Origin of the sequence: Streptomyces sp. NPDC101490 (genome assembly GCF_044767145.1) — a bacterium.
Taxonomy (GTDB): domain Bacteria; phylum Actinomycetota; class Actinomycetes; order Streptomycetales; family Streptomycetaceae; genus Streptomyces.
Map to the genome: position 1 here is coordinate 919439 of NZ_JBIWNI010000001.1, position 47629 is coordinate 967067.

Sequence of the window (47629 nt, forward strand, 5' to 3'; positions counted from 1 at the left end):
GATGCTGCGACCCGTCCCGCCGGGCTGCCCCGGCGAGCTGTACATCGCGGGCACCGGACTCGCCCGCGGCTACCACGACCGGGCCGCGCTCACCGCCGAACGGTTCGTCGCGGACCCCTTCGGCGCACCGGGCGAGCGCATGTACCGCACCGGCGACCTCGTACGGCAGCGGCCCGACGGCCTCCTCGACTTCCTCGGCCGCACCGACGACCAGGTGAAGATCCGCGGCTACCGCGTCGAACTCGGCGAGATCTCCACGGCCCTGTCCGCGCACCCCGAGGTCGCCCACGCGGCCGTCGTCGTCCACGAGACCGCGGGCACCAAGCGCCTCGTCGGCTACGTCGTACGGGAGGACGACCGGCACCGGCCCGAGGACACGTCCGGCGCGTCCGGCGCGTCCGGTGAGTCCGGTGAGTCCGGTGCGTCCGGCCCGTCCGGCGAAGGACGGCCCGACGACGGCCTGGCCCAGCGGCTCCGCGAGCACCTCAAGGCCCTCCTGCCCGACTACATGGTCCCCGCCGCGCTCGTCACCGTCGCCGCCCTGCCGCTGACCGTCAACGGCAAGCTCGACGTCAAGGCGCTGCCCGCCCCCGACCTCACCGGCCCCCGCACCGGCCGCGCCCCCCGCACCCCCGAGGAGGAGACCCTCTGCGGGCTCTTCGCCGAAGTCCTCGGCCTGACCGGGGGCAGCGTCGACATCGACGCCGACTTCTTCGACCTCGGCGGCCACTCGCTGCTCGCCACCCGGCTCGTCAGCCGCGCCCGGACCGCCCTCCACACCGAACTCGCCATCCGCGACCTGTTCGAGGCGCCCACCGTCGCCGAACTGGCCGAGCGCGCCACCGCCCCGCGCGGCCCCGCCCGCCCCGCCCTGGTCGCCGCCGACCGCCCCGCCGAACTGCCGCTCTCCCACGCCCAGCAGCGCCTGTGGATCGTCCAGCAGATCGAATGCGCCTCGGCCGCGTACAACTTCCCGCTGGTCCTGCGGCTGCGCGGCACCTTCGACCTCGCCGCCTGGCGCACGGCCCTCGCCGACGTCACCGACCGGCACGAATCGCTGCGCACCCTCGTCGCCGAACACGACGGCCGGGCGCTCCAGCGCATCCTGCCCACCGGAACGGCCGCACCCACCGTCGAGCACCTGCGCGCCACCGAGGACGAGATACCCGGCATCGTCGACGCCGCCGTCCGGCGCCCCTTCGACCTCGCCGCCGAACTCCCCGTCCGCGCCACCGTCGTGGAGCTCGCCCCCGACGACCACGTCGTCGTCCTCCTGCTCCACCACATCACCACCGACGAGTGGTCCGACCGCCCCTTCCTGCGTGACCTGACCACCGCCTACACCGCCCGCCTCACGGGCGCCGCCCCCGACTGGGCGCCGCTGCCCGTCCAGTACGCCGACCACGCCCTCTGGCAGCAGCGGCTCCTCGGCGACCCCGCCGACCAGGAGAGCGTCGCCGCCCGGCAGCTCGCCCACTGGCGCACCGCCCTGGCCGGCGCCCCCGAGGAACTGGAACTCCCCACCGACCGGCCCCGCCCCGCCCGCCCCACCTTCACCGGCGACGTCGTCGACGTCACCTTCGACCGGACCGCCCACGAGGGCCTGCGGCGGCTCGCCCGCGAGACCGGCGCCAGCATGTTCATGGCGGTCCACGCGACCGTCGCCGCCCTGCTCCACCGGCTCGGCGCGGGCACCGACATCCCCCTCGGCGCGCCCATCGCGGGCCGGGGCGACGAAGCCCTGGACGAGCTCGTGGGCTTCTTCGTCAACACCCTGGTCCTGCGTACCGACCTCACCGGCGACCCCACCTTCACCGAGCTCCTCGCCCGGGTCAGGGCGACCGACCTGGCCGCCTTCTCCCACGCCGACGTGCCGTTCGAGTCGGTCGTGGAGGCCCTCAACCCGACCCGTTCCCTCTCCCGCAACCCGCTGTTCCAGGTGATGGTCGGCCACCACGTCCGTACGGACACGGCCCCCAGCCTGCCCGGACTCGACGCCTCCTACCTGCCGCACCGGACCGGCACCGCCAAGTTCGACCTCGTCTTCAGCTTCACGGAGCACTCCACGCCCGACGGCGCGGACGACTCCCTCGCCTGCCGTCTGGAGTACGCCACCGAACTCTTCGACCGGGAGACCGCCGAAGCCGTCGCCGACCGGCTGGCCCGGCTCCTCACAGCCCTCGTCACGGCCCCCGGACGCCCGCTGTCCGAGGCCGTCGTCCTCACCGGGGAGGAGCACCGGCTCGTCCTCCACGACTTCAACGGGGCGCCCCGCGAGGTCGAGGAGGAGACCCTGCCCGCGCTCTTCGCCCGCCGGGTCGCCGAACACCCCGGAGCCGTCGCCGTCGTCGACCGCTCCCGCGCGGTGACGTACGCCGAACTCGACGCCCGCGCCGACGTCCTCGCCCGGCTCCTCGCCCGCCACGGCGTCGGCACCGAGAGCGTCGTCGGCGTGGCCGTGCCCCGCTCCGCCGACATGGTCGCCACGGTCCTCGCCGCCCTGCGCCTCGGCGCCGCGTTCCTGCCGCTGGACCTCGCCCACCCCGGCGACCGCCTCCAGTACATGATCGAGGACTCCGGCGCCGCCGTCGTCGTCGGCACGGAACCCGTCGCCGGGAAGATCCCCGGTGTCCCCGGCGTCCCCGTGCTGCTCCTCGACGCCCCCGGCACCACCGACATCACGGACGGCACCGACGTCCCGCCGCCCACCGGCCCCGCCGGGCTCGACCAGGCCGCGTACGTCATCTACACCTCCGGCTCCACCGGCCGCCCCAAGGGCGTCGTCGTCCCGCACGAGGGCATCGCCAGCCTCGTCGCGACCGCCGTCGACCGGATGGGACTCGGGCGCGACAGCCACGTCCTCCAGTTCGCCTCCATCGGCTTCGACGTCTTCGTCTTCGAACTCGCCATGGCCCTCTGCCACGGCGGCCGACTGGTCCTCGTCACGGACGAGGCCCGGGTCGCGGGCCCCGCCCTGACCGACTTCCTCGCCGCCCAGCGGATCACCCACATGATCCTGCCGCCGTCCCTGATGTCCGCCCTGCCGTCCGAATGCCGCCTCCCCGACGGCGTGACCGTCCTCGTCGGCACCGAGACCGTCCCCCCGGACCTCTTCGAGCGCTTCGGCGCCACCGCCGACCTGATCTGCGCCTACGGGCTCACCGAGGCGACCGTCAACTCCACCCTCTGGCCCGCCCGCGAGAACGGCGGCCGCGCCCCCGGCCGGGTGCCCATCGGGCGCCCCGACCCCAACACCCGCTGCTACGTCCTCGACGAGCACCTGCGGCCCGTGCCGCCCGGCGTCGCCGGAGAGCTGTACGTCGCCGGGCGCGGCCTCGCGCGCGGCTACCTCGGACAGCCCGGACTCAGCTCGCACCGCTTCGTCGCCGACCCCTACGGGACCCCCGGCAGCCGTATGTACCGCACCGGCGACCGGGCCCGCTGGCGCGCCGACGGCAACCTCGACTTCCTCGGCCGGGTCGACACCCAGGTGAAGATCCGCGGCTTCCGCATCGAACTCGGCGAGATCGAGGCGGCCCTCGCGGGCCACCCCTCCGTGGCCCAGGCCGCCGTCCGGCCCGACCACGCGGGGGACATCGTCCGCCTCGTCGGCTACGCCGTCCCCGAACCGGGCACCGGACGGGACCTCGACCCCGGCGAACTGCGCTCCCACCTCGCCGCCCGGCTGCCCGAGTACATGGTCCCCGCCCTCGTCGTCCCGCTCGACGGACCCCTGCCGCTCACCCCGAACGGCAAGCTCGACCACAAGGCGCTGCCCGCGCCCGACTGGTCGGCGATGACCGGCGACGCCCGCCCCGCCACCGCCACCGAGGAGAGGATCGCGCTGCTCTTCCGCGAGATCCTCCGCCTCGACGACATCGGCGCCCACGACAGTTTCTTCGCGCTCGGCGGCCACTCCATGGCCGCGATGCGCCTCCTCGGCCGCGTCCGCGCCGAGTTCGGCGCCGAACTGAGCATCCGGGACGTCTTCGACTCCCCGACCGTCGCGGGGATCGCGGGCAAGCTCGACGGAGCGCGCGCCGCCCGGCCCGAACTGCGGCCCGCCGACGCGCCCGGGACCGAGGGCGCCGACCTGCCCACGGCCCCCGTCCAGCGGTGGCACTGGGACGCCCTCCGGCGCGGCCCGGCCCACGACCACGCGCTCGTCCTGCGCTCGCCCGGCGGCCTCGACCCCGAGGCCCTCGCGGCGGCCCTCGCCGACGTCACCGCCCGCCACGAACCCCTCCGCACCGCCTTCGCCGAACACGACGGCACCCTGGTCCGCAGGCCCGTCCCGGCCCCGGTCCTCGCCGTCGAGGACTGCCCCGACCTGGACGCCCGGATCGCAGAACTGGCCGCCTCCGACGCCGAGGCCGAGCAGGCACCCCCGGTGCGGGCCCGGCTGCTCACCGCGCCCGACGGCAGCCAGGCGGTCGTGTTCACCCTGCACTACCTCGCCGTCGACGAATGGTCGGTGGTCCCGCTCTTCCGCGACCTCACCACCGCCTACGGGGCCCGCGCCGAGGGCCGCGCCCCCGAGCTGTCCCCGCTCCCGGTGAGCTACACCGACTACGCCCGCTGGGCCCGCGAGGTCCTCGGCGACCCCGCCGACCCGGACAGCAGGGGCAACCAGCAGCTGGACCACTGGCGCCGGACCCTCCAGGGCGCTCCCCTGGAACTGGCCCTGCCCTCGGACGGCCCGGCCGACGCGCCCGCGGCGGCCGGACGACCGGCGGCCGGACAGGTCGAGTTCGTCCTCGACGAGCGGCTGCACGCCGACGTCGACCAGCTCGCCAGGACCACCGGCACCAGCATGTTCATGGTGCTGCACGCCGCTCTCGCCGCCCTGCTCACCGATCACGGCGCGGGCACCGACCTGCCCATCGGCACGATGGTCGCCGGACGCGACGACGACCGCCTCGCCGACCTCGTCGGCTGCTTCTTCAACACGGTCCTGCTGCGCACCGACACGGCGGGCGACCCCACCTTCACCGAACTCCTGGCCCGCGTCCGGGAGACCACCCTGAGCGCCCTCGACCACCAGGAGGTGCCGTACGACGAGGTCGTGCGGGCCGCCGGGCTGCGCCCCGAGGGCCCCCAGGTGCGGGTGATGCACCACGAGCAGGCGGATCTCGCGGACCTGGAGGGCGGAGTCGGCGACCTCGTCGCCGTCCCGACGGGCGCCGTCCGCGCCGAGCTGACCCTCAGCTTCCACGAACCGCGGGGCGAGGGCCCCGTGCACTGTGCCCTGATCCACGCGACGCGACGGATCGGCACGGCGAAGGCCCAGCGCCTCGCCGAGGAGTTCCAGACCCTGCTGCGCAAGGCCACCCGGAACGCCGGGCAGCCGCTGTCCCAGCTGTCAGGTGTGCACCACAAGAGGAGTGAGAACGCATGAGCACCAACCCGTTCGAGGACCCGCAGGGCCGTTTCCTGGTCCTGGTGAACGACGAGAACCAGCACTCGCTGTGGCCGTCCTTCGCCGAGGTCCCCGCCGGATGGCGGACCGTCTTCGGCGAGGACACCCGGGAGGCATGCCTGGCGCACGTCGAGACCCACTGGACCGACCTCCGCCCGGCGAGCCTGGCCGCCCGCCAGGGCTGACACACCACGTACGCACGACGGCCGCCCGCAGGGGGATTCCCCGCGGGCGGCCGTCGTGCGTAGGGGGAGGGGAACTCGTAGGGGAAGAAGAAGCAGCCCCCGTACGGGCAGCCGGTCCGCCCTGTTCGTAGGGGACGAGGCCCGTCCCGTACGGGGTGTGCTTCGTCCCCTACGGGTCCGGACCGGTTCCGTAAGGGACCGGCACCAGGCCCGTACGGGATCGAGGCCGGTATCCCGTACGGGAAGGGCTCGGCCCGCGCGTGAGACCGGTCCCGCGATCGGAGGCCCGGCGCGTACGCGCGAGGGCCCGCACCCACGCGAAGGAGCCGCGTCCGAACGGCCCTGGGCGAGGCGGGCCGTTCCCGTACGGGAGGGCTGTGCGCGCAAGAGCCGCACGAGGGCGGGCCCGTGCGGGACGGCCCGTGAGCGCGGACCCGTACGGAAAGGGGCCGGTACGACGTCACCGTCGTACCGGCCCCCTCCGCGAGGTCCGCGATCCGGCCGGGCCCTCCGGGGGCCCGGACCGTCACACCGCGCTCGGCGTCTTCTCCCCGGGCTCCCGGCGGCTCGCGGACCAGGCCTCCCAGAGGCCCGCGTACCGGCCGCCGGCCGCCACCAGTTCCTCGTGGGTGCCGGTCTCCACGATCCGCCCCGCGTCCAGGACGACCACCCGGTCGGCGGCGGCGGCCTGCGGCAGCCGGTGGGCGACGAGCAGCCCGGTGCGCCCTTCGAGCGCGCGGGCCGCCGCCTCCTCCAGGACGCGCGCACCGGCGCTGCCCGCGTCGGCGGTGGCCTCGTCGAGGATCGCGATCGGCGGGTCGGCCAGGACGAGCCGGGCCAGCGCCAGGTGCTGGGCCTGGGTGACCGTCAGCCGGTGGCCGCCCTCGCCGACGACCGTGTCCAGCCCCTCGGGGAGGGCCTTCGCCCACTCCAGGGCGCCGACCCGGTCGAGCGCCGCCCGCACCTGCTCCTCGTCGGCGTCGGGCCGGGCCAGACGCAGGTCGTCGGCGAGGGTCCCGGCGAAGACGTGCACCTCCTGGCTGATGAGCGCCACCGTACGGCGGACCCCGGCGGGCCCGAGTTCGCGGACGTCGACCCCGCCGAGCGCGATCGAGCCCTTGAGGGGGTCGTGCACGCCCGCGACGAGCTTCGCCAGGGTCGTCTTCCCCGCGCCACTGGCGCCGACGAGCGCCACGCGTTCCCCGGTGCGCACCCGCAGGTCCACCTCGTGGAGCACGGGCTGCCCGGCACCGTAGGCGTGGCTGAGCCCGGACACCGTGACCGAGCCGTCCGCCGCGACGGGGCTGTCGCTCGGGTCGCGCTCCGCCGGGAGGTCCGACACGCCGACCAGACGGGCGAAGCTGGCCCCCGCCGACTGGGCGTCGTCCAGGAGGAAGAGCGTCGCGTTGATCGGGTTGAAGAGGCTGTGGAAGTACAGGGCGGCGGCGGTGGCCGTACCGATGCTGACCGCGTCCCGGTCGACCAGGAGGAATCCGGTGCCGAGCATCGCGGACAGACCGATGAACTCGGCCAGGTTGAGCCGCGAGAAGAACCCGGTGACGATGTGCACGCCCCGCAGGCCCAGATCGCGGGCCGCCTCGGAGCGGCGCTCCAGGAGGTCCGCGTGGGTCCGGCCCAGCCGGAAGGCGCGGACGGTCCGGACCCCGCCGACGCTGTCGAGCAGCTGGTGCTGCAAGGCGCCGGTGGCGATCCGGTGTTCGGCGTACACGGGAGCCGAGCGGCGCAGGTACCAGCGCACGGAGACCACCTGGATCGGCGCGGCGAGGAGCGCGGCGATCAGGAAGCGCCAGTCGAGCAGGGCGAGGCCACCGAAGGTCAGCACGATGGTGAGGGCCGAGCGGCTGAACTCGGGCAGCGCCTGGCGCACCGACTTCCCGATCACGGACACGTCGCTGGTGACGCGGGAGACCAGGTCGCCGGAGCCGGCCGCCTCCACGCGGTCCAGGGGCAGCCGCAGCGCCCGCTCGACGAACTGTTCGCGCAGGGCGGCCAGCACGGTCTCGCCGAGCCGGGCGACGAGGGCGCCGCCGACGGCGGCGGCCCCGCCCCGGGCGAGCGCGACGACCACCAGGAGGACGAGCGGCAGGGTGAGGGCGGCGGCCCCCTTCTGCTCCACCACCAGGTCCACGACGTGGCCGAGGAGGCGTGCGGTGAGCAGGCCGACGGCGGTCCCGGCGACCAGGACGCCGAACGCCGTGGCGGCCAGGGTCCGGTGCCCGCGCAGCAGTTCGCGCAGGGCGGCGCGGGACTCGGCGGCGGTGGCGGTCGGCAGGAGGGCGCGGTCCGGTCCGGTTCCGCTCATGGTCGCTTCCGTCTTCTCGGTGGGCTCCGGCGGTGTGCCGGGGCCGGGGCGGTCGTCGGTCCTGCGGCCGGTCCGGTCGTGACTGTCCGGCCGGGAGCCGTCGTCCGGGCCGTCGTCCGGCGTCCCGCCGGTCCCGGTGGCCGTACGGCCCGCGGGTCCGGCACCGGGTCCGGGATCGGTTCCCGGTCCGGCTCCGGGGCCGGCCTCGGTCGTGCGGTCCTCGGTGTCCGGTCCGGCCGTGCCGTCCGGGCGCTGTTCCCCGACGGCCGTCATGCCAGCACCGCCGCCCGGTAGGAGGGGTCGGTGGTGAGGAGTTCGGCGTGGGGGCCGCAGGCCCGTACGACACCGTCCTCCAGGACCACCACCCGGTCCGTCACGGCGAGCAGCGCGGGGCTGGTGGTGACGAGGACCGTGGTGCGGTCCCTGCGGACCTCCCGGAGCCGGGCGGCGATCCTGGACTCGGTGACGGTGTCCACGGCCGTCGTCGGGTCGTGGAGCACCAGCACCGGCCGGTCGGCGGCGAGCGCGCGGGCGAGTGCCACGCGCTGGCGCTGCCCGCCGGAGAGGGACCGGCCGCGTTCGGCGAGCAGGGTGGCCGTGCCTTCGGGCAGGAGGCGGGCGACCTCGTCGGCGGCGGAGGCGCCGAGGGCGCGTTCGACGGCGGCCGGGTCGGCCTCCTGGGCCCCGGCGCGGACGTTGTCGAGGAGGGTGCTCTCGAAGAGGTCGGCGTCATGACGGGCGACGAGCACGGCCCGCCGCAGCCCGTCGGGGTCGAGCGAGGTCAGGGGCGTGCCGTCGAGCACGACGGATCCCGCCTCCGGGTCGGCCTCGCGGGCCAGACAGACGAGGAGGTCGTCGGCGAGGGCCGGGTCGCGGGTGACGACCCCGGTGAGGCTGCCGGGCGGCAGGTCGAGGTCCACGCCCCGCAGGGTGCCGAGCGAGACCCCGCGCAGGGCCAGGTGTCCGGGGGTGTCGTCGGCGGGCACGTCGTGGCCCTCGGCGACGGCTGCGGGGGAGTCGAGGACCTCGGCGATCCGCCGGGCGGAGGCGCGGCCCTGGGCGAGTTCGGCGTTGACGTAGGTCAGCAGCTGGAACGGGCCGAGGAGGAACTGGGCGAGACCCACGGCGGCCACCAGGTCGCCGACGCTGATGCTGCCGTCGACGGCGAGGTAGGCCCCGACGATCGCGATGAGGGCGATGAAGACGCCGGTCAGCGCGAGGACGGCGCCCTCGTGTCCGGCCCGGCTGCGAGCGGCCCGCAGCCCGGCGGAGAGGGAGTCCCGGCTGGTGGCCCGGTAGCGGTCGACGGCCGCGGACTCGGCGCCCATGCCCTTGAGGACGCGCAGTCCCGAGACGAGGTCGGCGGCGACGCCCGAGGCGTGCGCGGCCCGCTCCTGCTCGGTCTCGCTGCGCCGTTCGAGGGGGCGGCTGATGCGGTGGCCGAGCCAGAGCAGCGGCGGGATGCCGAGGAGGACGAGCAGGCCGAGCGGCACCGAGATGCGGAGCAGGGCGACGGCGCTGATGACGAGGGCGGCGAGCGCGGCGACGCCGTACGGGATCACGGTGACCACCGAGCCCACGCGCCGCGCGTCGTTCGTGGCGATGCTGGTGAGGGCGCCGGGGAGCCGGTCGGCGTCGGCCCCGCCCCGGGGGTCGAGCACGCGCGCGCCCAGCCGCAGCCTGAGCCGGTGCGCGGCGATCTCGCCGGTGCCCTCGGTGATCCGGGCACTGGTCCGGTAGCAGGTCGACAGGACGAGGAAGAGAACGGCGAGGACCATCAGGAGGCGCAGCAGCGCCGAGGAGGAGCCGGTCGCCACGGCGCTGTCGATGATGGCGCCGATGACCACGGGGACGAGGGCCTCGCAGCCCTGGTGGGTCATGCCGAGCAGGGAGGCCGCGGTCACCCGGCGGCGCTGTTCCCTGATCGTCTGGCGGAGGACAAGTCCCCCCGCAGGTCCGCCGGTTGGCATGGGACTCCTTCACGGAGGCGGAATGACAAGTTAGGTAAGCCTACTCTGAGTCTGGGCCGGGTAAGGATGGTCCCGGCGTCGAAGGGGGACGGTCCCGGCGTCGGCGACGGGTGGCCCCGGCCGATGCGTTGACCCTCCGTGACAGTTCGGTTAGCCTCACCTAAGTCTGGTCCCGCCGACGTCCTCCGCCCGGAGTGCGCCGACGGGTGCCACCGCACATCTGAACCGCCGCCAAGGGGAGTTGTCGTTGTCCGTCGAATCCCGGGCGGTGCCGGTACAGCGGGGGAAGCACCCCGACGGCCCGCCCGTCGGCCCCGCCGCCTTACCCCGAGCGACCCGAGCGGGCGCCGCCGGACGGGGAGCCGGGCTGCTCCTGATCCTGCTGCTCCTCGTCCTGGTCGGTCTCCTCAGCGTCTGGGTCGGCACCAGGGGCATCCCCTTCACCGCCACCTGGAACGCCCTGTGGAATCCCGACGGTTCCGAGACCTCAGTGATCATCCACGACTACCGCATCCCCCGGACCCTCCTCGGTGCCGTCATCGGCGCCGCCCTCGGTCTCTCCGGCGCCCTGATGCAGGCCCTCACCCGCAACCCGCTGGCCGACCCCGGACTCCTCGGCATCGGCCTCGGCTCGTCCGCCGGAGTGGTCGCAGCCATCTCCTTCCTCGGCATCGGCTCCCTGCTCGGCCAGCTGTGGTTCGCGTTCGCCGGAGCGGCCGTCGCCTCCGTCGTCGTGTACCTGCTCGGCACCTCCGGCCGGAAGGTCGCCACGCCCGACCGGCTGGTCGTCGCCGGAGCGGCCATCACCGCCGTCCTCTACGCCTTCAACTCCGCCGTCCTGCTGCTGGACCCGAGGGCCTTCGACGAGTTCCGCTTCTGGACCGTGGGCTCCCTCGCCGGGCGCTACTACGACGTCCTGCAGATCGTCCTGCCCTTCGTCGCCGTCGGCCTCGTCGTCGCCCTCGCCCTCACGCCCTCCCTCAACGCCCTGGCGCTCGGGGACCGCACGGGCCGCGCCCTGGGCGTCAACGTCGGCCGCACCCGCGCGCTCGGCGCCGCCGCGGTCGTCCTGCTCTGCGGGGCCGCCACCGCCGCCGCGGGCCCGATCGGCTTCGTCGGACTCGCCGTCCCGCACGTCGCCCGCTTCCTCGTCGGACCCGACCAGCGATGGGTCCTCGCCTACTCGACGCTCATCGCCCCGGTCCTGCTCGTCGGCTCCGACGTCCTCGGCCGGGTGATCGGCGCCCCGGGCGAGATCCAGGTCGGGATCGTCACCGCGTTCCTCGGCGCCCCGCTGTTCCTCGCGCTCTGCCGCCGCCGGAAGCTGGTCATGCTGTGAGCCCCGTACGGAAGTCACCCACCGCCCCGGGCCGCGACGCCGGCCCGCACGAAGCCCCCGAGCCCCCGGCGAGCGTCGTCACCGGCATCGTCCTGCGCACCCGGCGCGGCCACTCGGTCCGGCTGCAGCGCCGCACCCTGGCCGTCACCGCCGTCCTCTTCGCCGCACTCGTGGCCGTCGCCGGAGTCACCCTCACCACCGGCGACTTCGAGCTCACCGTCGGCGAGGTCGTCCAGGCGCTCCTCGGCAACGGTTCGGGCGCCGCCGACTTCATCGTGACCACCCTGCGGCTGCCCCGTCTGGTCACCGCCCTCTGCGTGGGCGCCGCGCTCGCCGTGAGCGGCGCACTCCTCCAGAGCCTCACCGGCAACTCGCTCGGCAGCCCCGACGTCGTCGGCTTCACCAACGGCTCGGCCGTCGGCGCGCTCCTCGTCATCATCCTGTGGCACGGCAGCATGACCGAGATCGCGGTCGGCGCGCTGATCGGCGGACTCCTCACCGCGCTCGCCGTCCACCTCCTCATGGTCGGCCGGGGACTGCACGGCTTCCGGCTCGTGGTCACCGGCATCGGCGTCAGCGCCCTGCTCCTCTCCGTCAACTCGTACCTGATCACCAGGGCGACCTGGCAGGAAGCCCTCGAAGCGCAGACCTGGCTGATCGGCAGCCTCGGCAACCGGGGCTGGCAGCACGCGAACGCCATCGGGATCGCCGTCCTCGTCCTGCTGCCCCTGGCCTTCGGGCTCTCCCGCCGCCTGGCCATGGTGGAGATGGGCGACGTCACCGCGAACGCCCTCGGCGTCGGCGTGGCCCGCACCCGCACCGCCCTGCTCGTCGTCAGCGTCGCCCTGGCGGCCTTCGCCACCGCGGTCACCGGACCCATCTGGTTCATCGCCCTCGCCGCACCCCAGCTCGCCAGGAAGGCGACCCGCTCCCCGGGCCCCGCGCTGCTGCCGACCGCCCTCATGGGGGCGCTGCTGCTGACCGTCAGCGACGTGCTGGCCCAGCGGCTCTTCGCCCCCGCACTCCTCCCGGTGGGAACCGCGACCGGCACCATCGGCGGGCTCTACCTCATCTGGCTGCTGGTCTCCGAGTCACGAAAGAGCCGCGCATGACGACCACGAACCCTCCCGTCCACCGCCCCGCCCCCGACGCCCCCGCCCCGGCCGTGCCCGGCACCCCGGACGCCACCCCGGCTCCGGACATGACCGCCGTGCCCGCCGCTCCGGCGGAGCCCGCCCGCCCGGCGGCCCGGCTGCGCGGCGAGGACCTCACCCTCTCCTACGACCGGCGGACGGTGGTGACCGGCCTCGACGTCGAGATCCCCGACCGCTCCTTCACCGTCATCATCGGCCCCAACGCCTGCGGCAAGTCCACCCTGCTCACCGCGCTGGCCCGGATGCTGAAGCCCCGCACCGGCCAGGTCCATCTGGACGGCGCGGCCATCTCCTCGTACCGCTCCCGCGAGGTGGCGCGCAGGCTCGGACTCCTCCCGCAGACCTCGAACGCCCCCGGCGGCATCACCGTCGGCGACCTCGTGGCCCGGGGCCGCTTCCCCCACCAGGGCATCCTGAGGCAGTGGTCGGCCGAGGACGAGGAGGCGGTGGTCGCCGCCATGCGCCGCACCGGCGTCCTCGAACTCGCCGACCGGCCCGTCGACGACCTCTCCGGCGGACAGCGCCAGCGCGTCTGGCTCGCCATGGTCCTCGCCCAGCAGACCCCGATCCTGCTCCTCGACGAACCCACCACGTACCTCGACATCGCCCACCAGGTCGAGGTCCTCGACCTGTGCGCGGGACTGAACTCCCGCGAGGGGCACACCGTCGTGGCCGTCCTCCACGACCTCAACCAGGCCTGCCGGTACGCCACCCACCTCATCGTGATGCGGCCGGGCGGCACCATCGCCGCCGAGGGGGACCCGAGGACGGTCATGACGGCGGAGCTGGTCGAGGACGTCTTCGGACTGCCCTGCCGGATCATCCCCGACCCCGAGACCGGGACACCCCTGATGGTGCCCGCCGCCCCCCGCTGGTACGCCCCCGCCGACCGGGCCCCGGTCCCGGCCCCGACCGCCCCCTGACTCCGTGACCGCCCCGACGACGTCCGAGCCCCGGCTCCTGGGGGCCGCCACCGGCCCGCTCCCCGCACCCTGGCGGTACGGCGGCGGGCCGCGACTGTGGACCCTGCGGGTGGCCGAGCACACCGAGCGGGCCCGTCTCCGGGAGGACCTCCTCGATCCGGACGAACGGGCCCGCTGCCACGGCTTCGTGCGGTCCGTCGACCGCGACCGCTACCGGGTCGGCCATGTCGTCCTGCGCGAACTGCTCGGCGCGTACCTGGACGGCGACCCGGCCGCCGTCCGGCTGGTCCGCGAGCCGTGCCCCGGCTGCGGCGGCCCGCACGGACGCCCCGCCGTGGCGGGCGGCCCACTCCACTTCTCGCTCTCGCACTCCGGCGGAGCCGTCCTCCTCGGCTTCGCGGACGTCCCGGTCGGCGTGGACGTCGAGACCGAACCCGACGCCGAGGCCACGCAGGACATCACGGCCGTGCTGCACCCGGCCGAGCGCGCCGAGATCGCCGGCCTGTCCCCGAGGGACCGGCCGGGCGCGGTCGCCCGCTGCTGGGCGCGCAAGGAGTCGTACCTCAAGGGCGTCGGCATCGGCCTGGGCGAGGACCCGGCCCGCACCTACGTGGGCACGGGCCCCGCACCGGGCGCGGTCCCGGGCTGGACCCTCACCGACGTGCCCGTCCTCCCGGGGTACGCGGCGGCCTGCGCGGTCCGGACCCCCGGACCGCCGGCCGCCGCCCCTCAGACAGCGTCGAGGATCCCCGGCAACGCCTCGACCAGCTCTTCCACCTGACGTTCCGTCACCGTGAGCGGCGGAGCCAGCCGTACGGTCGCGGGGCCGACCGCGTTCACCAGGAACCCGGCCTCCTGCGCCACCTCCCGGACCCGCTCGGCGACCGGCTCGGTGAGGACGACCCCGAGCAGCAGCCCCGCGCCCCGCACCTCCGCGACCAGCGGGTGCCCGCACTTCTCCACACCGCGCCGCAGCAGCTCGCCCACGTGGACGGTGTGGGCGAGCAGCCCCTCCGAGGCGATGGTGTCCAGGACGGCGAGACCCGCCGCGCAGGCCACCGGATTGCCGCCGAAGGTCGAGCCGTGCTGTCCCGGCCCGAGCAGCTCGGCGGCCTCGCCGAACGCCACGGCCGCGCCGATCGGCAGCCCGCCGCCGAGACCCTTGGCCAGGGTCACCACGTCCGGGTCCACCCCCGGTTCGGCCTGGTGCGCGAACCAGTGCCCCGTCCGGCCGATCCCGGTCTGCACCTCGTCCAGGACGAGGAGGCTGCCGGTGGCCCGGGTCAGTTCGCGGGCGGCCCGCAGATATCCCGCGGGCGCGGGCACCACACCCGCCTCGCCTTGCACGGGCTCCACGAAGACCGCCGCGGTCTCCCGCGTCACGGCGGCGCGCAGCGCGGCCACGTCCCCGAAGGGCACGTGCTCCACCTCCCCGGGCAGCGGCAGGAACGGCTCGCGCTTGGCGGGCTGCCCGGTCAGCGCCAGGGCCCCCATGGTGCGCCCGTGGAAACCGCCCTCCATCGCCACGACGTGGGTGCGCCCGGTGCGGCGGGCCGTCTTGAAGGCGGCTTCGGCCGCCTCCGCGCCGGAGTTGCAGAAGAACACCCGGCCCGGCCGTCCGAACAGCCGCAGCAGCCGTTCCGCCAGGGCTACCGGCGGTTCGGCCGCGAACAGGTTGGAGACATGGCCGAGCCGCCCGATCTGGGCGGAGACGGCCGCGACGACGGCGGGGTGGGCGTGACCGAGGGTGTTGACGGCGATGCCACCGGTGAAGTCGGTGTACGGCCGCCCGGACTCGTCGTGGACCGTGCAGCCCGCCCCGTGCGCGAGGGCCAGCGGGGGCGTGCCGTACGTATCCGTCATGACGGACCGCCAGCGAGCGGTCAGCGGGGTCGTGGTGGTGCTCACGCGGGGAGCTCCTCGTCGTCGGGCGCGGTGTCCGGCAGCACGGTGGTGCCCTCGTTCTCCTCGGTGAGGACGCCCCGCAGGACGGCGTGCGGGGTCCGTCCGTCGAGGACGTGGACCCGGCCCACCCCGGAGCGGACGGCCCGCAGGCAGCCCTCCATCTTGGGCAGCATCCCCCCGGCGAGGCGCGGGAGCAGCGCGTCGAGCTCCCGGGCGGTGAGCCGGGGGACCACCTCGGTGCTGTGCGGCCAGTCCGCGCAGAGCCCGGGGACGTCCGTCAGCATCACGAGCCGGTCGGCGCCGAGGGCGACGGCGAGGGCGGAGGCCGCCAGATCGGCGTTCACGTTGTAGACGTGCCCGTCGGCGCCGCGCGCCACCGGGGAGACCACGGGTATCCGCCCGCCGGACAGCAGATCGCGGACGGTGTCGGGGGCCACGGCCACGATGTCGCCGACGAGCCCGATGTCCACGGTCCGGCCGTCCACCAGGGCCGGGCGCCGGACGGCGGTCAGGGTGTGCGCGTCCTCGCCCGACATGCCGACGGCGAAGGGGCCGTGGGCGTTGATGGCGCCGACCAGGTCGCGCTGGACCTGTCCGGTCAGCACCATGCGGACCACGTCCATGGCCTCGGGGGTGGTCACCCGCATCCCCGCCTCGAAGCGGACCTCCAGGTCGAGCCGGTCGAGCATCGCGCTGATCTGCGGGCCGCCGCCGTGCACCACGACCGGGTGCAGTCCGGCGTGCCACAGCTCGACGACGTCCTGGGCGAACGAGCGCGTCAGGGCCGGGTCGACCAGGGTGGCGCCGCCGCACTTGACGACGACCGTGCGGCCCTTCAGCTCCTCGGACCAGGGGACGTCCCCGGCGGGGAGCGTCGTGGAGCCCGGTGCGCCGGGGGGTCGTGTCCCCGTCGCCGTCGGGCTCTCCGTGGTGCCGGTCGTGCCTGCCATCGTTGCCGTCCTCCCGTTCATGAGCTGTAGGCGCTGTTCTCGTGCACGTACGCGGCCGTCAGGTCGTTGGTCCAGATCTGCGCCGAGGCGTCGCCCGCGCGCAGATCGACCGTGATGGTGATGTGCCGGCCCGTCAGATCGACCTTCTCGCGCGGTTCTCCGGCGGCGCCGTCACGGCAGACCCGGACGTCGTTGACGGAGACGTCGATGCGGTCGGGGTCGAAGACGGCGTCGGTGGTGCCGATGGCGGAGAGCACCCGGCCCCAGTTGGGGTCCTCGCCGTGCAGGGCGCACTTGAGGAGGTTGTTGCGGGCGATCGACCGGCCCACGGTGACGGCGTCCTCCTCGGACGCGGCGCCCACGACGGTCACCTCGATCTCCTTCGACGCCCCTTCGGCGTCGGCGATCAACTGGCGTGCCAGGTCCTGGCAGACGGCGTGCACCGCGTCGGTGAACTCCCCTTCCGCCGGGGTCGTTCCGGACGCGCCGGAGGCGAGCAGGAGGACGGTGTCGTTGGTGGACATGCAGCCGTCGGAGTCGACCCGGTCGAAGGTGGTGCGGACGCCCGCGCGGAGGGCCGCGTCGAGCAGCGCGGCGTCGACGTCGGCGTCGGTGGTGAGGACGACGAGCATGGTGGCCAGACCGGGGGCGAGCATCCCCGCGCCCTTCGCCATGCCGCCGACGGTCCAGCCGTCCCCGGTGGCCACGGCGGTCTTGGGCACCGAGTCGGTCGTCATGATGGCCCGTGCGGCGTCCAGCCCCCCGTCGGCGTGGAGGCGCTCCGCCGCCAGTCCGATCCCGGGCGTGACCCGGTCCATGGGCAGGTGGACGCCGATGAGTCCGGTCGAGCAGACGGCCACGTCCCCCGGGTCCGCGCCGACGGCGGCCGCCGTCCGCTCGGCCATGGTCCGCGCGTCCTCGGCCCCGGCGGGGCCCGTACAGGCGTTGGCACCACCGGAGTTGAGGACGACGGCGGTCAGCCTTCCGTCGGCGAGGGCGAGGCGGGACCAGCGGACGGGCGCCGCCTGCACCCGGTTCGAGGTGAAGACCCCGGCGGCGGCCGTCCCCGGACCCTGGTTGACCACCAGGGCGAGGTCGGGCGCGCCGGAGGCCTTGATGCCTGCGGCGGTTCCGCTGGCGAGGAATCCTCGGGCGGCGGTCACGGTCACGGAGCCACTCCATTCACGGGCAGGCCGAGCCCTTCGGGCAGGCCGAGGGCGATGTTCATGCTCTGCACCGCTCCACCGGCGGTGCCCTTCGTCAGGTTGTCGAGCGCGCTCACACAGATGAGGCGGCGGGCGGCCGGATCGACGGCGACCTGCACGTGCACGGTGTTGGATCCGAGCACCGCCGCCGTGGACGGCCACTGTCCCCGGGGCAGCAGCCGGACGAACGGTTCGTCCGCGTAGGCCGCCTCGAACACCTCGCGCACCTCGTCGAGTCCGCCGTCCAGGGCCAGGTGCGGCCTGAGGCGGGCGGAACAGGTGGCGAGGATGCCCCGGGGCATGGGGGCGAGCGTCGGGGTGAACGACACGGTGACGTGCTCGCCCGCCGCCAGGGACAGGTTCTGGACGAGTTCGGGGGTGTGCCGGTGGCCGCCGCCGACGCCGTACGGGGTCATGGACCCCATCACCTCGGCGCCGAGGAACTGCGGCTTGACCGCCCGCCCGGCCCCCGAGGTCCCGCTGGCCGCCACCACGACGACCTCGGGTTCGACGAGGCGGGCGGTGTGGGCGGGCAGGAGCGCCAGGGTGACGGCGGTCGGGTAGCACCCCGGTACGGCGATGCGCGTCGCCCCCTTCAACTCGTCGCGCGCGCCGGGGAATTCGGGCAGGCCGTACGGCCAGGTCCCGGCGTGCGCGGTCCCGTAGAAGCGCGTCCAGGCCGCCGGGTCACGGAGCCGGAAGTCCGCCCCGCAGTCCACGACGAGCGTGTCGGCCCCCAACTGCCCGGCGAGCGCGGCCGACTGGCCGTGCGGCAGGGCGAGGAGGACGACGTCGTGGCCGTGGAGGGTGTCCGCGGAGGTCTCCACGAGCGTCCGGTCGGCGAGTGCGGACAACTGGGGCTGGACCCGGCCGAGGGGGAGCCCGGCGCTGCTGTGCCCGGTGAGCGTGCCGATGTCGACTTCGGGGTGGGAGGCGAGCAGACGGAGGATCTCCCCGCCGGCGTATCCACTGGCTCCGGCCACCGCGACCCGTAAGGTCATGTTCTTCCGTCTCTCCTGGTACGTGGGGACGTGACGAACGCCGGGCGAGGATGTCCCGGACCGGCGCACGAGAACTTAACTTAGCCTAACCTAAGTGACCATGACGAGGGGTCGGCCCGAGACCGTTCGTCACCGGGGACGGACGGAGCTCGTCAGGGGGCCGGGAGGAAGCGCCGGAGAAGGACCCGGAGAAGTGCCGGGGAGGGACGCGCGGTCAGCCGAGGGACTCCCACGCCGACCTCAGCCCGTCCAGCCACACGGGCGGCAGCTCGGCGGCGTCCCACTCCTCCCGCAGCGCCGACGGCTCCGCCGCCAGCCGTTCGAGCACGGCGACACCGGTGGGGGAGTGGACCAGGGAGTAACGCCCGTGGACCGCGATCGGAGCGCCGGGCCCGTAGCGCGCGTACAGCCGCTCCAGGCGCGCCCGGTGGGCCGACGCGAACTCCCCGACCACCCCCGGATATCCGGCCCGCCGCCGGGGGTCCATCGTGCGCAGGACCGCGCCCAGCACCTGCTCCGTGACCTCCGGATCCAGCTCGGAGACCTCGCTGAACGAGAGGTACAACGGCGTCACCGCCACCTTCGCCCGCTCCATCTCCGCCCGCCGCACCGGAGAGCGCGCCCCCGCCGGGTCCTCCTCGGGACCGGCGGTGACGGCCCGCAGGAGCGCCTGTTCGGCGATCCCGCCGAGCACCTCCGACACGCTCCGGGCACCCCCGGACCACCCGGCCGCGTACTCCTCGCCCCGGTCGTCGGGCACCCGCCGCACGGCCGCCTCGGTCTCCGCGTGCGCGAGCGCCAGGGCACCGGCCTCGACGAGCCCGATGAGCTCCTCCGCGTCCCCGGTGTAGACCCCCGCGCGGGCCAGCAGTTGGAGCAGCGTCCGCTTCGCGTTGAGGACGCTGGCCTCGTCGAGCCGCGGCCGTCCCTCGTCGGCGGTGTCCATGGGGGTCCTCCTCGTCGTACGGGCGGCGCGGGCGCGGAACGCTCCGTTCGAGCCTACGCAACGCCTCCGGCCGGAGGACCCCCATCCCCCGCCGTTCAGCGAGTCGACCGCCGGACACCACCCGCCCGTCCGCAGGGCGTGTTGCGAAAGGAGCGCCGTCCGCCCGGAGGGCGGACCGGACGCCGCCGGGCAGGCGCGACTTCCGACACACGGCCCGGCTGGCACGCCGCCGCTTGACCTTGACACGATGACAAGGTCTTCACTCAGGCCGAGGAGGTGGTTCGGACATGACCACGCAGAATCAGGACACGGGGACGGAGCGGGCCCTCCGGGCCCTTCGCGCACTGACGGACGACCGCCCGTCCGTACGGCTGAGGGCGGCCCTGGAGATGGGCACCCACCCCGACCCGGGACACGTCGGCGCCCTCGTCGAACGGTGCGCCGTCGAGCCCGACTTCCCCGTCCGCGAGATGCTCACCTGGGCGCTCACCCGCCTTCCGGCCGGTACGACCGTCCCACCGCTGATGGACGAGGTCCGCTCGGCACTCCCCCAGGCACGGAGCCAGGCCCTGCACACCCTGTCGAAGGTCGGCGACCCGCGCGCCTGGCCCGCGATCACCCCGGAACTCCTCGCCGACCCCGACGACGAGGTCGCCCGGAGCGCCTGGCGCGCCGCGGTCGCCCTCGTCCCCGAGGGGGAGGAGCGGCGGCTCGCCGAGAGCCTCGCCGCCCAGCTCGGACGCGGTGGGCGGGAGACCCGGCTCAGTCTCAGCAGGGCGCTGATCGCCCTCGGCGAGGTGATCGTGCCCGTCCTGGACGGGGCCGCCGCCGCTTCCGACCCCGCCGTGCGCGCCCACGCCATCGCCACGGAACGGCTGCTGCGCGACCCCGACGAGGGCTTCGAGTTCGCCGTGGAACAGGCCAAACGATGCGTCGCACTCGGCGGCGAGGACCCGGGGGAGGGGTAGCGGATGCTCATCGGCGAGGTCGCCAGACGGTCCGGGGTCAGCGCCCGCATGCTCCGGCACTACGAGTCCCTCGGCCTGCTCCGCCCCACCGGCCGCACCGGCGCGGGCTACCGCGAGTACTCCACCGAGGACATCCGGCGTGTCTTCCACATCGAGAGCCTGCGCTCGCTCGGGCTCTCGCTGCGGGAGGTCGGCTCGGCCCTGGACGACCCCGGCTTCACCCCCGCCGGACTCGTCGACGACCTGGTCCGCCGGACCAGGGAACGCATCGCAGCGGAGACCGCGCTGCTCACCCGGCTCGGCCGGATCGGCGCGGCGGAACCGGCCGACTGGGAGGACGTCCTCCAGGTCGTCGCCCTCCTCCAGGAGCTCGGCGCGGAGAGCGCGGGCAGACGCCAGCGCGCCGCCCTCTCCGCCGCAGAGGAGGCACCGGTGCCGGTGAAGACACTGGTCGAGGCGGTCCTGGGGGAGGCGGACACGAACGTGGCCGGGGCCCTGCGCTGGGCCCTGGCCCGCGCGGGCCAGGACGCCACCGCCCTGCTGGCCGAGGCGTTCGACGCCCCCGAGGCGGAGGTGCGCGAGCGGGCCGTCCTCGCCCTCGCCGAACTCCCCACGGAGGAGGCGACGGTCCGCCTGCGGGACGCTCTCGCCCACTCCGACCCGGTGGTCCGCCGACGCGCGGCACCGGAACTCGCGGCGCGGGGCGTCACGGAGGCGGTCCCGACCCTGGTCGACATGGTCGCGGAGGCGGTCAACGACGTGGAGGCGGCCGACGCGCTGAGCGCCCTCGCTTCCCGCCCCGCCCTCGCGGAGCGCATCACGGCACTGCTCGTGGAGCGGCTGGCCCCCGGCCCGGCCGGGGCGGCCGTGCGACGGCGGCTGGCCCAGGCGCTCGCGGACATCCCGGGGGACGCGGCCGACCGGGCGCTCCGGGACCTGACCGCCGACGAGGACCGTGGCGTCGCGCTCACCGCGCGGTACGTCCTGACGCTGCGCCAGGAGGGCTGAGGGCCCCCGGACCGCGCCCGGGCCCGGGGGGAGGGCCGGACGCGACCGGGGGCGGCCGGAACCGGCTGGGGGAGACCGGTCCGGCGGGAGGCGGCCCGGATCACACGACCGCCTGGCTCACGGGGAGAGAGCGGGCTCGTACGGCACCGGCGGGGGCGGCACGCGTACGGCCCGGAGGGCTAGGGGGCCGGACATCTCCACGGACGGCCGGGAGTGCGGGAACGGCCGGTCCTCTTCGGGGAGCGCCGGGGAGTCGGGGAGTGCCGGGGAGTGCGGGAGGGCCACCGGCCCCGTACGGAGCGGCCGGGAGACCGGCCCCGCAGCCCGCGCCCGGGCGGCCCGTGGGGGCCTTCGGGGGAGTCGTGGGGGAGGGCCGCTCCGCCGCGCTCAGTCCCGGTACACGCGTAACGTCGCCACCTCGTACGACATCTCCGTCGTCCCGGCGTCGGGGGCCGGGTGGTAGCGGCCCGCGCAGACCGAGAGGTTCACGATGAGGTACGCCCGCCACGAGCGGCCCACCCCGCGCCGGTCGTCGAAGGCCCGCACGCCGTTCACCCACCACACGACGTTCCGCGGACCGAAGTCGATCCGCAGGTCGACCCACGCCCCCGGGCGGACCTCGGGGGTGCGGAAGTACTGGTAGCGGCCCTTGATCCGGTTCGACAGTTCGAGCAGGTCCGGGTTGTCCGGGTGGTACTCGAAGACGTCGACCTCCTGCCCGCCGTCGAGCCAGGTCCAGATCGCGGGCCAGGCCCCCGTCTCCTCCGGCAGCCTCACCCGCGCCTCCAGGGTGTCGCCCGCCCGCACCTGGAAGCCCTCCGTGCTGCCCTCCGTGGTGAGCAGCCCGGTGTCCCAGTAGCCGTCGGACCGCCGGGTGGCGCGGAAGAGCCCCGTCCGGCTGTACGCGGGGTCCTCGACGAGGTAGTCCAGTTTGTTGTCCCCGGGATTGGTCGGGCCCCCGCCGGGATACGCCCACGACCGGCCCGCCGTCCACTGCTCGGTGGAGGAGAAGTCCGCGTCGAGGACGAGCTGCCCCGGTGACCGGGGACGTCCGGGGCCGGTGGTGCCCTCGCGCCCGCCGCCGGGGGGAACGGCACCGCGTCTCAACAACCGGTCGAGGAGGTCGGACAGCACGGCACACTCCTTTCGCGCGGGCCGTCACAGGCCCATGGGCGATCTGCCCCACCGTGTCCCGCGTATGCGCGGAGCGTGTCCGGTTGGCGACAAGTCGTCACATTCCCTGCGTGGGGGCACGGGACGTGCGAGGGGGCGACCGGCGCGGGGCGCGAGCCCTCCGGCCCCGCGCCGTCACACGACCATGACCGCCCAGGCCCCGGCGAGCGCCCCCAGGTACGCACGACACCGACCCCCCAGCCACGGCGCCCGCCCCCGTCGCCACGCCATCACCCGGGTCCGCTCCCCGTCCCGCGACGCCGTGCCGTGGCGCCACGGGAGGAGCGGGCGGAGTCGCGCCGGGGAACGGGCACGAGTGCTCGTCCCGGGACGGTGGGCGCGACGATCCCCGCCCCGGCTCGTTGACCCCGCCATGAAGAACTTCACCCGCCGCCGCTTCCGCCTCCTGGCGACCGCCCTCGCGGCCCTCCTCCTCGGCATCACCGGCGCGCAGAGCACCTACGCGAGCCCCGTCCTGCCCGGCTGCCCCGCCGGAGAGATCTTCGCCACCGACAACACCGCGATCATCACCGACCCGGACGACCCCCGGCTCACGACCCGGCTGCACCACTTCGAGCACGAGGTGCGCGGGATCATCCGCGCCCACGGCGCACGGCCCGGCGGGTCGACCCTCCTCGACGGCGTGTTCTGGTCCGAGGAGCTGAGGCGCACGACCTACGAGCGCTCGCGCGAGTTCGACGTGAACCGGGCGGGCCCCGATTCCCTGCGCCACATCGCGGCCATCATCGCCAAGCGGTACCACCAGGAGGCCGTGCTGACCTTCCGCTGCCTGCCCCGTACGTCCCCGCAGACCGACGCCGTCGAGATCGAGGTGCCCGGGGTCCGGGCCGCCGACCTGCGCGCGGGTCTCCTCGCGGACCCGGTGGCCCGGGAGAGGCTCGGAGGCGGCTCCGTCACCCTCGACGGACGCCTCGTCCTCGTCGCGCCGCTCGCCGACCTGTCGCTGGCGCGGGACTTCACGGTGTCCCTGGGTGCCGACTGGGACCAGGCGGAAATCCGTTACGGCGACCGGGAGTTCGTGGGCTGACCAGGACGCGGCGGACGACGGTCCGGGAAGGCGGTGCCGGAACCCACCGGCTCCGGAGGGCCCTTGCCCCGGCACGGACGATCAAGTAGCGTCCTCGCCGTGAACACCGGACCGGCGCAGCGACGCCACTCCCAGACGGGCCATCCGGTGGACGACTGACCGCTCGGCGGGTGCCCCTCCGGCACCCCCGTGGTTCGGGGCGCGGACCTCCCCGGTGCACGAGCACCGCGAGTTCCGTCCCACCGAGACCACAGCGAGGTCGTTCCCATGGCAGCAACCTTCAACCACACCATCATCGCGGCGGTGGACCGCGAGGAATCGGCCCGGTTCTTCCGGGAGTTGCTCGAACTCCCGGAGGCGCCGTCCTGGGGCCCCTTCCTCAACGTCCAGCTCTCCGACGGCGTGCTCATCCAGTTCGCCGAGCCGCCGGTCGAGATCCAGATGCAGCACTACGCGTTCCTCGTCGACGACGAACTGTTCGAGCGGGCCTACGCGCGCCTCCGCGAACAGGGCGTCGAACACTGGGCCGACCCGCAGATGCGGCGCCCCGGTGAGACCAACACCGAACACGGCGGCAGGGGCGTCTACTTCAAGGACCCCGCGGGCCATGCCTTCGAGCTGATCACCCGGCCCTACCTGTAGACCGGTTCCGCCGGTCCGTCCCGCCCCCGGGGTGAGGACGGCGGCGCACCGGCCGGTGGCGGCCCCGTCACCCCGGGTGGCGGGGCCCTGCCGGGCGCAGGTCCACCATGCAGAAGACCTTGTCGTAGCGGCGTTCCCCGACGGCGACGAACGCGGGCAGCCGGCCGTACTCGGTGAAGCCCAACGACCGGTAGAGGCGCAGGGCGTGGGCGTTGTCACCACGGGCGTCCAGGGTGAGGACCTCGATCCCCGCCCTTCTGGCGTCGGCGATCAGGGCGGCGGTGAGCGCCCGGCCCACGCCGAGGCCCTGGGCTGCGGAGTCCACCGCGATCTTCTGCAGATCGGCGTGCGGACGATGGGTCGGCCGGGTGTGGCGGAGCCAGTACCCCAGCCCGACCGGCCGCCCGCCGATGTACGCGGCGCGCAGGGCCCCGTCACCGGCCCGGGCCGCGCGGAGGGCATGGCCGAGGAGCTCCGCCACCTCGTCGGGGGAGGGCGGTTCGACCCAGCCGAGCGCGGCGCCTCCACGGACCAGGTCCGCCAGGAGGCGGTGGGCCGACGCGGTGAACCGGGCCCAGTGGTCCGGGTCGGACGCCAGCTGCTCCGGTCCGAGGAGGACGGGCTCGTCGGCTCCGCCGCCGATCATGGCCGTGTTCATGACCAGCAGCCTAACCGGCTCGCGCCGGGGGCGGTTCCCGGCGCGAGCCGGTTAGGCTGCGCACGCGCGTCCGGCGGCCTTCTGGCTCCTGCGGGAGACGGAGTCGACGACCAACGGCGGCCGTCGTGCGGGCGGCGACCGGACTGCCGTGCACCGTCGCGTACAGCCGGGAGACGACGCTGTCCTCGGGGTCCGTCCGGGACGGCACCCCTGGACCGGGCCGTCTCCGGTCAGGGGTGCGACGAGGTCCCCGCGCCGCCGGAGCCGACCGGTTCGCGCGTCGGCGGACCCTCTGCCCGTACGGCGGCGACCACCACCACGATCACACAGAACGCGATGAGCGTCTCCGCCCAGAAGAAGGCCAGGTAGTCGAGGAGACTGCCGATCGGCGGCGCGCCCGGCGCGGCGTTGCGGAACGCGGCCAGGGCGAACAGCGTCGCCGCCATCCAGCCGAGCGCGGGCCCGGTGAGGCCCGCGCGCCGCACCACGAGGTGTCTGCCGCCGAGGAGCACGGCGACGGTGAGCGCCCACATCGCCAGCATCATGAAGACGGCGAAGACGAGGACGCTGCGGGACCGCACCACCTCCGCCGCGAAGACCGCGGTGCCCCGGTCCTCCGAGGCGTCCACCCCGAGGGCGAACAGGGCGTCCCGGTTGACGAGCGTCATGCGGACCGGGACGCCCGCGCCGCCCTGGACCGCGCCGAACTCCATCTCGGCGTCGTACGCGTCGAACGGATAGTCCGTGATCGAGCCGCCCGTCAACGTCACCGGGACGTCGACCGTGCCGATGCGGCGGTGCGCGGGGAAGGCGATGTCACCGCGCACGGACGACGAGGTCTGCAGCGTCAGCTCCTCGGCGGGTGCGACCCCGCCCGCCTCCGCGAGCGCGCCGCGCGGGGTGACGAGGAGCCGGAGCACCAGTTCCCGTCCGGCCGCGTCGACGCGCTGCACGGAGGCGTCGATGTCGATCCGGTCGGGTGCCCGCGTCCCGGCGGTGTGCCGGGTCTCCTGGTCCTGGCGCTCGCCGAACTGCAGCCACAGCCCGCAGAGCACGGCCATCGCGACGCCCACCAGCACGACGGCCGTGCCGAGCGCCCCGCCGGGGGCCGGGAGGTGACGTCGTCTCGGTGACACGGCCGCGGCTCCGGGGGTGGGGGAGGGACGGGAGGAGGGGATGCCCTTGTGGGTGTCAGGCGGCGGGCTTGCCGGGCTGGTCGTGGGTCGCGCAGTGGATGCCGCCGCCGCCCGAGGCGATGGTGTCGATCCGCACCCGCACGACATCACGGCCGGGGAAGTGCTCCCGCAGGATGCTCCGTGCCCGGTCGTCGGCCTTGCGGTCGCCGAACTGCGGCATGAAGACGGAGTCGTTGGCCACGTAGAAGTTCGCGTACGTCGACACGAAGTCGTCGCCCTCCCCGGTGATCCGGTCGAGATCGGGCTGCGGCAGGTCCACGATCTCGAACCGGCGGCCCCGCGCGTCCGTGGCCTTCTCCAGGACCGACCGCGCCTGGTCCGCCGACCGAGACCACGAGTCCGGGGGAGAGCCGGGGAACGCCTGGTCGAGAAGGACCACGCCCGGGGCGGTGAACCGCACGAGACTGTCCACGTGCGCGTCGGTGATGTCCTCGCCGCGCACGCCCGCGAGCCAGACCACCTTCTCCACGCCGAGGGTCTCGATCAGCTCGTCCTCGATCTCGTCGCGGGTCTTCCCCTTGTTGCGGTTGTCGTTGACGATCGAGCTCTCCGTGATGAGGAGGGTGCCCTCGCCGTCCGTCTCGAACGAGCCGCCCTCCGAGACCAGCGGCGCCCGCTCGCGGGGGATGCCGTACTTCTGGAGCAGCCGCTTCGCCACCTGGGCGTCGTTGGCGTGCGCCTGCTTGCCTCCCCAGCCGTTGAAGTTGAAGTCGATGCCGACGAGCTGCTTCCCGTCCTCCACGAACACGGGCACGGTGTCGCGGGCCCACAGGTCGTCCACGGGCAGCGGGATCACCTCGACCTGCGAGCCGCAGGCCCGCTGTGCCGCCGCGACCTGGTCCGGGCGCGCCATCATCACGACCGCCTCGTACTCGCCGACGGCACGCGCGATGGCGGCGATGTCCTGGCGCACGTACCGCAGGTCCTCCTCCCACACCTCGGTGAGGGCGGGCCACGACATGAACGTACGGGTGTGGCTCTCCCACTCGGCGCCGAAACGGCGCTCGCCGCGTGCGGCGGCGGGGCTCGCCGAGCCGGTGGCGGGCCGGGACGAGGCGGCGGCCCCGGCGGGAGCCGAGCCGCCGGATCCGCACGCGGAGGCACCGAGGGCGAGGACACCGCCGATCCCGGCGAAGGCGCGCAGGGCCGTACGGCGGGAGGGAGAGAAGGGGGACAAGGCTGCTCCGTTCATGGGCTGGCGAGACTATCCGGCCAAACCGGGGCGATTCATGATGACGCGCACGATGGGGCGGGATTCGAAGGCCTGGGTCTCGGGTGGCCGTGAGCCTCACTGTGACACTGACTGGATTTTCAGTCAAACCGAGGAGGGCGGGTGTCGGGCGAGGTCAGAGGGGGTGGCGCGACTGACGGAGAGCCCGGCGGGATGGCTGCTCGGGCCGACGACGGGTAGGTTCTGCGGTCTGCGGTCTGCGGTCTGCGGTCTGCGGTCTGCGGTCTGCGGTCTGCGGTCTGCGGTCTGCGGTCTGCGGTGCGTCGGGTGTCGGGTGTCGGGCGATCGGTCTCCCTCCGTCCGGGCCTCGGGGTGCCGGCCCGTCGGCCCCTCAGCCCGTCAGTCCCGCGCGCGCGTCGTCGTGTGCCGCCTTCCGCCGGTCCGGCAGTCCCAGGTGGTGGGCCTCCGCCGCGACCGCCTCCCGCAGCAGTGTCCGCGCGTGGGCCACCGGCAGGATGCCGATCAGCCAGCGGGTGCCCAGCCCCTCGATCAGGGCGGTGAGCCGTTCCGCCGCCGCGAGGAGCTCCCTGTCAGGGAGCCCGGGGGCCACCCCCGCGAGCAGGTCCGCCACCTCCCGGACCCACGCCCCGCTCGCCCGCTCCAGCTCCTCGCGCAGCTCGGGGTCGAAGACGGCTCCGGCCCGTAGCTCACCCCTGGCCGCACTGTGCTCCCGCACCTCCGGCACGTCCTCGATCTCCCGGAGCAGCCGCCGTTCCAGCTCCGCGAGCGGCGCGCCGGGGCCGTCCCGGTCCGGCGGGTCACTCCGCGCGCACCGCTCGGCGCGGGCGCCGACGAACGCGAGCGTGCCGCGCAGGAGTCCCGCGCGGTCCTCGAAGTGGTAGTAGACGAGCGCCTTGGAGACCCCCGCCTCGGCGGCCAGCTCCTCGACCCGGAGCCCCCGTACCCCCCGGCGGGCGATCAGCCGGGCGGCCGCGTCCAGGATCGCCCGTCTCCGGTCCTTCGTCCCCGTCACCGGCTGCTCCTTCTGCTCCGGGCCCGGTCTTCCTCCGGACCCCGTACTGTTGACTGAAACTTTAGTCAATCGCACGCCCGGGTGAGACCGGAGCCGCGCACCCCGTACCGGATACGGCCCCGGGTGCGGTGCCGGTGCGCCCCGGCCGTGATCACGAGGGCCGACGGGCCGGATAGGGTTCACGACATGGCGTCTCGCAGTACTCAGATCCTGGAAGCGGCCGCCCGGGTCATCGCCCGGCGCGGGGTCCGCGGGCTTCGCGTGGAGGAACTCGCGGCGGAGGCCGGGGTCTCGACCGGCCTGATCTACTACCACTTCAAGGACCGCACCGGGATCCTGCGCAGCACGCTGGAGTTCATCAACGACCGCGCCGAGCGGTACACCACCTCGCGCGACCCCGATGCGGAGCCGCTGACCGCCCGCGAAGAACTCGACGAGGTCCTTCTCCTGGAGCTCCAGGACGCCCCCGAGGTGCGCGAGAACAGTTCGGCCTGGGGCGAACTGCGGGCGAGCGCCGTCTTCGATCCTGTCCTGCGCGAGGACCTGGCGCGGGCGACCCTCGTATGGGTGCAGGAGGTGGCCGCGCTCCTGGGTCATGTGTATCCGATGGCCCCCGCCGCCGCGCTCGCCTCCGCCGCCGAACGGCTCACCGCCCTCCTGGAGGGCCTGAGCATGCGTTGGCTGAGCGGCGGCCTCGCGGTCGACCACGCGCGCACGCTCCTGAGGGAAGCCGTCGAAGTGGAGTTGGCGGCCCTGCGCGGAGTGTGACGCCGGACTTCCCTCCCGGGTGGTGGGGTGCGGGGTGCGGGAGAGGTGTCGTTCCCGCCTCGGCGGGTTCGCGCGGGTGTGTCCTCGGAGCGTCCCCTTGTCGCTCCACGCCGTGGACGCATCCCGGCCCGCTGGTCGGCGGTGACTCGGGGGAGTGATCCCGGGGCCACGCTCCCGGCGGGCGCCCGGGGTGCTTGAGCGGTCCGCCACCGGCGTCGCCGCTGGAACTCTCTCGTCGGCCGGGCTCCTGTTCGACGGCCGTGCCGGGGCTCGCGCCGGGGCCGGGCTCTGATCGGCTCCAGGCGCCCTTCCCCGGGGTCTGCAGTGGTGTGTTCCTCAGTCGACGGCCCCGCGCGAAACGGCTGGGCGGGTCCGAGCGGCTGCCCGTACGAAGCGATGACCCGTGGAGAGCGCCGGCCCGTGCGAATGAAGGCGCTCTGAGGGCAGCCGACGGCCCCTCGGCCCGGGTGCGGCGTCAGTCGCACGAGACGACGGCCGCCCCGGGTGAGGCCCCGAGAACACCCCTTTCTTCCCCGGTGGTTCACGCTCCCTCCACTCTTGACTGAGTTTTCAGTCAGTGCCACAGTGAGTTCAAGCCGGGCCACGCCCGCCCCGCTCGCTCCACGGTGTCGAGCGCCGGGGCGTGGTGCCCGCCCTCTCCGCTCCCCGCCTCCGCGCAGGGGAGGAAGGAACCACCCATGGACGCGACCCATCCGAGGCCGACATGCCGTTGACCCCCACAGAGCGGGACCGCCTGCTGCTGTTCACCGCCGCCGAACTCGCCCGTGCCCGGCACGCGCGCGGTCTGCGGCTCAACGTCCCCGAGGTCACCGCGCTCATCGCGGACACGGTCTGCGAGGCGGCCCGTGACGGCGAACGCCTCGTCGACGCCGTGGCGCGCGGACGGTCGGTCCTCGGCCCCGACGACGTGCTGCCCGGGGTCGCCGACATCGTCACCGAGATCCAGGTGGAGGCCGTCTTCGACGACGGCACCCGGCTGGCCGTCGTCTCCGAGCCGTTCGGCGACCGGGAGGGTGACGGCCGGGAGGCCAGTGACCAGGAAGCCGACCGGGAAGAGGGCCGGAAGGACGGCGGCCAGGGTGGTGGCGACGCGGTCCCCGGAGCCGTACTGCCCGGACCGGAGCCCGTGGCCGTGCCCGAGCCCGTACTGACCCTCGCTGTGCGGAACACGGCGACCGTGCCGGTGAGCGTGACCTCGCACTTCCACTTCTTCGAGGTCAACCCGCGCCTCGACTTCGACCGCGCCGCCGCCTACGGGATGCGGCTCGCCATCCCCGCCGGGGCCTCCTTCCGCTTCGACCCGGGCGGCGCCGCTGAGGTGGGGCTCGTGCCGATCGGCGGTGCCCGGGTCGTCATCGGCTTCGCGGGCCTGGTCGACGGACCGCTGGACGCGCCCGGCGCGAAGGAAGAAGCCCTGCGGCGGGCGGTCGCCTGCGGGTACCGGGGCGCGCGACCGCTCCCCGCGACAGGTACGGAACAGAAAGGGGCACGCGCGTGAGCAGGCCCACGAGACACGGCGATCACTGCGCGCCGGGCGTCAGCCGGCACATCGACCCGCAGGAGTACGCGACCGTCCACGGGCCACGGGCGGGGGACCGGGTCAGGCTCGGTGACTCCGGGCTCGTCGTGCGGGTCGAGTCGGACGCGCAGAAGCCGGGGGACGAGTTCCTGGCCGGGTTCGGGAAGACCGCCCGGGACGGAATGCACCTGAAGGCGGCGGCGGTCCGCGACACCTGTGACGTCGTCATCACCAACGTCCTGGTGATCGACGCGGTCCAGGGCATCCGGAAGGTGTCGATCGGCATCCGTGAGGGCCGTATCCACGCGATCGGGCGGGCCGGGAACCCCGACACCCTCGACGGTGTCGACGTCGTCGTCGGCACCGGGACCACCATGATCCCGGGGGAGGGCCTCATCGCCACCGCCGGGGCGGTGGACACCCATGTGCATCTGCTGTCGCCCCGGATCATGGAGGCGTCCCTCGCCAGCGGTGTCACCACCATCATCGGCCAGGAGATCGGGCCGAGTTGGGGCGTGGGGGTGAATTCGCCGTGGGCGTTGCGGCATGCGTTCGGGGCGTTCGACGCGTGGCCGGTGAACATCGGTTTCCTGGCGCGGGGTTCGTCGTCGGACGGGGCTCCGCTGGTGGAGGCGCTGGCGGAGGGCGGGGCGTCGGGGTTCAAGGTCCATGAGGACATGGGGGCGCACACGCGGGCGCTGGACACGGCGTTGCGGGTGGCGGAGGAGCACGATGTGCAGGTGGCGCTGCACAGTGACGGGCTGAACGAGTGCCTGTCGGTGGAGGACACCCTGGCGGTTCTGGAGGGGCGTACGATCCACGCTTTCCACATCGAGGGGTGCGGCGGCGGGCATGTGCCGAACGTGCTGAAGATGGCGGGGGTGCCCAACGTCATCGGTTCGTCCACGAATCCCACCCTGCCCTTCGGGCGGGACGCCGTCGCCGAGCACTACGGCATGATCGTCTCCGTCCACGCGCTCAAGACGGATCTGCCGGGGGACGCGGCGATGGCCCGTGACCGGATCAGGGCCGGGACGATGGGTGCCGAGGACGTCCTGCACGACCTCGGCGCCATCGCCATCACCTCTTCGGACGCGCAGGGGATGGGTCGGGCGGGGGAGACGGTCCGGCGGACCTTCGCCATGGCGGGGAAGATGAAGGCCGAGCTGGGTCCGATGGAGGGTGACGGGCCGGGCGACGACAACGCGCGGGTGCTGCGGTACGTCGCCAAGCTCACGATCAATCCGGCCATCGCCCATGGCCTCGCCCATGAGATCGGCTCCATCGAGGTCGGCAAGATGGCCGACATCGTGCTGTGGAAACCGCCGTTCTTCGGCGCCAAACCGCAGATGGTCCTCAAGAACGGCTTCCCCGCGTACGGTGTGACCGGCGACCCGAACGCCGCCACGGACACCTGTGAGCCCCTGGTGCTCGGGCCGCTGTTCGGCGCCCACGGCGCCGCCCCCGCCGAGCTCTCGGTGGCCTTCGTCAGCCGGGCCGCCGCAGAGTCGGGCTCACCCGGACGCCCCTACGACGCCCTCGGCACCCGGCGCCGCAGGGTGGCCGTCCGGGACACCCGGGGCATCGGGCCGGCGCAGATGGTCGGCAACGCGCGCGTGGGAGACGTCCAGGTCGACCCGCGCGACGGACTGGTGACGCTCGACGGCTCCCCGTTGCGCTCGGAACCGGCGCAGCGGGTCTCCCTCAGCCGCCTCTATTTCCTCTGACATGTCCTCTTCCGGTAGATCCTCCGCCGGGCGCCCACCGATGCGTTCGCCGTATCCGGCTCTTTTTCACGTCTTTCATCTTGACTGAAAATTCAGTTAGCACCACGATCCTCCCATCGAAAGAAACGAGACACTGATGGCTGCCTTCCGTATGCCCGCCGAGTGGTCCGAGCACGAGGGCTGTCTGATGGCCTGGCCCACCCGCGTAGAGCTCTGGGACGGCGTCCTGGACGCCGTGAAGCGCGAGTACGCCGATGTCGCTCAGGCGGTCGCCCGGTTCGAGCCCGTCACCATGGTCGCCCCGCCCGGCTACGGCGACGATGCCCGCGCGCACTGCGGCGAGGGCGTCACCGTCGTGGAACTGCCCCTGGACGACTCCTGGTTCCGCGACTCGGCCCCGCTCTTCGTCCTCGACGCCGACGGCCACCGCGCGGGCGTCGACTTCCGCTTCAACGCCTGGGGCCGCAAGCACCACCCGTACGACTCCGACGACCGGATCAGCGCCCTGCTCCTGGACCACCTCGGGATCGACCGCATCCCCTCCGGCATGATCCTGGAGGGCGGGGCGATCACCGTGGACGGCGAAGGCACCCTCATCACCACCGAACAGTGCCTCCTCCACCCCAACCGCAACCCCGACCTGAGCCGCGAGCAGATCGAGGCGGAGCTCAAGGCGCGGCTCGGTGTCGAGAAGGTGATCTGGCTCCCGTACGGCGGGCTCCTCGACACCGAGACCGACGGGCACGTGGACGGCGTCTGCGCCTTCGCCGCCCCCGGCAGGGTCGTCGTCTCCCTGCCCGACGACCCGGCGCACCCCGACCACGCGCGGATGCGTGCCAACCGGGCCGTCCTGGAGGTCTCGACCGACGCCCGGGGCCGCGCCCTGGAGATCGTCGACGTGCCGCAGACGGCGTTCACCGAGGTCGCGGGCGGGCGCGTGGAGGTCTCGTACCTCAACTACTACCTCGCCAACGGCGGGATCGTCGTCCCGGTCGCCGGAGTGCCGCAGGACAAGGCGGCCCTGGACGTCATCGCGGGCGCCCACCCGGGCCGGGAGGTCGTCGGAGTCCCGGCGCCGGTCATCGCGTACGGCGGTGGCGGGGTGCACTGCATCACCCAGCAGATCCCGGCGGCGGCCCGCCCCACCCCGTAACGACACCGGCCCACCCCGTAGCGACACCGGCCCACCCCGTAACGACACCGCCTCCGTCCGGCGCCACCGGCGGAGCACCCCGGGCCGTCCCCCGCGGAGGCCCGGGACCGCCCCGGGCCGGCGCCCGGGACCGCCCGGCTCCCGGCACTCCGGTCCACCCCGCTCCTACGTCCGGGGCCACCCGCCCCCCAACGCCCCCCCCCGGGCCACCCGACCCGGGCCCCGGGGCCGCCCCGCCCCCGACACCCAGGACCACCGCACCCCGACACCCCGCCCGGCACTGCCCCCCCGCCCCTCCCTCTCCTCGTCCCACCGTCCCCGCCGGGCCCGAGCCGCCGCGACCCGTACCGACCGCCGTACCGAAGTACCGACCGCCGTACCGAAAGAGAGCGCGACGATGACCACCGCACCCCCACTCCGCGTCTCCAGACGCCGACCCGGACCGCCGCGCGGCCGGTCCGTCCCCGCGACGGCCGCGCGCGCCGCGCTCGCGCTGCTCTCCGCCGCCGTCCTCGCCGCCTGCGCCGGGCCGCCCCGCGACGCGACCGGCGGCGCGTTCGCCCTCTCCACCGGCACCCCCCGGGCCAAGGGCGACATCGACTCCTTCACCTGGGCCATGTACGCCGAACCGCCGACGCTCGACTACACCATGGCGTTCGACTACCCGCAGAACACGATCCTCTCCAACGTGTGCGAGAGCCTGATGCGCTGGACGCCGGGCCTCACCCTCGAACCCGGACTCGCGGAGAAGGCCACCCAGCCGGACCCGACGACCTGGGTCTACGACCTGCGGCGCGGGGTGCGCTTCCACGACGGCCGCACGATGACCGCCGACGACGTCGTGTTCAGCCTGGGCCGCCAGACCGACCCGAAGAACGCGGCGGCCTGGGCCCAGAACTTCCGGAACGTCGCCTCCGTCCGCAAGACCGGACCGCTCCGGGTCACGGTCAAGCTGAAGAAGCCCGACTCGCAGTTCCCCCAGTACATGGCGACCGCCGCCGGAGTCATCGCCTCCCGGGCGGGCGTCACCACCGCGGGCAAGGACTACGGCACCTCCGGCGGGCTCGCCTGCACGGGCCCCTTCACGCTCGGCGCCTGGCAGAAGGGCCAGTCGCTCCAGCTCGACCGCTTCGACGGCTACTGGGGCAAGCGGGCCAAGGCCGGCAAGGTCGTCTTCCGCTTCCTCACCGACCCGACCGGCCGCACCAACGCCCTCCTCAGCGGCGAGGCCGACGGCGGCTACCTCATCCCCACCGAGAGCTACGACCGGCTCAGGAACAGCGGCGCCGGAACCCTCTCCTTCGGCGAGGGCCTCAGCACCGTCAACGTCAACGTCACCGACATGAAGGGCCCCCTAGGCGACGTACGCGTCCGACGGGCGCTCTCCCTCGCCCTGGACCGCGGCGGATTCGTCCGGGCCGGACTCGGCGGCGCCGGAACCGCCACCACCTCCCCGACCAGCCGCGCCGCCTGGGCGGGCGCCTCCGAGGAGACCCGCCGCGCCGCCTTCGCCGGACTGCCCCCCACCACCCGCGACCTGGAGAAGGCCCGCGCCCTCGTCCGGGAGGCGGGCGCCACCGGCAAGACCCTCACCGTCGCCACCAGCTCCATCGGCCAGGACGTCTCCCTCCTCGCCACCGCCGTCCAGGCCGCGGGCACCAGCATCGGCCTGAAGATCAACCTCAAGTCCGTCGCGCCCAACGCCTTCACGGCCCTCTTCACCGACCCCGAGGCGCGCGAGGGCATCGACATGTTCCCGCTCACCTACTACGACTCGATCACCGACCCGCTCGACCTCCTGGCCAACTTCAGGAGCGGCGCCTACCTCAACTTCGCCGACTACCGCGACCGGCGGTACGACGAGCTCGTCGACCGCGCCACCGCCACCCAGGACCGCGGCGACCGGCTCCGCATCGAGAGCGAACTCCAGCGGCACGCCGCCGAACAGCTCCCGTGGATCCCCGTCGCCGAATGGCCCACCTCCCTCTTCCTCAACAAGAGGATCACCGGAGCCCCCACCACCATCGCCTACCTGTACTACCCCTGGGCCGCGGACGTCGGGGCGGCGCCGTGAACTTCCTGAGATTCGCCGTCCGGCGGGCCGCCGAGATGGCGGCCACCCTGCTCGTGGCGTCGTTCGTCGTCTTCGGCGCCATGTACCTGGCGCCCGGCAGCCCCGCGAGCTTCCTGCTCTCCGGCCGCTCCGCGTCCCCCGAGGCACTGGCCGCCGTCAAGGCCCAGTACCACCTCGACGACCCGTTCGCCGTGCGCTACCTGAGCTGGCTCGGAGACATCCTCCAAGGCGACTTCGGCCGCTCCCTCACCTACCGCACCGACGTCTCCCGGCTCCTCGCCGACCGGCTGCCCACCACCCTCCTCCTCATCGCCATGGCCCTCACCGTCGTGGTCGTCCTCGGTCTGCTGCTCGGCCGGATCGCCGCCGTACGCGGCGGAGCCACCGACTCCGCCGTCCTCCTCGGCACCACCCTGGCCGTCGGCACCCCCTCCTTCGTCGCCGCCGTCCTCCTCCAGGGACTCTTCGCCGTCCGGCTCGGCTGGTTCCCCAGCGGCGGCGCGGGCACCGGATTCCTCGACCGGGTCTGGCACCTGACCCTGCCCGCGATCGCCCTCGCCCTCTACCTGGTCGGCATGCTCGCCCGCGTCACCCGCTCCGCCATGCTCGAAGCCCTCACCGCCGAACACGTCACCGTCGCCCGCGGCCGGGGCGTCCCCGAACGCCAGGTCATCCGCGCCCACGTGCTCCGCAACTCGCTCGGCACCGTCCTCACCACCGCCGGCCTGATCGTCTCCACCCTCCTGGTGTGCACGATCCTCGTGGAGACCGCCTTCGGCATCGGCGGCATCGGACAGCTCCTCGAACTCTCCACCACCACCAAGGACTTCCCGACCGTCCAGGCCGTCTCCCTGATCATCGTCGCCCTCTTCATGACGGTGAACCTCCTCGTCGACCTGCTCCTGCCGCTCGTCGACCCCCGGATCGCCCTCGGGACGAGAGGAGCGAGCACATGACCACCGCCCTCACCCGCAGACCCGGACTCAGGGGGCTGCGCGCCTCCTCCGGCCGCTCCCCCCTCCACCTCCTCAGCCTCGCCTTCGCCGCGGGCGTCGTCGCCGTCGCGCTCCTCGCGCCCTGGCTCGCCCCCCACGACCCCAACGCCGTCGACCTGGGCGCCGCCCTCGCCGGACCGTCCCCCGAACACCCGCTCGGCGTCGACGCCGCGGGCCGGGACACCCTCTCGCGCCTGCTCCTCGGCGCCCGCACCTCCCTCCTCGGACCGCTCGGCGTCGTCATCACCTCCACCCTCGTCGGCGTCGCCGTCGGCACCGCCGCCGCCTGGCGCGGCGGCAGGCTCGACACCCTCCTCTCCCGGGGCACCGAACTCGTCTTCGCCTTCCCCGGGGTGCTCCTCGCCGTCCTCGTCGTCTCCGTGTACGGCGAAGGACTCCTCGCCCCCGTCGTCGCACTCGGCGTGGCCTACCTCCCGTACGTCAGCAGGCTCACCCGCTCCCTCGTCCTCGCCGAACGCGCCCGCCCCCACATCAGCGCCTACCGCGTCCAGGGCCACTCGGGGCTCCAGATCTGCCTGCGGCACGTCCTGCCCGCCATCGCCCCCGTCGTCCTCGCCCAGGCCACCATCAACTTCGGCTACGCCCTCATGGACCTGGCCGGCCTGTCCTTCCTCGGCCTCGGCGTCCCCCCGCTCACCCCCGACTGGGGCCGCATGGTCTTCGACGGCCAGACCGCCGTCCAGTACGGCTACCCGCTCTCCGCGGTCCTGCCGTGCCTCCTCGTCGTCCTCACCGTCGTCGCCTTCAACGTGGTCGGCGAACGCTGGGCCGACCGTGTCGCAAGGAGAGACGGATGACCGCACCACCCGCCGCCCTCGACGTCCGCGACCTGCGGATCACCCTCCCCGGCACCGCCCGCCCCGTCCTCGACGGCGTCAGCCTCACCGTCGGCGCGGGCGAGACCGTCGCCCTCGTCGGAGAGTCCGGCTCCGGGAAGTCCCTCACCTCCCGCAGCGCCCTCGGTCTGCTGCCGCCCGGCGCCACCACCGGCGGCACGGTCCTCGTCGACGGACAGGACGTCCTCTCCCTCGCCCCCGAACGGCTCCGCGCCCTGCGCGCGGGCACCGCCGCCATGGTCTTCCAGGACCCGCGCGCCGCCCTCAACCCGCTCCGACGCATCGGCGACTTCCTCACCGAAGGAGTCCGCGCCGCCCGCACCACGGACCGCGCCGGAGCCACCGCGCGCGCCGTCGAACTCCTCGAAGCCGTCGGACTGGACGCCACCGCCCTCCCCAAGTACCCGCACCAGGTCTCCGGCGGAATGCTCCAGCGCGTCGTGATCGCCGCCGCGCTCATGGGCGACCCCGCCCTCCTCCTCGCCGACGAACCCACCACCGCGCTCGACGTCACCACCCAGGCCGAGGTGATCGCCCTCCTCGCCCGGCTCCGCCGCCGCTTCGGCACCGGACTGCTCTTCGTCACCCACGACCTCGACCTGGCCGCCGCCGTCAGCGACCGCGTCTACGTCATGTACGCGGGCCGGATCGCCGAGACGGGACCCGCCGAAACCCTGTTCGCCCACCCCCGCCACCCGTACACCGCGGCCCTGCTCGCCTCCACCCCCCGCCACACCGCCCCCGGCGGCAGACTCCCCGCCATCCCCGGCCGCCCGCCGGACCCGCGCACCGCCCTCACCGGCTGCGCCTTCGCCGCCCGCTGCCCGCTCGCCACCGAGCTGTGCGCGGAGCGGGCGCCCGAACCCGCCCGGATCGACGAGGACCACCACACGGCCTGCCACCACCACGACCGGCTCGCCGCCCGAGGGAGCACCGCCGATGACTGAACCCCTGCTGCGGGCCGACGGCCTCAGCCGTGCCTTCGGGGACGTCCACGCCGTCGACGCGGTGTCCTTCACCCTCCCCGAGGGAGGCTCGCTCGGCATCGTCGGAGGCTCGGGTTCCGGCAAGACCACCACCGCCCGGATCGTCGTCGGCCTCGAACACGCCGACACCGGCGAGGTACGGGTCCGGGGCACCGTCCGGCCCGCCCGTGCCCGCGGCCGCGCCCAGCGCCTGGCCAGGGCCCGCGAGGTCCAGCTGGTCTTCCAGGACCCCTACCTCTCCCTCGACCCCCGCAGCACCGTCGAGCGGGCCCTGCGCGAGACCCTCCGCCTCCACTTCCCCGACCGGGACCCCGCACCCCGCGTCCGTGAACTCCTCGACCAGGTGGGTCTCGGCACCCGGGCCGCCGAAGCCCTGCCCCGGCAGCTCTCCGGCGGCCAGCGCCAGCGCGTCGCCATCGCCCGCGCCCTCGCCGTCGAACCGGCCGTCCTCGTCCTCGACGAGGCCGTCGCCGCCCTCGACGTCTCCGTCCAGGCCCAGATCCTCAACCTGCTCGCCGACATCCGCGAACAGACCCCCATCGGCTACCTCTTCATCACCCACGACCTCGGCGTGGTCCGCTGCGTCACCGACGAGCTCCTCGTCATGCACCGGGGCCGCGTCGTGGAGGCCGGTGCCACCGCCGAGGTGCTCGCCGCGCCCCAGCACCCCTACACCCGGCTGCTCCTGGACTCCGTCCCGCGCCCCGGCTGGAACCCGGACCGGATCGCGGAAGCCCGGCAGCGCCTGATGACCGCACCCGCACCGCCCACCGCCACACCCAGGAGGCAGACGTGAACCGACCCGCCGCACACTCCGCCCAGGCGAACCGGCCCGAAGGAACCCGGCCCGAGGAGGACCGGCCCGGCCGCCCCGGCCCGAACCGGCGCGGCTTCCTCGTCGCCGCCGGACTGACCGCCGTCGGCGCGGCCCTCTCCACCACGGCCGGGGGCAGCGCCCTGGCCGCCGGGACCGCGGGGACCTTCCGGGTCCCCGCCGAGGACGTCCGGCACACCCGCACCTGGATGACCTGGCCCGACAGCACCGCCATCTGGGGCAGCACCCTGAGCGGGGTCCAGGCCGACATCGCCCTGATCGCCCGCACCGTCGCGAAGTACGAACCGGTCGTGATGTGCGCCAACTCCGGCAGCGCCGCCAAGGCCCGCCAGCTGTGCGGCTCCACCGTCACCGTGATCACCACCATCCCGGTGGACGACTGCTGGACGCGGGACACCGGCCCCGTCTTCCGTACGAACGGGACCGGCGGCCTGGACGCCGTCGGCCTCAACTTCAACGGCTGGGGCAACAAGCAGACCCACGCCAAGGACGCCCTCGTCGCCGGCCGGATCGCCGCCTACGTCGGCGTCCCGATCAGCTACGCCGCCCTGGTCGGCGAGGGAGGCGCCGTCGAGCAGGACGGGGCCGGCACCCTGATGGCCACCCGCAGCAGCCTCGTCAACCGCAACCGCAACCCCGCGATGACCGAGCGCCAGGTGGAGACCGCCGTACTCGCCGCGTACGGAGCCTCCAAGCTCATCTGGTTCGACGGCGTCAAGGGCCAGGACATCACCGACGACCACGTCGACGCCACCTCCCGCTTCCTCGCCCCCGGGGAGGCCCTCGTCCAGATGCCGCTCGCCACCGACACCGACGTGTACGCCAAGGACGCGCGCCAGCAGTACGCCCTCCTGGACGCGGCGACGACCTCCGGCGGCGTGCCGATGGACGTCACCCAGCTCCAGGGCCCGGACTACGACAAGATCCGTTCGAGGAGCAGGGACTTCCTCGCCTCCTACGCCAACTACTACCTCTGCAACGGCGCCGTCATCAGCGCCCACTTCGGTGACACCCGCGCGGACCAGGCGGCCAGGGCCACCCTGGCCCGGCTCTACCCCGGCCGTGTCGTCGAACAGCTGAACATCGACCGGCTCGGCACGGGCGGCGGCGGCATCCACTGCGTCACCCAGCAGCAGCCCGTGGCGTAACACCGCCCGCGCACGACCACCGGCTCAGGGCCCCGCCGTCCGGCACCACGGGACGGCGGGGCCCGCCGCGTCCCCGGCCGGACCCCATCGAGTCGCGGGGACCCGCGAACCGGGACAGGATGACTCCCTGTGGGCCCCGGAGAGCCCGTCCGGGTCTCTCCGACGGAAGGGAGGACCCCCGGCGTCCCTTCCCCGAGGAGGCGGGCATGGCCGAACTCATCGTCATCGGATACGACGATCACCAGGTCGCCGAAGAGGCGCTCGCCACGGTCAAGGACCTGGAGCGGGACCACGTCGTACGGCTCGCCGGACTCGCCGTCGTCTCCCGGGACGCCGAGGGCGAGACCCACGTCGACACCAGCAGACGCGTCGTCGGCGCCACCGCCGCGACCGGCGCCCTCTGGGGAACCGTCTTCGGCATCCTCTTCCTGCTGCCCGGAGTCGGCCTCCTGACCGGGGCGGCCCTCGGCGGGCTCGTCGGCAGACTCGCGCAGTCGGGAGTCGACGACCGCTTCCGCGAACAGGTCGACGCCCTCCTCGGACGCGGCACGGCCGCCGTCGTGATCATGGCCTCGAAGGTCACGGAGGACAAGTTCACGGCCGCGATGCGACCGCACGGCGGCACCGTCCTCAAGACCTCGCTCAGCGACGAGGACGAGAGGGACCTCGCCGAACGGCTCACCGGCCCCCAGCGGTAGCCGCCCCCACCCCGCAGGCACGCCCGCCCCGTCACCGGAAGGACCACCCATGCCCCCCGCGCTCAGCGGCGACGCGCTCGCCAAGCTGCGACAGCCCCGCCCGTATCCGGCCGTGTCCCTCGTGATGCCGACCCACCGCCGCGAACCGGACAACGCCCAGGACCCCGTACGCCTGCGCAACCTGGTGAGCACGGCGGAGAAGGCGCTCCAGGACGACCCGGACGTCCCCCGCGAGCGGCGCGCCGACATCCTTGACCAGCTGCGCCGCGCGGTGGCCGAAATCGATCTCGCACACGTCGAGGACGGCCTCGTCATCCACGTGGCCCAGGGCGAGCACCAGGTGTGGACGCTCGCCCGTACGGTCCCCGAGCGCGTGGTCCTCGCCGACACCTTCCTCACCCGCAACCTCGTGGCCGCCCAGGCCGCCGCACGGCCCACCTGGGCCCTCGCGGTGGCCGCCGACCGGATCTCCCTGTGGAGCGGCAGCCCCGAGCGGACCACCGAGCACACCGGTGACGGCTTCCCGCTCACCCGCAGCCTCGAAGACCCGGACGCCGAGCGCAAGGAACGGATCGGGGACCTCCCCAGCACCTTCCGCGACGAGGCCACCCGCCAGTTCTTCCGCGAGGCGCACGAGGCCCTGAACGCGGTCCTCGCCTCCGACCCGCGCCCGCTCTACCTGCTCGGCGAGCCCGCCGCCCTCACCCTCCTGGAGGAGACCGGACCGCTCCGGGCGGGCACCACCCCGGTCCAGCACGGCGGACTCGCCCGCGGACCCGCCGCGGCCGTCCACGAGGCCGTGGAGCCCGCGCGCGCCGCCCGCGAGGCCGCCGCTTCGGCCACCGTCGTGGCCGAACTCGACACCGCACGGGGCCGCCGCGAGTTCGCCGGGGGCCTCGACGAGGTGTGGCAGGCGGTGAAGGACGGCCGGATCAGACTGCTCGCGGTCGAGGACCAGTACCGCACGGTCGTACGCGAGGAGGGCGGCCATCTGGAGCCCGTCGAGTCCGGGGCCACGGACTCCAGGGACGACATGGTCGACGAGATCGTCGAACGGGCCCTCGACACCGGCGCCGAGGTCCAGTTCGTCCCCGAGGACACCCTGGCCGAGCTCGGCCGCATCGCCGCCGTACTGCGCTACTGACCCCGGAAGGAGAGCCACATGTCCGAACTGATCGTGCTCGGCTACGACGATCTCGCCGTCGCGAACAGGGCCTTCGCCGCCGTCCGGGAACTGGAGGAGAGCCATGTCGTGGATCTGACGGGACTCGCCGTGGTGTCGGTCGACGCGCAGGGCGCGACGCATGTCGACACCGCCGCGCGCCGGGAGGGGCAGGTCGCCCTCTCGGCCACCGCCGGCGCCCTCTGGGGACTGGTCCTCGGCATGATCGTCCTCACGCCGGGCATCGGCGTGATCGGCGCCGCCGTCGGCGGGCTGATCGGCCGACTGAACCAGACGGGCGTCGACAACGCCTTCCGCAACAAGGTCCGTTCGCTCCTCGAACCGGGCGGGTCCGCCGTCGTGATCATGGCCTCGAAGATCACCGAGGACCGGTTCGCCACGGCCATGGAGCCGTTCGGCGGCACCGTCCTCAAGACCTCGCTCCCCGAGGAGACCGAGCGGGACCTCGCCGAACAGCTCACTGGCCGGACCGGGCAGCCCGACTGACCGGACCCGTCGCACGGGAGACCGGGCGCTCGGAACACGACCGCGTCCCGGCTCGACGACGGGCAGGTCGTGCGGTGACCGCCGCCGCGGCCCCTGCCCGGTGCCGCGCCCCCGGCCCGGCTCCGTGCTCCCGGCCCGCTGCCGCGCCCCGGCTCCGCGCCGACGATGGCGACGACGTCGACGCCCGCCTCGCGCGCCAGCGTGTCGGTCCGGTGTTCCGGTCGACGTTTCGATGTGGAGGGCGGCCCCGTTCCGGAGCGGCGGGGCCGCCCCCAGGTGATCGCCTGCCTTCGGGTCCGCCCCCGGCTGATCGCCTGCCGTCGGGTCCGCCCGCTCATCCGCAGCAGCGCGACGCCGTTCCCGCGGGGCATGATGCCGCCGACGCTTATCCCATTTCGGCTGATTCACGCGCCGCCGGTGGTGAGGGGGTGACGGTCGCGCCCGGCGCGCGCTCCCCGTCTCCCCGTAGGGATGTTTCGGTCATACCGGCTGAAAACCGTTGCCCGTGTCTTTAAACCCTTTTGCCAGCAAGATCGCTGGATCGAGGTAATGCCGTCAGTCCGACGAGGTGGATGAGCGGAGCAGGCCGTTACTGTTCCCCGGGATCTGGACGGATTTCCTGGATTCCTCCAGGAATTCCTTCCTTCACCTGCTTTCTCCGCTTTTCGACCGGCGCGCTCGTGCGCCCGTCAGCACCCCCTCCCAAGGAGAGCTCGACCCCATGACCGTTGACACCAGCCCGGAAGCTCAGCAGGAATCGCCGAAGCAGTCCAGCCTGAGCACCGCGGCGGCCCGGAACCTCGCCACCACCACCAAGTCCGCCCCCCAGATGCAGGAGATCACCTCCCGCTGGCTGCTGCGGATGCTCCCCTGGGTGGAGACCAAGGGTGGCGCCTACCGGGTGAACCGCCGACTCAGCTACACCGTCGGCGACGGACGCATCGAGTTCGTCCAGGACGGCTCCCGCGTCCGGGTCATCCCCGGCGAGCTCGGCGAGCTCGCCCTGCTCCGCGGTTTCGAGGACGAGGAGGTGCTGAGCACGCTGGCCGGCCGCTGCGTCCAGCGCGACTTCAGCGCCGGGGAGGTGCTCGTCCAGCGCGGTGCGCCCGCCGACGAGATCCACCTGATCGCCCACGGCCGGATCAGCCAGACCTCGGTCGGCAAGTACGGCGACGAGGTCGCCGTGGCCGTGCTCGCCGACGGCGACCGGTTCGGTGAGAACGCCCTTCTGGACGCCGACGCCCGATGGGACTACACCGCCACCGCCGAGACCTCCGGCACCCTGCTCACCCTCTCCCGCTCCGAGTTCGGCGCGGTCCTCGCCTCGGCCCCCCACCTGCAGCGCCACATCCAGGAATTCAGCTCGCTGCCGCTCCAGCGCCAGAACAAGCACGGCGAGGCCGAGATCGCGATGTCGGCCGGTCACACCGGCGAGGTCGCCCTGCCCGGCGCGTTCGTCGACTACGAGCTGAAGCCGCGCGAGTACGAGCTCTCCGTCGCCCAGACCGTCCTGCGGGTCCACACCAGGGTCGCCGACCTCTACAACGGGCCGATGAACCAGACGGAGGAGCAGCTCCGGCTCACCGTCGAGGCCCTGCGCGAGCGTCAGGAGCACGAGCTCATCAACCACCGCGAGTTCGGCCTCCTCCACAACGCCGACTTCAAGCAGCGCATCCAGACCCACTCCGGCCCGCCCACCCCGGACGACCTCGACGAGCTGCTCTGCCGCCGCCGCGGCACCAAGATCTTCCTCGCCCACCCCAAGGCGATCGCCGCGATCGGGCGCGAGTGGAACGCCCGCGGCCTCTACCCCGACACCATCGACCTCGAAGGCCACCGCATCCCGAGCTGGCGCGGAGTCCCGATCCTGCCCTGCAACAAGATCCCGATCAGCGCGGAGAACACCACCTCGATCCTCGCGATGCGCCTCGGCGAGGACAACCAGGGAGTGATCGGACTCCGCCAGACGGGTCTCCCGGAGGAGTACGAGCCCGGCCTGTCCGTCCGCTTCATGGGCATCAGCGAGCAGGCGATCATGTCGTACCTGGTCACCACGTACTACTCCGCCGCCATCCTCGTGCCCAACGCGCTCGGCGTCCTGGAGAACGTGCAGATCGCCCGCAGGCGCGACTAGGGCGTGTTTCGAAAGTCCCGCCTGCCTGGCGACGCCTGGCACGCACGCTCGCCGCGTTGTCGGGATCACCCCGATACATCCAAGTATCGGGGCGGCCCTCCGCCTGGCGATCGCACGCACCAGACGCCGCCAGGCCTGCCCTCCGGGCAGACGGCGCTACTTTCGAAACACGCCCTAGGGCGTGTCGCCAGAGTCCCGCCCGCCCGGCGGCGCCCGGCACGCACGCTCGCCGCGTTGTCGGGACCACACCGGTACATCCAGTGCCGGGGCGGCCCTCCGCCTGGCGATCGCAGGCACCGGACACCGCCGGGCCCGCCCGCCGGTCAGACGGCGCCACGTGTGAAACACGCCCCAGCGGAGCCGTCCGGCCCCCTCGCGGAGGCCGTGACGGTCCGGATTCCCGGGCCGTCCGAGAACGCCCGGGATCCGGGACAGTCCATCCATCTCACCGAGGAGTCACGGATGCCCGAACCCGGGCTCTCCCCTCTGCTGTCGAGCCTGCCCTCCGCCGCGGCCCTCTTCGGGTCCCGGGTGCTCGCCGAGGTGCTCGCCGAGGCGCCCGCGGGGACGGCCGTCACCGCCGCCGTGCCGGCGCCCCCGCCCGCGGCGGCCCCACCGGCCGCCGAGGTGCCGGAGGTCACGGCACCGGAGTCCGCCCCCGCACCCCGCCCCACCCCCGCCGAACCCGCCGGGGCCCCGGCGTGGTTCCTCGGCGGGCCCACCGGTCTGGGCACGGCGACCCTCTCGCTGGCCCGGCCCCCGGCGGCACCGGCCCCGCCGGAACCCCCGCTCCCCACGCCCGCCGAGGGGAGGCCCATCCCCGGCCTCTACTTCCACCCCGTCCCCGAACCCGACCCCGTCCGGGTGGACGAGGTCAGCCGTCGGATCAAGGACTGGGCCGTGGACGAGGTCCAGCTCTTCCCCGACGACTGGGAGGGCGAGTTCGACGGCTTCTCCGTCGGGCGCTACATGGTCGCCTGCCACCCGGACGCCCCGACGGTCGAACACGTGATGATCGCCACCCGGCTGATGGTCGCCGAGAACGCCGTCGACGACATCTACTGCGAGGACCACGGCGGCTCGCCCGTCGGACTCGGCGGACGGCTGCTCCTCGCCCACACCGCGCTCGACCCGCTGCACACCACCGAGGAGTACGCGCCCCAGTGGGCGGAGTCGCTGTACTCCGACTCCCCCCGGCGCGCGTACCGCTCCGCCATGGAGTACTTCGTCCGGCAGTCGACCCCCTCCCAGGCCGACCGCTTCCGGCACGACATGGCCCGGCTCCACATGGGCTACCTCGCCGAGGCCGCCTGGGCCGAGACGAACCACATGCCGGAGGTGTGGGAGTACCTGTCGATGCGGCAGTTCAACAACTTCCGCCCCTGCCCCACCATCACGGACACCGTCGGCGGCTACGAACTGCCCGCGGACCTGCACGCCCAGCCGGCCATGCAGCGCGTCCTCGCCCTGGCCGGGAATGCCACGACCATCGTGAACGACCTCTACTCGTACATGAAGGAACTGGACAGCCCCGGCAACCACCTGAACCTGCCCGTGGTGCTCTCCGAGCGCGAGAACCTCTCCGAGCGCGACGGATACCTCAAGGCGGTCGAGGTCCACAACGACCTCATGCGCGCCTTCGAGAGCGAGGCCGCCGCCCTGGCCCTCGCCTGCCCTGTCCCGAGCGTGCTGCGCTTCCTGCGCGGAGTCGCCGTCTGGGTCGACGCCAACCACTACTGGCACCAGACCAACACCTACCGATACAGCCTGCCCGATTTCTGGTAAGAAATGGAATTATCTGTGACCAGCACCGAGTTCACCACCGTCAACGACACCGCCGCGTTCGTCCCGAACCCGGCGACGCCCTACCAGGGCGACATCGCCCGCTACTGGAACGCCGAGGCCCGGCCGGTGAACCTGCGCCTCGGCGATGTGGACGGGCTGTACCACCACCACTACGGCATCGGTGCCGTGGACCACGCGGGCCTCGGCACCCCTGAGGACAGCGAGTACGAGAAGAAGCTGATCACGGAGCTGCACCGGCTGGAGTCGGCCCAGGCCGAGGTCCTCCTGGACCACCTCGGCGTGATCCAGGACACGGACACCCTCGTCGACGCGGGCTGCGGCCGCGGCGGTTCGAGCGTCATGGCCCACCAGCGCTTCGGCTGCAAGGTCGAGGGCGTCACCCTCTCCTCGACCCAGGCCGAGTTCGGCAACCGGCGCGCCGCGGAGCTGGGCATCGCCGACCACGTCCGCGCCCAGGTCTGCAACATGCTCGACACCCCCTTCGAGAAGGGCAGCATGGCCGCCTCGTGGAACAACGAGTCGAGCATGTACGTCGACCTCGACGACCTCTTCGCGGAGCACTCCCGCTTCCTCAAGGTCGGCGGCCGGTACGTGACCATCACCGGCTGCTGGAACCCGCGCTACGGCCAGCCCTCGAAGTGGGTCTCCCAGATCAACGCTCACTTCGAGTGCAACATCCACTCCCGCCGTGAGTACCTGCGGGCCATGGCCGACAACCGGCTCGTCCCGCAGGCCGTCATCGACCTGACGCCGGACACCCTGCCGTACTGGGAGCTGCGCGCCACCTCCTCGCTGGTCACCGGCATCGAGGAGGCGTTCATCGAGTCCTACAAGGACGGCTCCTTCCAGTACGTCCTGATCGCGGCCGACCGCGTCTGACCGGTCGCGCCCCGCCGGCCGTCGGTGGCCGACCGCCGACCACGGGGGGGGGGGGGGGGCGCCCCCCCCCCCCCCCCCCCCCCCCCCCCCCCCCCCCGGGGGCGCCCCCCCCCCCGCCGCCCGGGCGCCCCCCCCCCCCGCGC

General features: G+C 73.9%; 38 protein-coding genes (1 of these 38 only partly in view). 26 read left to right on the forward strand and 12 right to left on the reverse strand.

Annotated features, from left to right (window positions below):
• Together ACIRQY_RS03630 and ACIRQY_RS03635 are read left to right on the forward strand one after the other, a co-directional pair.
• On the forward strand, nt 1–5398 hold the final stretch of the coding sequence (locus tag ACIRQY_RS03630; RefSeq protein WP_403922189.1) for an amino acid adenylation domain-containing protein. It extends 9272 nt beyond the left edge of the window; the window shows 5398 of its 14670 coding nt (coding positions 9273–14670); the start codon falls outside the window, past its left edge; it ends in the stop codon at nt 5396–5398.
• Nucleotides 5395–5604, forward strand: a complete 210-nt coding sequence (locus ACIRQY_RS03635) for an MbtH family protein (RefSeq protein WP_351784125.1) — start codon at nt 5395–5397, stop codon at nt 5602–5604. The genes ACIRQY_RS03630 and ACIRQY_RS03635 overlap by 4 nt, the downstream gene beginning before the upstream one ends.
• A 526-nt stretch (nt 5605–6130) precedes the next feature.
• Here the strand turns inward: ACIRQY_RS03635 and ACIRQY_RS03640 are convergent.
• Nucleotides 6131–7927: an ABC transporter ATP-binding protein gene (locus tag ACIRQY_RS03640; RefSeq protein WP_403922295.1), complete on the reverse strand. Its 1797-nt coding sequence runs from the start codon at nt 7925–7927 to the stop codon at nt 6131–6133.
• A gap of 269 nt (nt 7928–8196) precedes the next feature.
• Nucleotides 8197–9897 (reverse strand): ABC transporter ATP-binding protein, encoded by a 1701-nt coding sequence (locus ACIRQY_RS03645; RefSeq protein ID WP_403922191.1) that lies wholly within the window; start codon nt 9895–9897, stop codon nt 8197–8199.
• 268 nt (nt 9898–10165) lie between these two features.
• On the opposite strand from ACIRQY_RS03645, the gene ACIRQY_RS03650 reads away from it, so the two are divergent.
• The 4 genes from ACIRQY_RS03650 (at nt 10166) to ACIRQY_RS03665 (ending at nt 14094) form a co-directional block, all read left to right on the forward strand.
• A complete protein-coding gene (locus ACIRQY_RS03650) occupies nt 10166–11236 on the forward strand; it encodes a FecCD family ABC transporter permease (protein WP_403922297.1) in 1071 nt (356 codons plus the stop codon).
• Nucleotides 11233–12348 carry a FecCD family ABC transporter permease gene (locus ACIRQY_RS03655; RefSeq protein ID WP_403922193.1) on the forward strand — a complete coding sequence of 372 codons (1116 nt, stop codon included), beginning with the start codon at nt 11233–11235 and terminating at the stop codon, nt 12346–12348. The genes ACIRQY_RS03650 and ACIRQY_RS03655 overlap by 4 nt, the downstream gene beginning before the upstream one ends.
• Nucleotides 12349–12437: 89 nt before the next feature.
• Nucleotides 12438–13313 carry an ABC transporter ATP-binding protein gene (locus ACIRQY_RS03660; protein ID WP_403922299.1) on the forward strand — a complete coding sequence of 292 codons (876 nt, stop codon included), beginning with the start codon at nt 12438–12440 and terminating at the stop codon, nt 13311–13313.
• Nucleotides 13314–13317: 4 nt separating this feature from the next.
• Complete coding sequence (locus ACIRQY_RS03665) at nt 13318–14094, forward strand: 4'-phosphopantetheinyl transferase family protein (protein ID WP_403922195.1); 777 nt, start codon at nt 13318–13320, stop codon at nt 14092–14094.
• Here the strand turns inward: ACIRQY_RS03665 and ACIRQY_RS03670 are convergent.
• The 5 genes from ACIRQY_RS03670 to ACIRQY_RS03690 form a co-directional block, all read right to left on the reverse strand.
• Nucleotides 14043–15176 (reverse strand): acetylornithine transaminase, encoded by a 1134-nt coding sequence (locus ACIRQY_RS03670; protein WP_403922301.1) that lies wholly within the window; start codon nt 15174–15176, stop codon nt 14043–14045. The two genes, ACIRQY_RS03665 and ACIRQY_RS03670, sit on opposite strands and share 52 nt — an antisense overlap.
• A gap of 41 nt (nt 15177–15217) precedes the next feature.
• Nucleotides 15218–16168, reverse strand: a complete 951-nt coding sequence (gene argB / locus ACIRQY_RS03675; protein WP_351784137.1) for an acetylglutamate kinase — start codon at nt 16166–16168, stop codon at nt 15218–15220.
• A gap of 17 nt (nt 16169–16185) precedes the next feature.
• Nucleotides 16186–17337 (reverse strand): bifunctional glutamate N-acetyltransferase/amino-acid acetyltransferase ArgJ, encoded by a 1152-nt coding sequence (gene argJ / locus ACIRQY_RS03680; protein ID WP_351784139.1) that lies wholly within the window; start codon nt 17335–17337, stop codon nt 16186–16188.
• Nucleotides 17334–18374, reverse strand: a complete 1041-nt coding sequence (gene argC / locus ACIRQY_RS03685) for an N-acetyl-gamma-glutamyl-phosphate reductase (protein WP_403922198.1) — start codon at nt 18372–18374, stop codon at nt 17334–17336. Before argC ends, argJ begins: the two co-directional genes overlap by 4 nt.
• Nucleotides 18375–18588: 214 nt before the next feature.
• On the reverse strand, nt 18589–19320 hold the full coding sequence (locus tag ACIRQY_RS03690) for a hypothetical protein (protein ID WP_403922200.1): 732 nt from the start codon (nt 19318–19320) through the stop codon (nt 18589–18591).
• A 287-nt stretch (nt 19321–19607) separates the two neighbouring features.
• On the opposite strand from ACIRQY_RS03690, the gene ACIRQY_RS03695 reads away from it, so the two are divergent.
• Complete coding sequence (locus ACIRQY_RS03695; RefSeq protein WP_403922202.1) at nt 19608–20288, forward strand: HEAT repeat domain-containing protein; 681 nt, start codon at nt 19608–19610, stop codon at nt 20286–20288.
• 3 nt (nt 20289–20291) lie between these two features.
• Nucleotides 20292–21296: a MerR family transcriptional regulator gene (locus ACIRQY_RS03700; RefSeq protein WP_403922204.1), complete on the forward strand. Its 1005-nt coding sequence runs from the start codon at nt 20292–20294 to the stop codon at nt 21294–21296.
• A 387-nt stretch (nt 21297–21683) separates the two neighbouring features.
• Here ACIRQY_RS03700 and ACIRQY_RS03705 read toward each other — a convergent pair whose 3' ends face one another.
• Nucleotides 21684–22430, reverse strand: a complete 747-nt coding sequence (locus ACIRQY_RS03705) for a beta-glucanase (RefSeq protein ID WP_403922206.1) — start codon at nt 22428–22430, stop codon at nt 21684–21686.
• A 412-nt stretch (nt 22431–22842) separates the two neighbouring features.
• On the opposite strand from ACIRQY_RS03705, the gene ACIRQY_RS03710 reads away from it, so the two are divergent.
• Complete coding sequence (locus ACIRQY_RS03710) at nt 22843–23517, forward strand: hypothetical protein (RefSeq protein ID WP_351784151.1); 675 nt, start codon at nt 22843–22845, stop codon at nt 23515–23517.
• A 267-nt stretch (nt 23518–23784) separates the two neighbouring features.
• Entirely contained in the window at nt 23785–24159 is a 375-nt protein-coding gene (locus ACIRQY_RS03715; RefSeq protein ID WP_351784154.1) for a VOC family protein, read from the forward strand.
• Nucleotides 24160–24226: 67 nt separating this feature from the next.
• Here the strand turns inward: ACIRQY_RS03715 and ACIRQY_RS03720 are convergent, their stop codons facing one another.
• The 4 genes from ACIRQY_RS03720 to ACIRQY_RS03735 all read right to left on the reverse strand — a co-directional run bounded on the left by ACIRQY_RS03720 (nt 24227) and on the right by ACIRQY_RS03735 (nt 28217).
• Nucleotides 24227–24817 carry a GNAT family N-acetyltransferase gene (locus tag ACIRQY_RS03720; RefSeq protein WP_403922209.1) on the reverse strand — a complete coding sequence of 197 codons (591 nt, stop codon included), beginning with the start codon at nt 24815–24817 and terminating at the stop codon, nt 24227–24229.
• A gap of 230 nt (nt 24818–25047) precedes the next feature.
• Nucleotides 25048–25953: a DUF4436 family protein gene (locus ACIRQY_RS03725; protein ID WP_403922211.1), complete on the reverse strand. Its 906-nt coding sequence runs from the start codon at nt 25951–25953 to the stop codon at nt 25048–25050.
• Nucleotides 25954–26008: 55 nt separating this feature from the next.
• Nucleotides 26009–27190 carry an agmatine deiminase family protein gene (locus ACIRQY_RS03730; protein WP_351784162.1) on the reverse strand — a complete coding sequence of 394 codons (1182 nt, stop codon included), beginning with the start codon at nt 27188–27190 and terminating at the stop codon, nt 26009–26011.
• A 385-nt stretch (nt 27191–27575) separates the two neighbouring features.
• Complete coding sequence (locus ACIRQY_RS03735) at nt 27576–28217, reverse strand: TetR/AcrR family transcriptional regulator (protein WP_403922213.1); 642 nt, start codon at nt 28215–28217, stop codon at nt 27576–27578.
• 186 nt (nt 28218–28403) lie between these two features.
• Between ACIRQY_RS03735 and ACIRQY_RS03740 the strand changes: the two genes are divergently transcribed.
• From ACIRQY_RS03740 to ACIRQY_RS03815, 16 genes are all read left to right on the forward strand, one after another.
• Nucleotides 28404–28985, forward strand: a complete 582-nt coding sequence (locus ACIRQY_RS03740; protein WP_351784166.1) for a helix-turn-helix domain-containing protein — start codon at nt 28404–28406, stop codon at nt 28983–28985.
• Between the two features lie 724 nt (nt 28986–29709).
• Entirely contained in the window at nt 29710–30504 is a 795-nt protein-coding gene (gene ureA, locus ACIRQY_RS03745; protein WP_403922215.1) for an urease subunit gamma, read from the forward strand.
• Entirely contained in the window at nt 30501–32252 is a 1752-nt protein-coding gene (locus ACIRQY_RS03750) for an urease subunit alpha (RefSeq protein WP_403922217.1), read from the forward strand. The genes ureA and ACIRQY_RS03750 overlap by 4 nt, the downstream gene beginning before the upstream one ends.
• 136 nt (nt 32253–32388) lie before the next feature.
• Entirely contained in the window at nt 32389–33405 is a 1017-nt protein-coding gene (locus tag ACIRQY_RS03755) for an agmatine/peptidylarginine deiminase (RefSeq protein ID WP_403922219.1), read from the forward strand.
• Between the two features lie 397 nt (nt 33406–33802).
• Nucleotides 33803–35479: an ABC transporter substrate-binding protein gene (locus ACIRQY_RS03760; protein ID WP_403922221.1), complete on the forward strand. Its 1677-nt coding sequence runs from the start codon at nt 33803–33805 to the stop codon at nt 35477–35479.
• On the forward strand, nt 35476–36435 hold the full coding sequence (locus tag ACIRQY_RS03765) for an ABC transporter permease (protein ID WP_351784176.1): 960 nt from the start codon (nt 35476–35478) through the stop codon (nt 36433–36435). The genes ACIRQY_RS03760 and ACIRQY_RS03765 overlap by 4 nt, the downstream gene beginning before the upstream one ends.
• A complete protein-coding gene (locus ACIRQY_RS03770) occupies nt 36432–37292 on the forward strand; it encodes an ABC transporter permease (RefSeq protein ID WP_403922223.1) in 861 nt (286 codons plus the stop codon). The genes ACIRQY_RS03765 and ACIRQY_RS03770 overlap by 4 nt, the downstream gene beginning before the upstream one ends.
• Nucleotides 37289–38278 (forward strand): ABC transporter ATP-binding protein, encoded by a 990-nt coding sequence (locus ACIRQY_RS03775; RefSeq protein WP_351784180.1) that lies wholly within the window; start codon nt 37289–37291, stop codon nt 38276–38278. Before ACIRQY_RS03770 ends, ACIRQY_RS03775 begins: the two co-directional genes overlap by 4 nt.
• A complete protein-coding gene (locus ACIRQY_RS03780; protein ID WP_403922225.1) occupies nt 38271–39113 on the forward strand; it encodes an ABC transporter ATP-binding protein in 843 nt (280 codons plus the stop codon). Before ACIRQY_RS03775 ends, ACIRQY_RS03780 begins: the two co-directional genes overlap by 8 nt.
• Nucleotides 39110–40300, forward strand: a complete 1191-nt coding sequence (locus tag ACIRQY_RS03785; protein ID WP_403922227.1) for an agmatine/peptidylarginine deiminase — start codon at nt 39110–39112, stop codon at nt 40298–40300. Before ACIRQY_RS03780 ends, ACIRQY_RS03785 begins: the two co-directional genes overlap by 4 nt.
• Before the next feature lie 206 nt (nt 40301–40506).
• Nucleotides 40507–40998, forward strand: coding sequence for a DUF1269 domain-containing protein (locus ACIRQY_RS03790; protein ID WP_403922229.1), 492 nt, complete (start codon nt 40507–40509; stop codon nt 40996–40998).
• 49 nt (nt 40999–41047) lie between these two features.
• Complete coding sequence (locus ACIRQY_RS03795; protein ID WP_403922231.1) at nt 41048–42142, forward strand: chemotaxis protein; 1095 nt, start codon at nt 41048–41050, stop codon at nt 42140–42142.
• Between the two features lie 18 nt (nt 42143–42160).
• The gene (locus tag ACIRQY_RS03800; protein ID WP_403922233.1) at nt 42161–42667 is read left to right on the forward strand and encodes a DUF1269 domain-containing protein; all 507 of its coding nucleotides are present in this window, start codon (nt 42161–42163) and stop codon (nt 42665–42667) included.
• A 721-nt stretch (nt 42668–43388) separates the two neighbouring features.
• On the forward strand, nt 43389–44801 hold the full coding sequence (locus ACIRQY_RS03805) for a family 2B encapsulin nanocompartment shell protein (RefSeq protein WP_403922235.1): 1413 nt from the start codon (nt 43389–43391) through the stop codon (nt 44799–44801).
• Between the two features lie 462 nt (nt 44802–45263).
• On the forward strand, nt 45264–46586 hold the full coding sequence (locus ACIRQY_RS03810; RefSeq protein WP_403922237.1) for a family 2 encapsulin nanocompartment cargo protein terpene cyclase: 1323 nt from the start codon (nt 45264–45266) through the stop codon (nt 46584–46586).
• Between the two features lie 15 nt (nt 46587–46601).
• Nucleotides 46602–47486 carry a geranyl diphosphate 2-C-methyltransferase gene (locus ACIRQY_RS03815; protein ID WP_401239352.1) on the forward strand — a complete coding sequence of 295 codons (885 nt, stop codon included), beginning with the start codon at nt 46602–46604 and terminating at the stop codon, nt 47484–47486.
• The last annotated feature ends 143 nt before the right edge of the window (nt 47487–47629 follow it).

Coding starts and splice junctions, on each gene's coding strand:
- ACIRQY_RS03660 (WP_403922299.1), top strand. CDS start 12,438: ATGACCGCCGTGCCCGCCGCTCCGGCGGAGCCCGCCCGCCCGGCGGCC.
- ACIRQY_RS03810 (WP_403922237.1), top strand. CDS start 45,264: ATGCCCGAACCCGGGCTCTCCCCTCTGCTGTCGAGCCTGCCCTCCGCC.
- ACIRQY_RS03770 (WP_403922223.1), top strand. CDS start 36,432: ATGACCACCGCCCTCACCCGCAGACCCGGACTCAGGGGGCTGCGCGCC.
- ACIRQY_RS03635 (WP_351784125.1), top strand. CDS start 5,395: ATGAGCACCAACCCGTTCGAGGACCCGCAGGGCCGTTTCCTGGTCCTG.
- ACIRQY_RS03755 (WP_403922219.1), top strand. CDS start 32,389: ATGGCTGCCTTCCGTATGCCCGCCGAGTGGTCCGAGCACGAGGGCTGT.
- ACIRQY_RS03790 (WP_403922229.1), top strand. CDS start 40,507: ATGGCCGAACTCATCGTCATCGGATACGACGATCACCAGGTCGCCGAA.
- ACIRQY_RS03645 (WP_403922191.1), bottom strand. CDS start 9,897: ATGCCAACCGGCGGACCTGCGGGGGGACTTGTCCTCCGCCAGACGATC.
- ACIRQY_RS03690 (WP_403922200.1), bottom strand. CDS start 19,320: ATGGACACCGCCGACGAGGGACGGCCGCGGCTCGACGAGGCCAGCGTC.
- ACIRQY_RS03805 (WP_403922235.1), top strand. CDS start 43,389: ATGACCGTTGACACCAGCCCGGAAGCTCAGCAGGAATCGCCGAAGCAG.
- ACIRQY_RS03740 (WP_351784166.1), top strand. CDS start 28,404: ATGGCGTCTCGCAGTACTCAGATCCTGGAAGCGGCCGCCCGGGTCATC.
- ACIRQY_RS03715 (WP_351784154.1), top strand. CDS start 23,785: ATGGCAGCAACCTTCAACCACACCATCATCGCGGCGGTGGACCGCGAG.
- ACIRQY_RS03670 (WP_403922301.1), bottom strand. CDS start 15,176: ATGACGGATACGTACGGCACGCCCCCGCTGGCCCTCGCGCACGGGGCG.
- ACIRQY_RS03800 (WP_403922233.1), top strand. CDS start 42,161: ATGTCCGAACTGATCGTGCTCGGCTACGACGATCTCGCCGTCGCGAAC.
- ureA (WP_403922215.1), top strand. CDS start 29,710: ATGCCGTTGACCCCCACAGAGCGGGACCGCCTGCTGCTGTTCACCGCC.
- argC (WP_403922198.1), bottom strand. CDS start 18,374: ATGACCTTACGGGTCGCGGTGGCCGGAGCCAGTGGATACGCCGGCGGG.
- argB (WP_351784137.1), bottom strand. CDS start 16,168: ATGGCAGGCACGACCGGCACCACGGAGAGCCCGACGGCGACGGGGACA.
- ACIRQY_RS03775 (WP_351784180.1), top strand. CDS start 37,289: ATGACCGCACCACCCGCCGCCCTCGACGTCCGCGACCTGCGGATCACC.
- ACIRQY_RS03720 (WP_403922209.1), bottom strand. CDS start 24,817: ATGAACACGGCCATGATCGGCGGCGGAGCCGACGAGCCCGTCCTCCTC.
- ACIRQY_RS03700 (WP_403922204.1), top strand. CDS start 20,292: ATGCTCATCGGCGAGGTCGCCAGACGGTCCGGGGTCAGCGCCCGCATG.
- ACIRQY_RS03640 (WP_403922295.1), bottom strand. CDS start 7,927: ATGAGCGGAACCGGACCGGACCGCGCCCTCCTGCCGACCGCCACCGCC.
- ACIRQY_RS03795 (WP_403922231.1), top strand. CDS start 41,048: ATGCCCCCCGCGCTCAGCGGCGACGCGCTCGCCAAGCTGCGACAGCCC.
- ACIRQY_RS03780 (WP_403922225.1), top strand. CDS start 38,271: ATGACTGAACCCCTGCTGCGGGCCGACGGCCTCAGCCGTGCCTTCGGG.
- ACIRQY_RS03710 (WP_351784151.1), top strand. CDS start 22,843: ATGAAGAACTTCACCCGCCGCCGCTTCCGCCTCCTGGCGACCGCCCTC.
- ACIRQY_RS03695 (WP_403922202.1), top strand. CDS start 19,608: ATGACCACGCAGAATCAGGACACGGGGACGGAGCGGGCCCTCCGGGCC.
- ACIRQY_RS03760 (WP_403922221.1), top strand. CDS start 33,803: ATGACCACCGCACCCCCACTCCGCGTCTCCAGACGCCGACCCGGACCG.